This is a genomic window from Streptomyces sp. CA-179760 (genome assembly GCF_050937045.1).
Classification (GTDB): domain Bacteria; phylum Actinomycetota; class Actinomycetes; order Streptomycetales; family Streptomycetaceae; genus Streptomyces.
This window is the reverse complement of the sequence record NZ_JBNJLZ010000001.1, coordinates 170,903-226,174: the sequence shown is the minus strand read 5'-3', so window position 1 is coordinate 226,174 and position 55,272 is coordinate 170,903. Positions and strand designations below refer to the sequence as shown.

The 55,272-nt window shown below is 72.0% G+C and carries 54 protein-coding genes and 2 pseudogenes (2 of these 56 only partly in view); 25 read left to right on the top strand and 31 right to left on the bottom strand.

What is annotated here, in order from left to right; translation table 11 throughout:
* A protein-coding gene (locus tag ACQEV8_RS01100; RefSeq protein ID WP_432956528.1) for a LysR family transcriptional regulator ArgP crosses the window boundary here: on the bottom strand, positions 1-411 show its 5' portion. It extends 489 nt beyond the left edge of the window; the window shows 411 of its 900 coding nt (coding positions 1-411); the start codon lies at positions 409-411; the stop codon falls past the left edge of the window.
* Between the two features lie 77 nt (positions 412-488).
* On the opposite strand from ACQEV8_RS01100, the gene ACQEV8_RS01095 reads away from it, so the two are divergent.
* Positions 489-1,106, top strand: coding sequence for a LysE/ArgO family amino acid transporter (locus tag ACQEV8_RS01095; RefSeq protein ID WP_432956527.1), 618 nt, complete (start codon positions 489-491; stop codon positions 1,104-1,106).
* A gap of 81 nt (positions 1,107-1,187) precedes the next feature.
* Entirely contained in the window at positions 1,188-2,480 is a 1,293-nt protein-coding gene (locus ACQEV8_RS01090; protein ID WP_432956524.1) for an MFS transporter, read from the top strand.
* A gap of 4 nt (positions 2,481-2,484) precedes the next feature.
* On the opposite strand, the gene ACQEV8_RS01085 is transcribed toward ACQEV8_RS01090, so the two are convergent.
* The 3 genes and pseudogenes from ACQEV8_RS01085 to ACQEV8_RS01075 all read right to left on the bottom strand — a co-directional run bounded on the left by ACQEV8_RS01085 (position 2,485) and on the right by ACQEV8_RS01075 (position 4,760).
* Positions 2,485-2,940 (bottom strand): cyclic nucleotide-binding domain-containing protein, encoded by a 456-nt coding sequence (locus ACQEV8_RS01085; RefSeq protein WP_432956521.1) that lies wholly within the window; start codon positions 2,938-2,940, stop codon positions 2,485-2,487.
* A 272-nt stretch (positions 2,941-3,212) separates the two neighbouring features.
* Positions 3,213-4,502: pseudogene (locus ACQEV8_RS01080) on the bottom strand (aminotransferase class I/II-fold pyridoxal phosphate-dependent enzyme); the annotation flags it as partial.
* Positions 4,503-4,538: 36 nt separating this feature from the next.
* On the bottom strand, positions 4,539-4,760 hold the full coding sequence (locus ACQEV8_RS01075; RefSeq protein ID WP_432956519.1) for a hypothetical protein: 222 nt from the start codon (positions 4,758-4,760) through the stop codon (positions 4,539-4,541).
* A 273-nt stretch (positions 4,761-5,033) separates the two neighbouring features.
* Between ACQEV8_RS01075 and ACQEV8_RS01070 the strand changes: the two genes are divergently transcribed.
* The 5 genes from ACQEV8_RS01070 (at position 5,034) to ACQEV8_RS01050 (ending at position 8,281) form a co-directional block, all read left to right on the top strand.
* Complete coding sequence (locus tag ACQEV8_RS01070; RefSeq protein ID WP_432956517.1) at positions 5,034-5,468, top strand: ATP-binding protein; 435 nt, start codon at positions 5,034-5,036, stop codon at positions 5,466-5,468.
* A 202-nt stretch (positions 5,469-5,670) separates the two neighbouring features.
* Complete coding sequence (locus ACQEV8_RS01065; RefSeq protein WP_432956515.1) at positions 5,671-6,534, top strand: SigB/SigF/SigG family RNA polymerase sigma factor; 864 nt, start codon at positions 5,671-5,673, stop codon at positions 6,532-6,534.
* Positions 6,535-6,562: 28 nt separating this feature from the next.
* Positions 6,563-6,811 (top strand): DUF5133 domain-containing protein, encoded by a 249-nt coding sequence (locus tag ACQEV8_RS01060; protein WP_432956512.1) that lies wholly within the window; start codon positions 6,563-6,565, stop codon positions 6,809-6,811.
* Between the two features lie 167 nt (positions 6,812-6,978).
* Entirely contained in the window at positions 6,979-7,818 is an 840-nt protein-coding gene (locus ACQEV8_RS01055) for a DUF1206 domain-containing protein (protein ID WP_432956510.1), read from the top strand.
* A 28-nt stretch (positions 7,819-7,846) separates the two neighbouring features.
* A complete protein-coding gene (locus ACQEV8_RS01050; RefSeq protein ID WP_184586420.1) occupies positions 7,847-8,281 on the top strand; it encodes a hypothetical protein in 435 nt (144 codons plus the stop codon).
* Between the two features lie 12 nt (positions 8,282-8,293).
* Here the strand turns inward: ACQEV8_RS01050 and ACQEV8_RS01045 are convergent, their stop codons facing one another.
* From ACQEV8_RS01045 to ACQEV8_RS01010, 8 genes are all read right to left on the bottom strand, one after another.
* Positions 8,294-10,537 (bottom strand): FUSC family protein, encoded by a 2,244-nt coding sequence (locus ACQEV8_RS01045; RefSeq protein WP_432956508.1) that lies wholly within the window; start codon positions 10,535-10,537, stop codon positions 8,294-8,296.
* A gap of 83 nt (positions 10,538-10,620) precedes the next feature.
* Complete coding sequence (locus tag ACQEV8_RS01040) at positions 10,621-11,994, bottom strand: NAD(P)/FAD-dependent oxidoreductase (protein WP_432956507.1); 1,374 nt, start codon at positions 11,992-11,994, stop codon at positions 10,621-10,623.
* Positions 11,995-12,238: 244 nt separating this feature from the next.
* Positions 12,239-13,969: a PP2C family protein-serine/threonine phosphatase gene (locus ACQEV8_RS01035; RefSeq protein WP_432956505.1), complete on the bottom strand. Its 1,731-nt coding sequence runs from the start codon at positions 13,967-13,969 to the stop codon at positions 12,239-12,241.
* Entirely contained in the window at positions 13,966-15,198 is a 1,233-nt protein-coding gene (locus ACQEV8_RS01030) for a SpoIIE family protein phosphatase (protein ID WP_432956503.1), read from the bottom strand. Before ACQEV8_RS01030 ends, ACQEV8_RS01035 begins: the two co-directional genes overlap by 4 nt.
* The gene (locus ACQEV8_RS01025; RefSeq protein ID WP_432972293.1) at positions 15,198-15,638 is read right to left on the bottom strand and encodes an anti-sigma regulatory factor; all 441 of its coding nucleotides are present in this window, start codon (positions 15,636-15,638) and stop codon (positions 15,198-15,200) included. Before ACQEV8_RS01025 ends, ACQEV8_RS01030 begins: the two co-directional genes overlap by 1 nt.
* A complete protein-coding gene (locus tag ACQEV8_RS01020) occupies positions 15,638-16,057 on the bottom strand; it encodes an STAS domain-containing protein (RefSeq protein ID WP_432956501.1) in 420 nt (139 codons plus the stop codon). The genes ACQEV8_RS01025 and ACQEV8_RS01020 overlap by 1 nt, the downstream gene beginning before the upstream one ends.
* On the bottom strand, positions 16,054-16,941 hold the full coding sequence (locus ACQEV8_RS01015; RefSeq protein ID WP_432956500.1) for an STAS domain-containing protein: 888 nt from the start codon (positions 16,939-16,941) through the stop codon (positions 16,054-16,056). Before ACQEV8_RS01015 ends, ACQEV8_RS01020 begins: the two co-directional genes overlap by 4 nt.
* Before the next feature lie 198 nt (positions 16,942-17,139).
* The gene (locus ACQEV8_RS01010) at positions 17,140-17,541 is read right to left on the bottom strand and encodes an STAS domain-containing protein (protein WP_432956499.1); all 402 of its coding nucleotides are present in this window, start codon (positions 17,539-17,541) and stop codon (positions 17,140-17,142) included.
* A gap of 344 nt (positions 17,542-17,885) precedes the next feature.
* On the opposite strand from ACQEV8_RS01010, the gene ACQEV8_RS01005 reads away from it, so the two are divergent.
* Positions 17,886-18,257 carry a PRC-barrel domain containing protein gene (locus ACQEV8_RS01005; protein WP_432956497.1) on the top strand — a complete coding sequence of 124 codons (372 nt, stop codon included), beginning with the start codon at positions 17,886-17,888 and terminating at the stop codon, positions 18,255-18,257.
* A 48-nt stretch (positions 18,258-18,305) separates the two neighbouring features.
* Here ACQEV8_RS01005 and ACQEV8_RS01000 read toward each other — a convergent pair whose 3' ends face one another.
* Both ACQEV8_RS01000 and ACQEV8_RS00995 read right to left on the bottom strand, forming a co-directional pair.
* Positions 18,306-18,740 carry an ATP-binding protein gene (locus tag ACQEV8_RS01000; RefSeq protein WP_382595224.1) on the bottom strand — a complete coding sequence of 145 codons (435 nt, stop codon included), beginning with the start codon at positions 18,738-18,740 and terminating at the stop codon, positions 18,306-18,308.
* 112 nt (positions 18,741-18,852) lie between these two features.
* Entirely contained in the window at positions 18,853-20,751 is a 1,899-nt protein-coding gene (locus tag ACQEV8_RS00995; protein ID WP_432956495.1) for an AMP-dependent synthetase/ligase, read from the bottom strand.
* Between the two features lie 151 nt (positions 20,752-20,902).
* Here ACQEV8_RS00995 and ACQEV8_RS00990 point away from each other — a divergent pair, with 151 nt between their 5' ends.
* Positions 20,903-21,136 carry a DUF6480 family protein gene (locus tag ACQEV8_RS00990; protein WP_432956493.1) on the top strand — a complete coding sequence of 78 codons (234 nt, stop codon included), beginning with the start codon at positions 20,903-20,905 and terminating at the stop codon, positions 21,134-21,136.
* A gap of 43 nt (positions 21,137-21,179) precedes the next feature.
* On the opposite strand, the gene ACQEV8_RS00985 is transcribed toward ACQEV8_RS00990, so the two are convergent.
* From ACQEV8_RS00985 to ACQEV8_RS00960, 6 genes are all read right to left on the bottom strand, one after another.
* The gene (locus tag ACQEV8_RS00985; RefSeq protein ID WP_432956490.1) at positions 21,180-22,268 is read right to left on the bottom strand and encodes a glutamate--cysteine ligase 2; all 1,089 of its coding nucleotides are present in this window, start codon (positions 22,266-22,268) and stop codon (positions 21,180-21,182) included.
* Positions 22,269-22,380: 112 nt separating this feature from the next.
* The gene (glgB, locus tag ACQEV8_RS00980; RefSeq protein ID WP_432956488.1) at positions 22,381-24,588 is read right to left on the bottom strand and encodes a 1,4-alpha-glucan branching protein GlgB; all 2,208 of its coding nucleotides are present in this window, start codon (positions 24,586-24,588) and stop codon (positions 22,381-22,383) included.
* Positions 24,589-24,591: 3 nt separating this feature from the next.
* On the bottom strand, positions 24,592-25,962 hold the full coding sequence (locus ACQEV8_RS00975) for a maltokinase N-terminal cap-like domain-containing protein (protein WP_432956486.1): 1,371 nt from the start codon (positions 25,960-25,962) through the stop codon (positions 24,592-24,594).
* A 28-nt stretch (positions 25,963-25,990) separates the two neighbouring features.
* Positions 25,991-27,709 (bottom strand): maltose alpha-D-glucosyltransferase, encoded by a 1,719-nt coding sequence (treS, locus tag ACQEV8_RS00970; protein WP_432956484.1) that lies wholly within the window; start codon positions 27,707-27,709, stop codon positions 25,991-25,993.
* The gene (locus ACQEV8_RS00965) at positions 27,706-29,703 is read right to left on the bottom strand and encodes an alpha-1,4-glucan--maltose-1-phosphate maltosyltransferase (protein WP_432956482.1); all 1,998 of its coding nucleotides are present in this window, start codon (positions 29,701-29,703) and stop codon (positions 27,706-27,708) included. Before ACQEV8_RS00965 ends, treS begins: the two co-directional genes overlap by 4 nt.
* Positions 29,704-29,777: 74 nt before the next feature.
* Positions 29,778-30,125: a DUF5133 domain-containing protein gene (locus tag ACQEV8_RS00960; RefSeq protein ID WP_432956481.1), complete on the bottom strand. Its 348-nt coding sequence runs from the start codon at positions 30,123-30,125 to the stop codon at positions 29,778-29,780.
* 364 nt (positions 30,126-30,489) lie between these two features.
* Between ACQEV8_RS00960 and ACQEV8_RS00955 the strand changes: the two genes are divergently transcribed.
* Complete coding sequence (locus tag ACQEV8_RS00955) at positions 30,490-31,002, top strand: pep a2 (RefSeq protein ID WP_432956478.1); 513 nt, start codon at positions 30,490-30,492, stop codon at positions 31,000-31,002.
* Positions 30,999-33,140: a glycogen debranching protein GlgX gene (gene glgX, locus ACQEV8_RS00950; RefSeq protein ID WP_432956476.1), complete on the top strand. Its 2,142-nt coding sequence runs from the start codon at positions 30,999-31,001 to the stop codon at positions 33,138-33,140. Before ACQEV8_RS00955 ends, glgX begins: the two co-directional genes overlap by 4 nt.
* Before the next feature lie 6 nt (positions 33,141-33,146).
* Here glgX and ACQEV8_RS00945 read toward each other — a convergent pair whose 3' ends face one another.
* The gene (locus tag ACQEV8_RS00945; protein ID WP_432956474.1) at positions 33,147-33,950 is read right to left on the bottom strand and encodes a VOC family protein; all 804 of its coding nucleotides are present in this window, start codon (positions 33,948-33,950) and stop codon (positions 33,147-33,149) included.
* 251 nt (positions 33,951-34,201) lie between these two features.
* Here ACQEV8_RS00945 and ACQEV8_RS00940 point away from each other — a divergent pair, with 251 nt between their 5' ends.
* Positions 34,202-34,522, top strand: a complete 321-nt coding sequence (locus tag ACQEV8_RS00940) for an ANTAR domain-containing protein (RefSeq protein WP_432956472.1) — start codon at positions 34,202-34,204, stop codon at positions 34,520-34,522.
* Between the two features lie 21 nt (positions 34,523-34,543).
* Here ACQEV8_RS00940 and ACQEV8_RS00935 read toward each other — a convergent pair whose 3' ends face one another.
* Positions 34,544-35,335, bottom strand: coding sequence for an RNA polymerase sigma factor SigF (locus tag ACQEV8_RS00935; protein ID WP_432956470.1), 792 nt, complete (start codon positions 35,333-35,335; stop codon positions 34,544-34,546).
* 249 nt (positions 35,336-35,584) lie between these two features.
* Between ACQEV8_RS00935 and ACQEV8_RS00930 the strand changes: the two genes are divergently transcribed.
* The 4 genes from ACQEV8_RS00930 (at position 35,585) to ACQEV8_RS00915 (ending at position 38,424) form a co-directional block, all read left to right on the top strand.
* On the top strand, positions 35,585-36,040 hold the full coding sequence (locus tag ACQEV8_RS00930; RefSeq protein WP_432956468.1) for a MarR family winged helix-turn-helix transcriptional regulator: 456 nt from the start codon (positions 35,585-35,587) through the stop codon (positions 36,038-36,040).
* Positions 36,037-36,891: an ABC transporter ATP-binding protein gene (locus ACQEV8_RS00925; protein ID WP_432956466.1), complete on the top strand. Its 855-nt coding sequence runs from the start codon at positions 36,037-36,039 to the stop codon at positions 36,889-36,891. Before ACQEV8_RS00930 ends, ACQEV8_RS00925 begins: the two co-directional genes overlap by 4 nt.
* Positions 36,851-37,711: an ABC transporter permease gene (locus ACQEV8_RS00920; RefSeq protein WP_432956464.1), complete on the top strand. Its 861-nt coding sequence runs from the start codon at positions 36,851-36,853 to the stop codon at positions 37,709-37,711. Before ACQEV8_RS00925 ends, ACQEV8_RS00920 begins: the two co-directional genes overlap by 41 nt.
* Before the next feature lie 191 nt (positions 37,712-37,902).
* On the top strand, positions 37,903-38,424 hold the full coding sequence (locus ACQEV8_RS00915; RefSeq protein ID WP_382837499.1) for a hypothetical protein: 522 nt from the start codon (positions 37,903-37,905) through the stop codon (positions 38,422-38,424).
* Positions 38,425-38,452: 28 nt separating this feature from the next.
* Here ACQEV8_RS00915 and hemC read toward each other — a convergent pair whose 3' ends face one another.
* The 4 genes from hemC to ligD form a co-directional block, all read right to left on the bottom strand.
* The gene (hemC, locus tag ACQEV8_RS00910) at positions 38,453-39,388 is read right to left on the bottom strand and encodes a hydroxymethylbilane synthase (protein WP_432956461.1); all 936 of its coding nucleotides are present in this window, start codon (positions 39,386-39,388) and stop codon (positions 38,453-38,455) included.
* 69 nt (positions 39,389-39,457) lie between these two features.
* Positions 39,458-40,480 (bottom strand): questin oxidase family protein, encoded by a 1,023-nt coding sequence (locus ACQEV8_RS00905; RefSeq protein ID WP_432956459.1) that lies wholly within the window; start codon positions 40,478-40,480, stop codon positions 39,458-39,460.
* A gap of 116 nt (positions 40,481-40,596) precedes the next feature.
* Complete coding sequence (locus tag ACQEV8_RS00900) at positions 40,597-41,370, bottom strand: NPP1 family protein (RefSeq protein WP_432956457.1); 774 nt, start codon at positions 41,368-41,370, stop codon at positions 40,597-40,599.
* 144 nt (positions 41,371-41,514) lie between these two features.
* Positions 41,515-42,495: a non-homologous end-joining DNA ligase gene (ligD, locus tag ACQEV8_RS00895; protein ID WP_432956455.1), complete on the bottom strand. Its 981-nt coding sequence runs from the start codon at positions 42,493-42,495 to the stop codon at positions 41,515-41,517.
* A gap of 135 nt (positions 42,496-42,630) precedes the next feature.
* On the opposite strand from ligD, the gene ACQEV8_RS00890 reads away from it, so the two are divergent.
* The 4 genes from ACQEV8_RS00890 to ACQEV8_RS00875 all read left to right on the top strand — a co-directional run bounded on the left by ACQEV8_RS00890 (position 42,631) and on the right by ACQEV8_RS00875 (position 45,493).
* A complete protein-coding gene (locus ACQEV8_RS00890; protein WP_432956453.1) occupies positions 42,631-43,371 on the top strand; it encodes a response regulator transcription factor in 741 nt (246 codons plus the stop codon).
* A gap of 125 nt (positions 43,372-43,496) precedes the next feature.
* Positions 43,497-44,717 carry a cytochrome P450 gene (locus ACQEV8_RS00885; protein ID WP_432956451.1) on the top strand — a complete coding sequence of 407 codons (1,221 nt, stop codon included), beginning with the start codon at positions 43,497-43,499 and terminating at the stop codon, positions 44,715-44,717.
* A gap of 26 nt (positions 44,718-44,743) precedes the next feature.
* The gene (locus tag ACQEV8_RS00880) at positions 44,744-44,938 is read left to right on the top strand and encodes a ferredoxin (protein ID WP_432956448.1); all 195 of its coding nucleotides are present in this window, start codon (positions 44,744-44,746) and stop codon (positions 44,936-44,938) included.
* A 39-nt stretch (positions 44,939-44,977) separates the two neighbouring features.
* Positions 44,978-45,493, top strand: a complete 516-nt coding sequence (locus ACQEV8_RS00875; RefSeq protein ID WP_432956446.1) for a MarR family winged helix-turn-helix transcriptional regulator — start codon at positions 44,978-44,980, stop codon at positions 45,491-45,493.
* Positions 45,494-45,614: 121 nt separating this feature from the next.
* On the opposite strand, the gene ACQEV8_RS00870 is transcribed toward ACQEV8_RS00875, so the two are convergent.
* Positions 45,615-46,772, bottom strand: coding sequence for an MFS transporter (locus ACQEV8_RS00870; protein ID WP_432972290.1), 1,158 nt, complete (start codon positions 46,770-46,772; stop codon positions 45,615-45,617).
* Positions 46,773-46,862: 90 nt separating this feature from the next.
* Here ACQEV8_RS00870 and ACQEV8_RS00865 point away from each other — a divergent pair, with 90 nt between their 5' ends.
* The 4 genes from ACQEV8_RS00865 (at position 46,863) to ACQEV8_RS00850 (ending at position 50,935) form a co-directional block, all read left to right on the top strand.
* Positions 46,863-47,609 carry an AraC family transcriptional regulator gene (locus tag ACQEV8_RS00865; RefSeq protein WP_432956443.1) on the top strand — a complete coding sequence of 249 codons (747 nt, stop codon included), beginning with the start codon at positions 46,863-46,865 and terminating at the stop codon, positions 47,607-47,609.
* Between the two features lie 75 nt (positions 47,610-47,684).
* The gene (locus ACQEV8_RS00860; protein WP_189729852.1) at positions 47,685-48,065 is read left to right on the top strand and encodes a DoxX family protein; all 381 of its coding nucleotides are present in this window, start codon (positions 47,685-47,687) and stop codon (positions 48,063-48,065) included.
* The gene (locus ACQEV8_RS00855) at positions 48,062-48,529 is read left to right on the top strand and encodes a peroxiredoxin (protein ID WP_432956440.1); all 468 of its coding nucleotides are present in this window, start codon (positions 48,062-48,064) and stop codon (positions 48,527-48,529) included. Before ACQEV8_RS00860 ends, ACQEV8_RS00855 begins: the two co-directional genes overlap by 4 nt.
* A gap of 60 nt (positions 48,530-48,589) precedes the next feature.
* A complete protein-coding gene (locus ACQEV8_RS00850) occupies positions 48,590-50,935 on the top strand; it encodes a SpoIIE family protein phosphatase (RefSeq protein WP_432956438.1) in 2,346 nt (781 codons plus the stop codon).
* A 31-nt stretch (positions 50,936-50,966) separates the two neighbouring features.
* Here the strand turns inward: ACQEV8_RS00850 and ACQEV8_RS00845 are convergent, their stop codons facing one another.
* Complete coding sequence (locus tag ACQEV8_RS00845; protein WP_432956437.1) at positions 50,967-51,569, bottom strand: DNA polymerase ligase N-terminal domain-containing protein; 603 nt, start codon at positions 51,567-51,569, stop codon at positions 50,967-50,969.
* A gap of 34 nt (positions 51,570-51,603) precedes the next feature.
* Positions 51,604-52,434, bottom strand: coding sequence for an aldo/keto reductase (locus ACQEV8_RS00840; RefSeq protein ID WP_432956436.1), 831 nt, complete (start codon positions 52,432-52,434; stop codon positions 51,604-51,606).
* Positions 52,435-52,538: 104 nt separating this feature from the next.
* Between ACQEV8_RS00840 and ACQEV8_RS00835 the strand changes: the two are divergent.
* Positions 52,539-53,602: pseudogene (locus ACQEV8_RS00835) on the top strand (LacI family DNA-binding transcriptional regulator).
* On the opposite strand, the gene ACQEV8_RS00830 reads toward ACQEV8_RS00835, so the two are convergent.
* Together ACQEV8_RS00830 and ACQEV8_RS00825 are read right to left on the bottom strand one after the other, a co-directional pair.
* On the bottom strand, positions 53,565-54,947 hold the full coding sequence (locus ACQEV8_RS00830) for a glycoside hydrolase family 32 protein (protein ID WP_432956434.1): 1,383 nt from the start codon (positions 54,945-54,947) through the stop codon (positions 53,565-53,567). The pseudogene ACQEV8_RS00835 and the gene ACQEV8_RS00830 overlap by 38 nt on opposite strands.
* Positions 54,944-55,272: the 3' end of a carbohydrate ABC transporter permease gene (locus tag ACQEV8_RS00825; protein ID WP_432956433.1), read on the bottom strand. The gene runs 526 nt beyond the window's last position; only the last 329 of its 855 coding nucleotides appear in the window; its start codon lies off the right edge, out of view; its stop codon occupies positions 54,944-54,946. Before ACQEV8_RS00825 ends, ACQEV8_RS00830 begins: the two co-directional genes overlap by 4 nt.

Here is a 55,272-nt window from a genome sequence, read left to right as displayed (position 1 = left end):
CAGCGCCGCCGTGTGGTCCTCGTCCTCGCGGCGCAACTCGAAGTAGAGCCGCAGCTCCTTGGGCACGCGCGTGAGTACCCCGAGGAACCAGGTGGCCAGCGAGTCCGCGTTCACCGCCACCGTGACCCGGGTCGGCTCGCCGGTACCGCTCAGGCCCAGCTCCGCGTACGCGTCACGCTCCAGCCGCGCTACCTGGCGGGCCAGCCGCACCAGCACCTCGCCCGACTCGGTCGGCCGCACCGGCTTGGTCCGCAGCAGCAGGACCCGCCCCGTGCGCTGCTCCAGCGCCTTCACGCGCTGACTGATCGCCGACGGCGTCACATGCAGGGCGGCCGCCGCCGCGTCGAAGGTGCCCTCGTCCACGACCGCGAGCAGGGTCCGCACCTGGTCCAGAGGCAGGTCCGCCATCATCGAGTCATCACGTGCGCTAATGATACGTAAGAATCTTTAGCTGTACCCGAGACGGGTCCGTCCGTAGCGTCAAGGTCATGACCAGCACCTTCACCGCCGCAGCCGCGGGATTCGGTACCGGACTGTCCCTCATCGTCGCCATCGGCGCGCAGAACGCCTTCGTCCTGCGCCAGGGGATCCGTCGCGAAGCCGTCCTCGCCGTCGTCGGCATCTGCGCCCTCTCCGACGCCGCCCTCATCACGCTCGGGGTCGGCGGCGTCGGCGCGGTGGTGGTGGCGTGGCCGGGCGCGCTGACGGCGGTCGGCTGGATCGGCGGCGCGTTCCTGCTCTGCTACGGCGCCCTGGCCGCCCGCCGGGTGTTCCGGCCGGGCGGCGGCGGACTCCGGGCGGAGGGGGAGGCGGCCGGAGGCCGCCGCCGGGCCGTGCTCACCTGTCTGGCGATGACCTGGCTCAACCCGCACGTCTACCTCGACACCGTGTTCCTGCTGGGCTCGGTCGCCGCCGACCACGGCCCACTGCGCTGGACGTTCGGTCTCGGGGCCGTCCTGGCCAGCCTGTGCTGGTTCACCGCACTCGGCTTCGGCGCCCGGCTGCTCGGCCGTCACCTCGCCAAGCCCGCCGCCTGGCGCGTCATGGACGGCGTGCTCGCCGCCACCATGATCGTGCTCGGCGCCGCGCTCATCGCCGGAAGCTGACACCTCGGCCCGGGCGCTCGGCGGCTGGTGGGACAGTGATCCCCGGCCGGGTAGATGTAGCGAGCATCCAGGAAGCGACGAGTGGACACGAGCGAGAGCAGGGCGGACGAGCGGGATCCGGTGCCGGAGGCACCCCGGCGCCGTGGCTGGCGGCGCTGGGCCATGGACACCCGTCCCCTGCGCCGCCCCGCCTACCGGCGGTTGTGGGGCTCGACCATCGTCACCGCCGTAGGCAGCCAGCTCACCGCCGTCGCCGTGCCCAAGCAGATCTACGACATCACCGGCTCCTCGGCCTGGGTCGGCGCCGCGAGCCTGGCGGGCCTCGTGCCCCTGATCGTGTTCGCGCTGTGGGGCGGGGCGATCGCCGACAGCATGGACCGGCGCAAGCTCCTGCTGATCACCAACAGCGGCATCGCCGTCACCTCGCTGCTGTTCTGGCTCCAGGCCTTCGCCGGTCTGGAGTCGGTGGCCGCGCTCATGGTGCTCCTCGCGATGCAGCAGGCCTTCTGGGGCCTGAACGCGCCGGCCCGCACCGCCTCCATCGCCCGCCTGGTCCCCGAGGACGAACTGCCCGCGGCGGGCGCCCTCGGCTCGACCGTGATGCAGACCGGCCAGGTGGCAGGCCCGCTGCTCGCGGGCGCTCTCATCCCCGTGATCGGCCTGCCCGAGCTCTATCTGATCGACGCCCTGGCCCTGTGCGTCACGGTGTGGGCGGTGTACCGGCTGCCGTCCCTGCCGCCCCTGGCCGGCACGGGCAAGCGCCGCGCGGGCGTGCGGGAGATCGCCGCCGGTTTCCGCTACATCTCCGGGCACACCGTGCTGTTGCTGTCGTTCCTCGCCGACATCATCGCCATGGTCCTCGGCATGCCGCGCGCCCTGTTCCCGCAGCTCGCCGCCCAGACCTACGCGCCCTACGGCGAGGGGCTCGCGCTGGGCCTGCTGTTCGCGGCCATCCCCATCGGCGCTGTGCTCGGCGGATTGTTCTCAGGCACCTTCTCCCGGGCGCGCCGGCACGGCTGGATGGTCATCGGGGCGGTGGTCGCGTGGGGGGCGGCCATCGCGGGCTTCGGGCTGAGCGGCAGTCTGTGGGTCGGGGTGGCGTTCCTCGCCGTGGCCGGTGTGGCCGACATGGTCTCGATGGTCTTCCGGGGAGCGATCCTGCTGTCCGCCGCCACCGATGAGATGCGGGGGCGCATGCAGGGCGTCTTCACCGTCGTCGTGGCGGGCGGCCCGCGCCTCGCCGACGTGCTGCACGGCACGGCGGGCTCCGCGTTCGGCCCCCGCACCGCCGTCACGGGCGGCGGCCTGCTGGTCGTCGCCGTGATGCTGGCCCTGGCCGCCGCGGTACCGGCGCTGCGCCGCTACCGCGTCTGAGGTGTCACAGTGCCCCTCGCCGGTGGAGTGTGTACTGCTCCATCAGCTTGCCGCGGGTCATCTCCAGCCGGTGCGCGAGTACCTCGGCGACCGACCGCACCAGCAGCAGCCCCAGCTTGGAATCCTCCTCGCACAGCTCCAGCACGGCCGCCGCGTCGAACTCGTAGGCCCGGACGGGGCTGAACGCCACCGCGCCGAAGTCCCAGGTGTGCGGCGGGAACAGCCAGGACCAGCCGAGCAGGTCGCCCGCGCCGAGGCTGGCCACGGTCACCCGTTGCAGGGAGTTGACCTCCTGATCCAGGGAGACCGCACCGGAACGGATGACCCAGAAGCGGTCGGCCGCGCCGCCCGCCTCGAAGATGCGGGTGTCCTCCGGGAAGGACACCTCCCGGGCGAGCGTCATCAGACGCTGCCGCTGGGGCGGTGGCAGGGCGGTCAGGAGTTTGATCGCTTTGGTCATGACGCGGAGCTCCTCGCCGGGCGGTCGACTTCCGGTGCTTTCTCCCTACGCCCATTTCAGCCGCTGGCGCGGCCTCGGGCACCTCGGCGTGCCCAACTTTCTCCGGGCATGAAAAAGCCCTGGCTGGACGGGGGAGACCAGCCAGGGCCGTTAGCGGTGACGGACGGAGGAACGCGGGTTCGACCCCGCCATCACGTATGAATGAACGATAAACCATTCAAGGGTCGTGTGTGCACCCCGGACCGGGCCGGGTGACCCGTTTCACGTCGGAGTCACCGTGCGCTGTCGGCGACGACACGGACCGTATCCGGCTTCGAGTCCGTGGGATCGGGCAGGTGCATGCCCGCCGCCAGCCCGGTGCGCAGATACGCCAGCACCGGCTCGGTGAGGCGCTCACCCGGGAGGACGGCCGGGATGCCGGGCGGATACGGCGTGATCATCTCCGCCGCGACCCGTCCGGCCGCCTCGGCCACCGGCGCGTCCTCGGCCGGGCCGAAGAAGGCGTCGCGGGGCAGCACCGCCTGTTCCATCCGCAGCTCGGCCGGCGACGGCACCTCCCCCTCGGCGCCCGGGGCAGATCCCGCGCGGCCCGCGCGAGATCGCGCGGCGCCTCCAGCAACTGCCCGGTCGTCTCCCGGTCGTCGCCGTGGGTGATCTGCATGCCGATGCGCCGGTGGTCCACCAGATGCGCGTCGATGTGCCGGTGCTCGCGCAGCCAGTCCGCCGCCTGGAAGCCCGTGATCCCGAGCCCGGTGAGATCGATGACGCCGGGCAGCGGGTCGAAGTCGTCGGCCAGGCCCGGGCCGCAGAAGTCCCGCCGGTCGTTGACGTGCAGCCCGTCGATCTCCTCGATGGCCGACCTGACCTCGGCCGCGAGATCCAGCGCGCCGCCCATCAGTTCCTCGCCGTGCAGCGCCATCTGCCGCCGCCAGCCGTCCAGACCCGCGAAGATCAGCACCGACGGGCTGGTGGTGCCCAGCAGATCCGCGCGCAATCGCCAGCAGCGTCGGCGGGACCAGGTCGCCCCGCAGATGGAAGACGGAGCCCTGTTCCAGGCCGCTGCCCATCTTGTGGATGCTCGTCACGCAGATGTCCGCGCCCGCGTCCGTCGCCCAGGACGGCAGATCGGGGTGGAACGGCAGATGCCCGCCCACGCCTCGTCCACGATCAGCGGTCGCGTACGCCGGTGGTACACCTGGGCGATCGCCCGGAGGTCCGCGCAACCGCCGTACGGCGTGGGGCTGGTGACCAGCGCGCCCCGCGCGTCCGGGTGGGCCTCGAAGGCCCGCTCGAAGTCCTCGGCGGACGGCGGATGGGCCAGTTTCCGTTCGGCGCCCCAGCGGGGTTCGACCCAGACGGGTTCGATGCCGGACAGGATCAGGCCCGACACCACCGACTTGTGCGCATCACGCCCGATCAGCAGCTTCTCGTGCGGCCCTGCGGCCGACAGCATGGCCGCCTTCACTGACAGGGAACTGCCGCACGTACTGAACAGTGTGCTCGGCGTGCACCGCGTCGGCCATCAGCTCCTGTGCCCGCTGCAGCACCCGCCCTCGGGTAATCGGCCTCTGTCCGGCCCCGGGCACGGGCCCCTCCGGTCAGCCCTCCGGACTGTGCTTGCCCGGAGTCAGGATCTCGTCCAGCACCGTGACCACCGCCTCGTAGGACATCCCTCGTACGGTCGCGTCCCTGGCCCCCTTCGGGTCGGTCGCGCTCAGTTCCTCGCTCCTGGCATGCCACGTCCGCTCCTCCCGCATCGCGCAGGCCCTCGCGCGCCGGATGCGCCGCAGCAGTTCGTCCGAGTCCACCACATCGGTCATGCATCCCGCCTACCCACGCAACGCGCCGAGATGGCACCTGCCGGCGGCCGTTCGGGCGCATTTCGTCAGGAGGAGGCGGACCGGAGGTTTGCAGGTGCGGGGATAGGTCAGCCGAAGAGAAGAGGACCGCGGCGCTCGCGAGGTGCGCGCCCCGAACGCCGCGGCAGGTTGAAGGAAGCAGTGGGCACCGTGAGCCCCAGGCGTGCCCCAGCGGGCGGCCACGGAACGCGGGCCGGACCCGGCTTCCGTCTTCACCGACCAGGGAGCTGAAGGATGTGCGACGAGCACATGATCGAATCCGTACTCGGGCCGCTCGGCGCGGACCGGGCCCGGCCGTGCAAACCCGCCGAGGCGCGCCGGGCCGTGGAGCGAGCCGTGGCTGAACGCTGCCGCGACACGCACACACCGTGCGACACGGACGCGCTGTCCGACGCGCTGCTCGTCGTCTCGGAGCTGACGACCAACGCGATCCTGCACGGCGGCGGCGTCACCGACTTCCGGGTCGACGTCGACGGCCCCGGCGTGCGAGTCTCGGTGAGCGACCGCAGTGACGAACTGCCCGTGACCGCGCCGCCCACCGATCCGCACGGACGGATGCGGCACGGGGGCCACGGCTGGCCCATCGTGTGCCGGCTCTCCCGTGACGTCCGCGTCTCGGACCTGCCCGCCGGCGGTAAGTGCATCACCGCCCTCGTACCCCTCGCCTGAAGACCCGGTTGCCGGCTCCCGGGCAGATTGCACAGCAAAGTGGAGTTTGTTCCACCGGGCGCAGGGCAGTCGCAATCTCGTGCTTCGGACCGGAGGCGCGCCAGCGGGAGCGGTATGACTGCCCCGGAGGCCCTCCAGGCGATCCGGGCAGCGACGTTCCCGCGGTAGACCCTGAAATCACCGTTGTCAGGAGCGAATCCGCATGCTCATCGACACGCCCACCAACCGCCCCGACACGCCCGGAACGACCACCACCGCCTCCCGGCGGCGGCACGACGACGCCCCCGACACAGCGGCCCTCTTCACCCGTCTGGCCGCACTGGAGGAGGGCCCCGAGCGGGAGGCCGTCCGCGACGAGCTCGTCACGCTGTGGCTGCCCATGGCCCACCGCATCGCCGGCCGCTTCCGGGAACGCGGCGAGTCGCTCGAGGACCTCAAGCAGGTGGCGGCCCTGGGGCTGGTCAAGGCCGTCGACCGGTTCGACCCGAGCCGGGGAGCCTTCGAGAGCTACGCCGTCCCCACCATCACCGGCGAGGTCAAGCGGCATTTCCGGGACCGGATGTGGGCGCTGCGGGTCCCCCGCCGAGTGCAGGAACTGCGCAACAAGGTGAGGGTGGCACGCCGTGAACTCACCCAGAACCCGGGCAGCCCCGAGCCCTCCGTGGCGGACCTCGCCGCCCGCACCGGCCTGACCGAGGAAGAGGTCGGCGCCGGGCTCGAGGCGCTGGAGAGCTTCAGCACTCTGTCGCTGGACGCCGAGCTCTCGGCCGACGACGACGGCTACAGCCTCGCGGACACCCTCGGCGCGGCGGACGCCTCCTACGAGGTCGTGGTCGACCGCGAGTCCGCCAAGGAAGGCCTGCGCCGCCTGCCGGAGCGCGAACGGGCCATTCTCTACATGCGCTTCTTCGAGGACATGACGCAGAGCCGCATCGCCGACCACCTCGGCATCTCCCAGATGCACGTCTCCCGTCTCATCAGCCGCAGTTGCGCCCGGGTGCGCGACGAGGCCATGGGGCAGCGGACGGGCACCCGGGACAGCGGCGGCACCTCCACGACGGCCTGACCCCCCGACCCACGAGGACGACAACCACATGCTGAGACCCCACCCCGCCGTGCTGCGCCGCCTCGTCGACGAGTACGAGGCACTGGCGTCGGCCGCCGCGGCCGAGAGTGCCCCGGCAGAGCACGGTCCGCGGGCACGCGACCTGGCGTACACGCTGTGCGTCTCCACTGGCACCCGTGACATCGGGCGAGCCCTGGCAGTCGCTCACCAGTGGCTCGCGACCGCGACCGCGCCCGCGCCCGCACCGGCCCGGGACACTGCTGCCCTGGCCACCTGACGACGGGCCGCACAGGGGCCCGGCCGACGGCATCAGCCGCGGCCGGGCCCCTTCGCGTACCCGCGGGGCCCGGGCCCGCGGGGCGACCAGGCCGGAATACGCCGGCCAGGCTGCCTGCCTGGTGTGCGTCCGCCGGACCGGGGCATCCGGAACGCCGGGAGGTCGACATGAACACGAGTGCGATGGCACAGACCGGACGGTTCCGGGCCCGACGGGCGGCACGGGGTTCGGTGACGGAGGGGGCGGCACGGGCGGGACTCGCCGCCCGGGGCGTGATCTATCTGCTCGTGGGCGCGTTGGCGCTGCAGATCGCCTTCGGCGACACCAAGGAACAGGCCGATCGCGGAGGAGCCCTGGCGGCGATCTCGCAGAAGCCGTTCGGAGCGGTGCTGCTCTGGGCCCTGGGCATCGGGCTCGTCGGCATGGCCCTGTGGCGGCTGTCAGAGGTGTTCTTCGGCTCCGTCGGACAGGACGGCCGCAGCGCCCGCAAACGGCTGATGGCGGCGGTTCGCTTCGCGTTCTACGTCTTCGTCGCTTACTCCGTGCTGTCGTTCGCGGCCAGCCGCGATCAGAGCGGCGGCGGCTCCAGCGACCAGCAGTCCCGGGACGCCACCGCCAGGGCACTGGAGGTACCTGCCGGGCAGTGGCTGGTCGGCGCGGCCGGGATCGCGATCGTCGCCGCGGGCGGGTGGATCGGCGTACGGGCGGTCCTGCGCAAGTACCACGACAAGCTCCGGCTCGGGCAGATGGGCCCCCGCACCCGGCGGCTGGTGGACGTCACGGGCGTGGCGGGCGGTGCCGCCCGCGGCCTGGTCTTCGCCGTGGCCGGTGTCTTCGCAGTGCGCGCCGCGATCGACTACGAACCCGACAAGGCCAAGGGCCTGGACGACACCCTGCGCACCTTCGCCGACACCCCGCTCGGCCCCTGGCTGCTGGTCTGCGTCGCGGCCGGGCTCGTGCTCTTCGGGGTGTTCTCCTTCGCCATGGCTCGCTGGCGACGCGTCTGAGGCGCGGCGTACGGGGAACACGAAGCCAATGAGCGATTCCGAGATTCCGCATGGCGACGACCGGCCCGTGGACATGTACCTGGACCTCCTGCGCATCCGGATGGACACCGAGGACTACCGCCTCCTCATGCGCGTGGTGGAACCGGTCCTCGAGGCGATCGACGAGGAGCGCCTGTCCAGCCTCGACTTCGCGCTCGACTCCGGGGCCGGCGACGAACTGCCCCAAGAGGTGCGTGACGAGGTGGCCCTCGTCATCGCCACCGCCGTCACCGGCCGCCTGGACAACGAAGTGGTCGAACTCGACGTCGACGACACCGGCCCGGTCAGGATCGTCACGGACGCGACCACCGCGTCCGACCCGGACCGGCTCGGCGAGATTGCCGACTACATCAAGGAACGGCACAGGCAGACCGAAGAGCTCCGGGGCATCGCCGAGGTGAGCGGACTGCCCACGGACTTCTGAGCGGTACCCGCCTCAGCCCCGGGGTTCCGCCACCGGCACGCCGAGCGGCCGGGCCAGGCCCACCACGGCCTCGTCCAGCCGCTCCAGGTGCCGCAGCACGCGGTCGGTGATCCGGCCGTAGCGCGGGGTGCCGGCGTCGGACCCCAGCAGCGAGGCGATGCTCGGGCCGGTTTCCACCCGTGCCCCGGTGTGCTCGTCCTCGACCCGGGCCGCGATGGTCCCGATGTTGCGCACTGTACGCGCCGCGGCCCCGCGCAACCGCGGGTCCGCCGCGATCGAGGGATGCGTGGGCAGCAGCTCGGCGGTCGCCGCCAGGGTCCGCGCGTGGTAGGCGCACGTCTCCAGCAGCGCCACCACGTACCGGGCGGTGTGGCGTCGGGCCCGCAGCGGCGTGACCGGGTGGGTCAGCGGCTGGGTGGCGGCCCGCAGGTCGGCCAGGGCCTGGTCCAGGTCACGTGCCTTGTCCAGCAGCTCGTCCGCGGGCCCGCCGCTGAGCTGTCCGACCGCGGCCTCGGTGACGTCGGCCAGCCGCTCGAGCACGGTGCCGAGCAGCTCGTTCGTACGGCGGTCGGTCCGCACCGGCAGGACCAGCGCCGCCGCGACCACGCCGCAGGCGGCACCCAGGGCCGTCTCCTCCACCCGCAGCACGAGCACGTCGAGGCTGTAGGTGTGCAGCAGCGTGTACAGCAGCCCCAGCATCGCCGTGACGAAGAACGACATCAGCGTGTACGACAACGGCGCCGAGTAGAACATCGCGAAGATCAGCACCAGCACCAGCGCGAACGCCGTCCAGGTGTGCTGACCGACCAGGCCCGCCAGCACGATCCCGGCCACGACGCCGAACACCGTGCCGAGCAGCCGCCGGTAGCCCTTGACGAGGATCTCGCCCGTCGAGGCGGTGTTCAGAAAAACGATCCAGCAGGTCAGCACGGCCCAGTACCAGCGCTGTGTGGACAGCAGCTCGCCGCCCACGATGGCCAGCGTCGAACCGACCGCGACCTGTACCGCCGCACGCGTGGTGGGCCGCCGCAGCCCCGTCTCCTCCTCCGCGGCCGGCTCCTCGCCGCCGCCGTCGATCGCGGCGTCCTCGGCGTCCAGCTCCTCGCGGGAGCGGGCCGTGGCAGGCGTGTCGTCCGACTCGTCCTGCGGGCCGTCCAGCGCGATCCGCAGACCCATGACCGCGCGGGCCGACTCGCCGATGCCCCGGAACACGTCCTGGACGGCGGCGGGCGCGGCCGGCAGGTTCTCCTCGTCCCGGTAGCCGAGAAGCCGGTTGCGTACGTGGGCCAGGCCTGTGCCCGTATTGCCGCTCCCGGCCCGCAGCACGAGGGCGTGCAGCGCCTGGAGATCCCGGCGGAGCGTTCCGGTGGCCTCGTCCGGCACCGCCGGCGCGCTCAGCGACGGCGCGGGCGCGCCCGGCAGGTGCAGGGTGAGGGTGTCGGCACGCTCCGCGCTGCGGGCGGTCAGCAACAGCAGACCGAGCCGTTCGGCGGCGATCTCCGCGTCCGCGACCCGGCGCTGCACGAGCCGTGCCACCGCCTCGTCCGGGGTGCCCTCGTCCAGCTGGGCCTGGATCATCATCGCCGTCTCGTGCAGCCGCGCTGTGCCCTCGCGCACGGCGTCCAGGGCCTTGTCCATCTCGTCCCCGTCGGCGTCGAGGAGGTCGAGCTGCGCGGACACCAGCTGGGCCAGCCGGGCGCGGAAGGCCAGCCGCAGCCGCATCAGGACGCCCGTGGGCGTCGCGGGCACCACCGCGAAGCGCATGACGGCACTGGAGCAGAACGCCACGGCCATGACGCCGCACAGCGCGGGCAGCGAGGAGACGGTGACGCCGACGAACAGGGACAGGAAGTAGATCTGGAAGCCGATCAGCCCCAGCGCGGTGCCGCGGTCGCCGAACCTGCGGCCGTAGACCGCGCAGAAGATCAGGACGACGAAGAAGATGTCACCGACGTAGAGACGCGCGTTCAGAAAGGCGCCCAGGGACACGGAGGCCAGCGCCACCGGCAGCCCCAGCGCCAGCGTCACGGCCTGGGGGCCGAGCTGCTTCTCCCGGATGGCGAAGGTGGCGACCATCGCCGCCATGGCCCCCGCCACCAGCTGGTGCACATCGGCCCCGAACAGGCTGAGCACCGCCAAGGTGAGCGCGATGGCGCCGACCGTGCGCAACCCGGCCGTCAGGCGCAGCAGTCCGGGGTCGGACGCCGCGATCCGGTCCCGCAGACCTGCCCACACCGACCGTCCTGCTGCCCTCACACCGCCGCACTCTCTCCCGACCCACACCAAGATCCGCGTCTCAGCATGTCATGCCGGAATCGGAAGCTCCCCTTCGACCCTGTCTAGTCCCGCCGGCCGGTCCCCTCGATGTGCTCCCGCACCTGTTCCGGCGTCAGATAGGCGTCCGTGTATTCGAAGTCCTTCAGCCGGGCGGCCTTGCGGGTCTGGAAACCGGTCCGTACGAAGTCGTCGCCGGCGACCGCGTTGAGCAGCCAGTTCGTCATCACCCGCGTCTTGGCCACGTTGGTGCGCAGCGCCGACCAGTGGTAGCCGCGGGCGACGGCCTGGGCGGGCAGGCCGCGCAGTTCGATGCCCAGCGGCTTGGAGACCGCGTCGGTGCCACCGAGGTCGACGACGAGCCCGAGATCCTTGTGGACGTAACGCTGCATCGACTGCCCCCGCAGCGCCGCGATGACGTTGTCGGCGACGTGCTTGCCCTGCCGCAGGGCGTGCTGCGCGGTGGGCGGGCACATGGCGCCGTCGTCACCCTTGGCCAGGTCGGGCACCGCGGCCGAGTCGCCCAGCGCGAACACCCCGTCGTTGCCCGGCAGGTTCATCTCGGGGGCGACCGCGAGCCGTCCCTTGACCGTCTCGGCGCCGAGCGTGGCGATGAGGGGGCTGGCGACGACCCCGGCGGTCCAGATGAGCGTGCGGGTCGGGATCACCCGCCCGTCGGTGAAGGTGACCTCCTCGGGGCCGGCCTTGGCGATGGAGGTGCCCAGGGAGATCTCGATGCCCCGCCGGCGCAGGATCTCCTGCGCGCTGCTGCCGAGCTTGTCGCCGAGCTCCGGCATGAGCTTCGGCGCGATGTCGATCAGATGCCACTTGATCAGCCCCGGGTCCAGCCGCGGGTAGCGCTTCACGGCGGCGTGCGTCAGGCGCTGCAGGCACGCCGCGGTCTCGGTGCCCGCGTAGCCGCCGCCGACCACCACGAACTGCAGTCGCGAGGCCCGCTCGTCCGGGTCCTGGCTCGCGTCGGCCAGATCCAGCTGCGAGATGACGTGGTCACGGACGTACGCCGCCTCGGCGAGCGTCTTCATCCCGAACGCGTGATCCGTCAGACCGGGGATGTCGAAGGTGCGGGTGATGCTGCCGGGCGCCAGCACGATGTAGTCGTACGGCTCGTTGACGATCTGGTCGGTGATCGTGCGGATGACGCAGACCTTGGACTTGAGATCGACGCCGATGGCCCCGCCCGGAATGATCCGCGTGCGGTACTTCTTGCTGCGGCGCAGGGAGACGGCGATCGACTGTGGCGTCAGCACGCCGGAGGCGACCTGGGGAAGCAGCGGCAGGTAGAGCTGATAGGCGAACGGCGTCACCAGCGTGACGTCGGCCTCGTCCGGGGAGAGTTTCCGTTCCAGACGGCGGACGCACTCCACGCCGGCGAAGCCTGCGCCAACCACCAGGATCCTGGGTCGTGTCACGGTGTTCATCCCTTTCTGCGGCTCCAGGCGGTCTGCCTCGAACGCCTTTCGACTGCCCATGGATCGCCGGTTCGCACCCCTTCGATCCCACCCCGTGTCCGGCGGGTACGCCAGTCGGACACGGCAGGCAGACGAACGCGTCGATCACCACCATGCCCGCACCGTGGCCGAAAAGCACCAGGCGGGAGTGAAGAACGCGTGCAAGGCACGGCCGGCCGGACCCGCTGCCCAAGCACATCACCTGGACGCGCCGTCAGGACGCGGCGTCGCCCTGCAGATGACACAGCAACAGACACACGTCGTCGTCGCGCTCGGAGTCGCTCAGCAGCGGAGGCAGGAGCCGGTCCGCCGAACCCTCCAGATCCTCGTCCAGCTCCGCGGAACGGACCCCGCCGAGCGCCGCGGCCAGCCGCTCGATACCCGGGTCTATGCCCTGCGCGCGCCGCTCGACCAGGCCGTCCGTGTACAGCGCGAGCGTCGAGCCGGGCTCCACCCGCTCCGTGTGGTCGGCGATCTCCTGGGTGAGCGGGATGCCGAGCATGGCGCCGGGTTTGGCGTCGAGCGTGCGCACGGTCCCGTCGGGCAGCCGCAGCACCGGCGGCGGATGTCCCGCGGCGGCCCAGGTCAGGGTGGGTTCGTCCGGGTGGAAGCGGGCGATGACGGCGGTGGCGTACAGATCGGGCTGCAGATGGTGCAGGAACCGGTGCAGCCGGGTCAGCAGCCGGCCCGGGCTGTCGCCGTCGACGGCGTACGCCCGCAGCGCGGTGCGCAGCTGGCTCATCATGACGGCCGCGTGCAGTCCGTGCCCGGTCACATCGCCGATGACCGTGATCAGACCGCCGTCCCGCTGGCGGAACGCGTCGTACCAGTCACCGCCGATGTTCATCCCGTGCGTGGCGGGCAGATACCGCGCGGCCAGGCTCAGGCCCGGCGTCGTCGGCAGATCCGTGAGCAGGGCACGCTGCAGGGTCTCCGCGATGTCGCGGTTGTGCTCGAAGCGCCGGGCGTTGTCGATCGCGATGCTGGCCCGCCGGGTCAGCTCGATCAGCATCACCGCGTCGTCCGGGTCCCAGCGCCCACCGGGCGGCGACAGGGTCAGGACGCCCAGCGGCGCCCGCCGCGTCGGCAGCGGGACACACAGCAGCGGCCGCCCGGGGTCCAGCGCCGACGGCGGCTGGTCCTCGACGCCGGGCAGGCCTCCCGGATGGTCGGCGGCGTACTGGGGCCGGCCGGTCCGGGCCGCGACCACGGCGGCGGCCGGATGCGGCGCCGACCCGTGCCGGTCGTCCTCGTGGTCGAACAGCCAGATGTCGACGCTGCGCGCGTACTCCGGCACCAGCAGGTCAGGCAGCCGGCGCACGATCTCCTCGTGATTGAGCGAGGCCGTCAGCACGGCACTCGCGTCCGCGAGGAAGGTCAGTCTGCGGCGGGCGCTCTCCGCCTCGTTGCGTGCGCTGCGCTCGGCGGCGAACGCCTCGCGCTGGGCCCGTCCGGCCGCGTCCAGCTCCGCGTGCAGCGCCAGGACGCCCTGGTTCGTCTGGTGCAGCTCCTCGCGGTGGAAGGAGACCAGGTCCTCCTGATCGGTGAGCCTGTCCAGCACCACGGCTGTGTCCTCGTCGGCACCGAGCAGCGCCTCCGCGAGGGCGGCCGGGTCGTCCGCGACGGTGCCGCTCTCCCCTGCCCGGGCCACCTCGGGACAGGGGACCGTGACCTCCCACGGCGGCTCCCCGGCCGCGGCGGACGCCTCCGGTGACGGTGTCACCACGGCGTGCAGCAGTCCTTCCTCGGCGGGGGAGCCCGCCAGGTCCATGGTGAGCAGCCACGTGCCGCCCTTGGTGAGGCACTGGCGCAGCTGGGCGCTGAGAGCGGCGGCCAGTCTCGTCCGTTCCACGGTGGGCACACCGTACGCGGCGGCCAGGCGAGCGAGGGCGATGCGGGCGCGTGCCGCATCGGTGACGGTGGTGATCTGCCAAGTGCGCGTCATGGGAGGTCCGGCGGGGTCGGAGTCAGCACGGCCACGGCGGTGTCGTCCCGCACCGGCCGGGCGGGACTGCTCGCGTCACGTATCGTCACGGCGGCCGTCACGGCCGGGTCGGCCATGGACGGACCGGCGTCGGACGGTGGTGTCCAGCGGCTGGGCAGGCCGTCGGTGTGCATGATCAGCAGCCGGTCGTCCGCCCAGTCGGCTTCCTCCTCGCGGAGGGTGCCGGGCCGGTGGACGCCGACGATGCCGGGCCGCGACAGCAGGTGGCGCCAGGTGCCGTCCGTACGCAGCCGTGCCCCCACGTTCCCGATGCCGGCGAACCGCAGCCGCCCGGCCCGCAGGTCGAGCTGGGCCAGGGCGACGGCCGCACCCCGGGTGCCCTTCAGCGTGTCGTGCAGCCTCCGCAGCGCCTCGGCGGGGGAGAGGTGCGCCCAGCGGTGCAGCGCCACGACCGCGGCGGACGAGGCACGAGCGGCCTCCGGACCGTGCCCCAGGCCGTCCGCCAGCATCAGCGTCACCCGCTCCCCGGCCCGCAACCACGCCCACGCGTCACCCGAGCACCCCGCTCCCGCGTAGGGGATGTTCACGCCTCCGGCCCGCACGGCGCGGGCCGGCTGGGACCAGGGGCCGTTCCGTGTTTCTGTCCCGACTTCGTTCTCGCGGACACCGCCGTCCCGGGACCCGCCGCCGGACCACCCCGGCACGGCACCACCCGGCGTGTCGGCCCCGGCCACGTCACCCCGGCTCCCCGAGACCCCGTCCGCCCACACGCGCACGGCCGGCCCGGCGGGCGTGCCGTCGCCGCGCGGGGTGGTGCCCATGCGGGCCACCACGACCGTGCCGCGGCCGGACGTGCTGTGCAGGCCGAAGTCGTCGGCGAGACGCAGACACGTGCCGAGGCCCGCGCCGAGCGAGCGGGTCGTGGAGAAACCGTCGCGCAGCGCCGCGGGCACGTCGGCGATGCCCGGGCCGTGGTCGATCGCGGCGATCTGCACGAACCTGGAACCCTCACGCCCCTCCCGCAGCACGGGCGGCGCCACGATGTCGATGAGCACCTGACCGCCCTCGGCGTGCTTGAGCAGATTCGTGGCGAGCTCGGTCGCGACCAGCGCGGCGGCCGCGGTGCGCCGCTCGTCGAGACCGGCCAGCGCGGCCGCGTCCTCCGCGGCGACCCGCGCGTCGCGCACCCGCGTCGAGTCGCGCACCGGGACGTCCCACACGCGCGGCATCAGGCCTCCTCGCGCGGACGCGGCGGCTGGGCGACCCAGCAGGTCACCCGCACGGTGGTGCCGTCGCCCGGCGTACTGTCGATGTGGAAGTCGTGCACCAGGCGCCGTGCGCCGCTCAGTCCCATGCCCAGCCCGCCGCCGGAGGTGTAGCCGTCGCTGAGCGCCCGGTCCAGGTCGGCGATGCCGGGCCCCTCGTCGGTGAAGGCCAGCCGCAGGCCCTGCGCGCCCGCGCTGCTGACGCGCGTCGCCTCCATCTGTCCGCCACCGCCGTGCACCAGGGTGTTGCGGGCCAGCTCACTGGCCGCGGTGACCAGCTTGGTCTGCTCCACCAGGCCGAAGCCGAGCCGGGCCGCGGCCTGCCGTACATGCTGTCGCACCCACACCAGGTCCAGGTCCGACCGGATGGGCAGGCAGGCCTCCACGCCCGCGGCGGTGTGCATCACGCACTCTCCTGACGCGGGCCGCCGGGACGGGTCACCGGGCTCTGCCGCGCGAGGAGCTCCATGCCCGCCTCGGTGCTGAGCGCGGTGCGCAGCCCCGGGAGCGTCAGCCCCAGTTCCACCAGGGTGATGGCGACCGCCGGGCGCATGCCGGCCACCACGGTCCGCGCGGCCAGCAGCTTGGCCTGCGCGGCGATCTCGGCCAGCACGCGGCCGAGGAAGGAGTCGACGATCTCCACGCCGGAGATGTCGATGAGGACACCGCGCACCCCGGTACGGGAGATCGTCTCCGCGAGGTCCTGCTGGAGCTGCTGCGCGGTGCTGTCGTGAAGGTCCCCCTGGAGCGTGACCAGGAGGACGTCGCCGAGCCGCAGGACCGGCACATGGCCCGGGACGGGACGGAGGTAGGCGTCGCTCACCGCTGTCCCGCACCCGCGTTCACGATGTCGGCGCCGAGCTGGTGCAGCGCGTACCCCAGCGCGTCGGCGAGGTTCGCACGGGTGATCACGTCCAGGTCCAGACCGAGGTGGACGATGGTCTGCGCGATGGCGGGACGGATGCCGGAGACGATGCACTCCGCCCCCATCAGCCGCGCGGCGGCGACCGTCTTCATCAGGTGCTGCGCCACCAGCGAGTCGACCGTGGGCACACCGGTGATGTCCAGGATCGCGAACCGGGCGTGCTGGTCGACCACGGCGTCCAGCAGCGTCTCCATGACCACCTGGCTGCGAGCGCTGTCGAGCGTCCCGATCAGTGGCACGGCCACGATGCCGTCCCACAGCCGGATGACGGGCGTGGCCACCTCCATCAGCTGCAGCCGCTGCCGGTCGCTGAGCGCCTCCCACTCGCTCAGCGCCGTCTGCATGGCCACCAGCCGCAGGGTGCCCATCAGCACGGTCAGCGCGGTCGAACACGCCCGCAGGTGCTCGGGCGGCGCCTGCTCCAGATCTGCGGCCAGCAGGTTCTCGACCGGCGGCCGCAGGGCGGCCAGCTCGCTGGACACCTGGGTGTTGGACAGCCCGGCACGGGAACGGGCCGCGCCCATCCGGGCGAGCTGCTCCCGCACCCCGCTGAATCCCGCGGCGTCCGGGTCCTCCACCTGGTCCGAGTCGGCCACCTGCGCCAGCGCGTCCACGATGACCTTGCCCGCCTCCACCGCCTCGTCGCGCGAGACGGTGAACACGGTGCGGAACAGGGGCTCGTCCGCCCACCGCTGGGCGATCTGTTCACGCCGGCGGTGCAGGAAGTCCCTGACCTCCTGGGTGGGCAGGGCGAGCTGTCCGTCCGCTTCGTGCTCCGGCACCTGGTTCTCTCCTCATCCGCGTTGCGTCGACCGAGCCCGCTTCGGAAACGAGAACGGCGTGGTGACACTTGCCGGGCGACAACTCTAACCATGCCCCGACCTCGTACGACACCTGCTCCGGCGCGAGCGATCCGGTTCAGGGAACCGGTGCTTGGCCACCGCCGGCGGCCGGTGCCGTGCCCGAGGGGACCCGGGTCGTCAGACGCCCGCTTCCCCCGGCTCCTCGGGGGTGTCCGGCATCTCGTCGGCCCGGGCCAGGGCCTCGTCCACGCTCTCCGATATCGGCACCGTGATGCTGACGCCCGTCAGGTCGAGGATGCGGCGTACGGCGGACGTCGGGCTGATGACCTGCACGCTGCCGGCCGTCCTGCGGGTCTCCTGGTACACGCGGAGGATGATGTTCATCCCCGACGAGTCCATGAAGGGGACGGACGACAGGTCGAGCAGGAAGTGCCGTCGGCCGTGGTGGAGTTGGTTGGCCAGATGAGCCTGGAACTCGGTCGCGGTGTCGACGTCCAGGTAGCCGTCGACCGTGATCAGGGCCACGTCCTCACGGGGCAGCTCGACTTCCACGGACAGCGGGTTCTGGGCGAGGGGCACGGATACCTCCAACAAGTGCTACGGCCTGGTCTGGTCACCTCTCAGGGGTGACCGCGGTACGGGGCGACGCCGGTCGTGGGGCGGGCTCGAATGCCGTGTGTCATGTGCCTCCCTTCGCCACCGGGCTCCGTTTTCACCGCGCCCCCGCGATTACCCCGGAAACCGGCCTCCATTCCCTCTGCCCCGAACCTCTCCGAGACCCGCCGCTCCGCGGCGTACGGTGGCAGGGGTGTGCGCCGAATGCGCGTGCGGCAGGAGGGTAATTGCTGCTGTGGAGCCGGGTGGGCGGGAAACGTCCGCCGGGGGATCCGCTATCCGCACACCGCGAGGGAGGATGGAGCAGCGTGGCCATCGACAGAATCTGGTCGTACGCGCCGGACAGCGGTCACGTCGAGGGGCAGGACCTGACCGGGTTCACCGTCGCCGCGACCGACGGCACGATCGGGCACCTGGACCGCGAGGCCGCCCCGCACGGCATGCGGCACCTGATCGTCGACACCGGAGTCTGGGTGTTCGGCCGCAGTGTGCTGGTGCCGGCCGGAGTCGTCATCGGCATCGACACGCAGACCCGGAAGATCACACTGGCCTGCACCAGGGGAGACGCGAAGGAGGCCCCTCGCTTCCAGACGGACAGCGAGACCAGGGACCGGGAGTACCTGACGGCCGTGGGCGACTACTACGACCGGCTGCCGCCACGCGAGACGACCCCGGTCTGAGCCGGTCCGAGCGGGTCACGGGCGCGCCGCGCCCGTGACGCTCCCGGTTCACCAGGGCAGGAACACGTGCACGTCCTTGCCGCGCTCGTCGGCCACCACACTGACCTGGTCGCACAAGGTGTGGATCAGATGCCAGCCGATGCCGCCGCCACCGCTGCGCGGATCGAAGGGCCGCGGGGCGGGCTCCGTGCTGCTGGAGTCGTGCAGCACCACGTGCACCCCGTCGAAGGTCCGGCGCATCCGCAGCGCGAACGGACCCGGGGCGTACTGGACCGCGTTGGCGGCCAGCTCCGTCACCACCAGCAGGATGTCGTCCCAGTACTCGGGGGCAGAGGGCGGCGAGGATCGTGCCAGGTCACGCAGGAACCCCTCCGCGGCCAGCCGCGCGCCGGTCACGTCGTGCGGCTCGCCCACGAAGCTGTTCGTGCGGCTCGGGATGTCCTCGGAGGTCAGTGCGTCGTCCCCACGCGGCTCGGTTGACATATCGCCTTTCCGGCCCGGTCGTCAGCAAGGGCTGTCGTCAGGGCTGTCGTCCTCTCTTGCGTCGCCACTGTCGTGTTCCCGTGCGGGCGCGGACTACGCGTCCGGTCCCTGTTCAACGGAACACGTTGTCCGAGTCGTCCCAGTGCGACGGATCCTCTTGGGGCCCTGTCCGCCCGGGACGCCTGCGCGACTCGTACATCGCGTCGATCTCGGCCGCGCAGTGCCGCACGATCTCGTCCCGGCGCAGTTTCATCGACGGCGTCAGCAGCCCGTTGGTCACGTCGAACGGCTCCGGCAGGACCCGGAACACCCGGATCGACTCCGACCGCGACACGGCACTGTTGGCCGCGGCCACGGCCCGCGCGACCTCCTCCCGCAGCGCGTTCTCCTCCCGCGCCTCCCGCATCTCGCCCTGCAGCGCCAGTGCCGCCCGCCAGTGCGCGAGGAACTCCGGGTCCAGCGTGATCAGGGCGCCGACACAGGGCCGGTTGTCGCCCACGACCACCGCCTGATGGATGAGCGGGTGCATCCGCAGCCGCTGTTCCAGGGAGGCCGGGGCGACGCTCTTCCCGCTGCTCGTGATGATGATGTCCTTCTTGCGGCCGGTGATCGTCAGATAGCCCTCCGAGTCCAGGCGCCCGAGGTCACCGGTGGCCAGCCAGCCGCCGCGCAGCGCGGCCCGGGTGCCGGCGTCGTCACCCACGTACCCCTGGAACACCGACGGGCCGCGTACCAGGATCTCCCCGTCGTCGGCGACCTCGATCTCCGTGCCGGGCAGCGCCTGCCCCACGGTCCCGGACTTCTCCCGGCCCAGCGGCTGCATCGTCACCCCGCCGCTGGTCTCCGTCAGGCCGTAGCCGTCGTTCACGTAGATGCCGATGCCCTCGTAGAAGAGGGACAGGTCGCGGCTGAGGGGAGAACCGCCGGACGTCGCCCGCCGCACCCGGCCGCCCAGCGCGGCCCGCAGCCTGCGGTACACCGTGCGGTCGTACAGGGCGTGCTGCAGCCGCAGATCGAAACCGGGCCCGCGGCCCCGGCCCAGCCGCTGGCGTTCGAGGGCCGCGGCGAAGTCCCGCGCCGTCTCCGCGGCCCGCTCGAACAGCCCGCCGTGGCCCCCCTGCTGCGCCGTGCGCAGGAAGTTCTTGTAGATCTTCTCGAAGACCGACGGGACCGCGTAGAAGTACGTGGGCCGGAAGGAGCGCAGCGCCGAGAACAGCGCCTCCCCGCCGAGGTCGGCCTGGTGTCCCATCAGCAGTCCGCCGCGCACGCACAGGCCCTGGATCATGAGCCCGTAGACATGCGAGAAGGGCAGGAACGCCAGCACGGAGCCCTGCTCCCCGCGCGGTGTCGCCGTCCGGCCCCAGCCGGCCAGCAGTGTGTCGCAGGGCCCGGCCAGGTTGCGATGGCTGAGGGCACAGCCCAGGGCATGGCCGGTCGTGCCGGAGGTGTAGGCGATGACGGCCGTGGAGTCCGGCAGCACGATGCGACGCATCGAGTCGACCGTGGCGAGCGGCACGGACTCCCCGCGCACCGCCAGCTCGTTCAGCGCGCCCGCGTCCAGCTGCCACACGTGGCTCAGCAGCGGCAGCGCCGCGCACACCGAGCCGACGGTCATGACGCCCTGCTCGTCCTCCACCACCACGGCCACACAGCGGGAGTCCCGCAGGATCCACTGCACCTGGTCGCGTGACGCCGACGGGTAGACCGGGACGACCTCGGCGCCCACGGCCCACAGCGCGTAGCACAGGACCGTCCACTCGTACCGGGTGCGCGCCATGATCGCCACGCGGTGGCCCGGCGCGATCCCGGACGCGATCAGGCCCTTGGCCGCGTCCACCACCTCGTCGCGCAGCTCGATCGCCGTCACCTCCTCCCACACGGCGGAGGCGGGGTCGGTGCGGCGGGCGAGCATCGGCCGGGTGGGTTCGCGGTCCGCCGTCTCGAAGACGCTGTCGGCGAGCCCGCCGGTCAGGGGCGAGAAGGCCGGTGGAGCGAGGGCCGTGTCGCGCATGCACTGCTCCTGACGTGTACGGGGTGTGACATTGCCGACGGGTACCGTCATCGGCGGTGCTCGAATGTAGTCGAGTCGGGACCCTTCGGGGTCGGGAAATACAGAAGTGGCACCGCTGATGATCTCGGCGTGATCGGGGGACCCGGGAGGCATGGGGCACATCAGCCCTGATCCCGAACCCGAGCGCACCCCCGGCCTGGAACCGGGTGGCGGCGTACCGCCGGGCCAGACCCCGCCCGCGGAGAGCGGCCTGCCCGAGGCGAGCCCCCAGGAGACTCACAACCCTCCCAAGGGCTGGGCCAAGGCGCCTCTGACCCTGATCATCCTCCTCGTGGTGCTGATCGCGGCGTTCTTCCTGGCCTACGCCATCGTCCTGATGGTCTGAACACCTGACGCCCTGAGCCCGTACTCGACAAGGGCGGGGCGCTTCACGCCTGGGTGTGGCGCACGCACTCGGTGACGACGTCCCGCAGGCTGCCCGTGCGCTTCATCAGCTCGCGCTGCACCGTCGCGCCGTTGCCCTCCCGCAGCAGTTCCTCGCAGGCGGCCCGGGCACGGTCGAGGTCACCGGTGTCCGAGAGGGCCGGACCGACATGGTCCAGCAGGGCACGCACGACTGTCTCTGCGGGCATGCGCCGCATGGTCGCGGGGTGCAGCAGCTCGCCCGTCAGACCCGACCGGGCGGCCTGCCAGTAGGCCAGCCGCAGCAGGCTGACGCTGTGGTCGAGGGGCTCCCGGCCCGCTCGCCACTCCCGTGCGGCGGTCTCGACGAGCCCGCGGACCAGGGTGGCGACCAGCGCGGCCGTGCCGGAGCGCAGACAGACGTCCGAGACCCGCACCTCCACCGTCGGATACTGCCGGGACAGCCGCGCGTCGAAGTAGATCATCCCGTCGTCGAGGATGACCCCGGTGGCCACCATCTCCGCGACCAGCCGGTGGTACCGCTCGGCCGAGCCGAAGATCCCGGTCGGACCGGCCGACGGCCAGCGCTGCCACACCCGGCTGCGATAGCTGCTGTACCCCGAGTCGTGGCCCTGCCAGAACGGCGAGTTCGCGCTGAGCGCCAGCAGCACCTGCAGCCAGGGCCGCACCCGGTCGATGACCGCGACGCCCTCCTCATCGGACTCCACGGCCACGTGCACATGGCAGCCCAGGACGAGCTGCTCCCGGGTGGCGATGCCGTACTGATCCGCCATCCACTGGTACCGCTGGTTGACGCTGATGGCGGGACTGACCGGCAGTGGGGACGTGGCGAGGGCCGCCACGGTGCAGCCGATCTCTCCGGCGTGCCGGGCGGCCTCCTTGCGGCAGCGCGCGATCTCCGCGCGCAGGCTCTCCATGGAGGACTGCGGATGGGTGGCGAACTCCAGCATCTGCTCGTGGAGTTCCTTCTCGAACACGTCCTGATCCGCGTCGTCCCGCTCCGCGTGGGCGAGCACCGCCGCGGACAGGGCCCGCGGCTCGCCGGTCTCCGGATCGACGAGGAGGAGTTCCTCCTCCACTCCGACGGTGCGCACCTGATGCCCGCCCTTCTGCGACCCTGCCGCGTCGTACCACCGGATTCTCCCGGTGGTACGACCCCCAGTGCCCCTCACAGCCGGGTCGGACACCTGGTGCGTCCGCGGGACTTCACGGAGCGAACGGCTTCAGCCACACCGTGGCCAGCGGCGGCAGCGTGATCCGGACAAGGCCGCCCTCCGGTTTGGCCGGATCCGGGTTGGTGACCCCGCTGCCGCCGTACCGTGTGTCGTCGGTGTTGAGGGTCTCCTGCCAGGCGACGACATCGTCCGGGACCCAGAGGCCGTAGTCGTGCCGGACGATGGGGGAGAAGTTCGACACCGCCAGCAGCGGGTCGCCCTCGGCGTCGTACCGGAGGAACGCGAAGACGTTGTCGTCGGCCGAGTCCACCGCCACCCACCGGAAGCCCTCCGGGCGGGTGTCGCACTGCCACAGCGCCGGCGTCGCCCGGTAGGCCGTGTTCAGGTCGCGGACCAGATCGCGCACGCCCCGGTGGTCACCCGCCGAGTGGTAGCCGTCGTCGAGCAGCCACCACTCCGGCCCGTGCTCCACCGACCACTCGGCCCCCTGGGCGAACTCCTGCCCCATGAACAGCAGCTGCTTGCCGGGGTGGCCCCACATGAAGCCGAGGTAGGCGCGGGTGGTGGCGCGCCGCTGCCACCAGTCGCCCGGCGCCTTCGACACCAGCGCCTGCTTGCCGTGCACGACCTCGTCGTGGGAGATGGGCAGGACGTAGTTCTCGCTGTACGCGTACACCATCGAGAAGGTCAGCTCGTGGTGGTGGTACTTGCGGTGCACCGGCTCGTGGCTCATGTACTCCAGCGAGTCGTGCATCCAGCCCATGTTCCACTTCAGCCCGAAACCGAGCCCGCCGGTGTCGGTCGGCCGGGTCACGCCGCCCCAGGCGGTGGACTCCTCCGCGATGGTGACCACACCGGGAGCACGCCGGTACACGGTCGCGTTCATCTCCTGCAGGAACGCCATGGCCGCCAGGTCCTCCCGGCCGCCGTAGGCGTTGGGCTCCCACTGGCCGTCCTCGCGCGAGTAGTCCAGGTAGAGCATCGAGGCGACCGCGTCCACCCGCAGCCCGTCGATGTGGAACTCCTCGCACCAGTACACCGCGTTCGCCACGAGGAAGTTGCGCACCTCGGTGCGGCCGAAGTCGAACTCGTACGTGCCCCAGTCCGGGTGCTCGGCCCGCCGCCCGTCCTCGGGCTCGTACAGCGGGTCCCCGTCGAACCGGGCCAGCGCCCAGTCGTCCTTCGGGAAGTGCGCCGGCACCCAGTCCATGATCACGCCGATACCGGCCCGGTGACAGGCGTCGACGAAGAACCGGAAGTCGTCCGGGGAGCCCAGCCGGGCCGTCGGCGCGTAGAAGCCGGTGACCTGGTAGCCCCACGAGCCGTGGAAGGGGTGCTCGGCGACGGGCATCAGCTCGACGTGCGTGAAGCCGAGATCCTTGACGTACGCCGGCAGCTCCTCGGCGAGCTGCCGGTAGGTCAGCCCCGGGCGCCAGGACGGCAGATGCACCTCGTACACCGACATGGGCGCCTCGTGCACCGGCGTGTCGGCGCGGTGTGCCATCCACTCGGCGTCGGCCCACTCGTAGTGCGCAGCCGTCACGATCGACGCCGTGTTGGGTGGCTCCTCGGCACGGCGGGCCATCGGGTCGGCCTTGAGGAAGCGGTGCCCGTACCGGGAGTGGATCTCGAACTTGTACGCGGTGCCCTCGCCGACGCCCGGCAGGAACAGCTCCCACACACCGGAAGCGCCGAGCGACCGCATCGGGAACTGCGTGCCGTCCCAGTGGGTGAAGTCCGCGGCGACCCGCACGCCCTGCGCGTTCGGCGCCCACACCGTGAACCGGGTGCCTCTCACGCCCTCGTGGGTCATGGGCTCGGCGCCGAGCGCCTGCCACAGCTGCTCGTGCCGGCCCTCGCGGATCAGGTGCAGGTCGAGTTCGCCGAGCGCGGGCAGGAAGCGGTAAGGGTCGTGCGTCTCCTGCTCACCGCCGTCGTACGCCACGTGCAGCGTGTATTCGGGGATCGCGTCCAGCGGCAGCACGCCCGAGAAGAGACCGTCGCCCTCCGAGACGAGGGCCGTGCGCTTCCCGCCGGTCACGACGCTCACGGAGCGGGCGAAGGGACGCAGCGCCCGGAACGCGATCCCGCCGGGGACCGGGTGGGCGCCGAGCAGCGCGTGCGGATCGTGGTGGGCGCCCGCCAGCAGGCGCCCGCGGTCCTCCGGGCTCAGGGCGGGCGCGGTCGCGCTCGGGACCGGGCCTGACGGCTCCGGGATTGAGGTGTCTCGCAGGGCCACGGCTCAGTCTCCTCTCACAGCGAGGCGCTCGATCGCCGCCATCGGTACAGGCAGCCAGTCGGGGCGGTGCCGTGCCTCGTACAGCACCTCGTACACGGCCCGGTCCGTCTCATAGGCGCGGAGCAGTCCGTGTTTCTTGCGCGGATCCCAGCCGGCACGGGCGGCATAGCCCGCGCAGTAGGCCTCGCGGCAGCGCCGCGCCCACTCCGGGCGCCAGGGGCGGCGCTGCCGGGCGGCGTAGTCGAAGGAGCGCAGCATCCCGGCGATGTCCCGCACGGGGGAGTGGGCGCTGCGCCGTTCGGAGAGCGGCCGGGACGGCTCGCCCTCGAAGTCGATGACGAACCACTCACGCCCGGCCCGCAGCACCTGGCCCAGGTGCAGGTCGCCGTGGATGCGCTGGGCGGGCGGCCCGGCATCGCAGGTGGTGAGGGCGGCGAACGCGGTCCGCAGGCCCGGCACGAACGGCTGGAGCGCGGGCACGCAGTGCGCGGCGGCGTCCAGCCGCTCGGTCATCGCCGACGCCGTACGCCCGTTCTCCCCGGGCGCGCCGACCGGGAAGGCCGAGGCGAGCGCGAGGTGCACGTCCGCCGTGGCCGCCCCGAGCGCCCGGGCCTGGACCGTGAAGTCGTCCCCGGCGGCCAGGGCGTGCAGCGCCAGCGTCCAGCCGTCGGAGGCGTCCCGCAGATACGGCTGGAGCACACCGAGCGTCGCCTTGAAGGGATGGTTCATCTGGAACCAGGCCACGGGCGCGGGCACGCGGTGGCAGCCCTGGCGGGCCAGCGCGCCCGGCACCTCCAGGTCCGGGTTCACGCCCGGCTGGATGCGCCGGAAGATCTTCAGGATGTACTCGTCGCCGTACACCAGCGAGGAGTTGGACTGCTCGGCGTCGAGCAGCCGCGGCACCAGTCCGGCGGGGACCCGATGGTCCGGGTCGCAGTCGAAGCGCAGCGGGCCGGCGGTGCCGGGCTGCCGCAGCCGGTCCAGGAGCAGCTGGGCCGAACGGGGGTCGTGCAGGGCGTCGTAGACCGTCAGACCGGCCAGCGGCCCGTCCTGCACCTGCCCGATGAGGGCCCGGCCGAGGCGCGGCGACGGGTGTTCCCGTACGCCCAGCAGAAGCTGGTAGCAGTCGCCGGCCGGGGGAGCACCGCCCGGCGACGGCACACCCGTGTGCCCGGCGTGCCCGGCGTGGACCAGCAGGTGCAGACAGCCTGGGAACAACTCGGTCATCGACAGCAGGCCGAGCTCCGTGACGGGCCGGTCCTTGCCCGCGAACCAGCGCTGGCGGGGCAGCCAGTCGCGCAACAGGGCGCCGAGCGACTCCATGGGCTCGGGCAGGCGCGTGAGGCTCGGGCGCAGGGATGCGGTCTTCGGCATGGTCACGCCTCCTTGTCCCGGCGCGTGCTCACAGTCGCCGTCCGATGCGGGATGCCACTCGGGTGAGCCGGAACCAGTAGAAGCCGTGACCTCCGAGCGTCAGCAGGTACGGGAGCTCGCCGATGGCCGGGAAGCGCACCCCGCCGAACAGCTCCACCGGATGGCGCCCGGCGAACTCGCGCAGATCGAGTTCGGTGGGCTGCGCGAACCTCGCGAAGTTGTTCACGCACAGCACCAGGTCGTCCTCGTACTCGCGCAGGAACGCCAGCACCGCCGGGTTGGAGGAGGGCAGTTCGGTGTACGTGCCGAGTCCGAAGGCGGGGTTCTGCTTGCGGATCTCGATCATGCGGTGGGTCCAGTGCAGCAGCGACGACGGGGAGGACATCGACGCCTCGACGTTGGTCACCTGATGGCCGTAGACCGGGTCCATGATCGCCGGCAGGAAGAGACGGCCCGGGTCGCAGGTGGAGAACCCGGCGTTGCGGTCCGGGGTCCACTGCATGGGGGTCCGGACGGCGTCGCGGTCGCCGAGCCAGATGTTGTCGCCCATGCCGATCTCGTCGCCGTAGTAGAGGATCGGCGAGCCCGGCAGGGCCAGCAGCAGCGCGGTGAACAGCTCGATGGTGTGCCGGTCGTTGTCGAGCAGCGGGGCCAGACGCCTGCGGATGCCGATGTTGGCGCGCATCCGGGGGTCCTTGGCGTACTCGGCCCACATGTAGTCACGCTCTTCGTCGGTGACCATCTCGAGCGTCAGCTCGTCGTGGTTGCGCAGGAACATGCCCCACTGGCAGCCCGAGGGGATGGCCGGGGTCTTGGCCAGGATCTCGGAGACCGGGTAGCGGGACTCGCGGCGTACGGCCATGAAGATGCGGGGCATGACCGGGAAGTGGAAGGCCATGTGGGCTTCGTCGCCGCCGCTCGGGTAGTCGCCGAAGTAGTCGACGACGTCCTCGGGCCACTGGTTGGCCTCGGCGAGCAGCACGGTGTCCGGGTACTGGGTGTCGATCTCCTTGCGGACGCGCTTGAGGAACGCGTGGGTGGCGGGCAGGTTCTCGCAGTTGGTGCCCTCGGCCGCGTACAGGTACGGCACCGCGTCCAGCCGGAAGCCGTCGATGCCCAGGTCCAGCCAGAACTTCAGCGCGGCCAGGATCTCCTCCTGGACGCGCGGGTTCTCGTAGTTGAGGTCCGGCTGGTGCGAGAAGAATCGGTGGAAGAAGTACTGGCCACGCACGGGGTCGTACGTCCAGTTCGACGTCTCCGTGTCGACGAAGATGATCCGGGCGTCCGGATAGCCCTTGTCGTCGTCGGCCCACACGTAGTAGTCGCCGTAGGGCCCGTCGGGGTCCTTCCTCGACTCCTGGAACCACGCGTGCTCATCGCTGGTGTGGTTCATGACGAAGTCGATGATCACGCGCATGCCGCGCTGGTGGGCGGCGTCGACGAACTCCACGAAGTCGGCGAGGTCACCGAACTCCGGCAGCACGGCCGTGTAGTCGGAGACGTCGTAGCCGCCGTCCCGGAGCGGGGATTTGAAGAACGGCGGCAGCCACAGGCAGTCGACGCCGAGCCACTGGAGGTAGTCCAGCTTGGCGGTCAGTCCCTTCAGGTCACCGACACCGTCGCCGTTGCTGTCCTGGAACGAGCGGACGAGCACCTCGTAGAAGACGGCGCGCTTGAACCACTCCGGGTCCCGGTCCCTGACGGGAGTGTCCTCGAAGGTGTCCAGCACGGGCTCGTTCACGGTCATGACGTTCCTGCCCCTCCGATCGCTTGCGCGGCGGGCGGTGACAGGACGTGGAAGACGTGCGCGGGAGCCCGCCCCGGCTCGAGACGCACGTAGTTGTTCCTGCTCCAGTGGTAGGTCTCGCCGGTGAGCTCGTCGCGCACCGGCACCGACTCGTGCCAGTCCAGGCCGAGTCGCGGCATGTCCAGCGAGACCGTGGCCTCCTGGGTGTGGTGGGGGTCGAGGTTGGCGACCACCAGGACGACGTCGTCTCCCGTGCGCTTGCTGTACGCGATGAGGGAGTCGTTGTCGGTGTGGTGGAAACGGAGATTCCTGAGTTGGCGCAGTGCCGGGTGTTCCCGCCGGATGGTGTTGAGCCTGGTCAGCAGGGGGGTGAGGGTGCGGCCCTCGCGTTCGGCGGTTTCCCAGTCGCGGCGGGTGAGCTGGTACTTCTCCGAGTGGAGGTACTCCTCGCTGCCCTGCTTGAGCGGGGTGTTCTCGCAGAGTTCGTAGCCGGAGTAGATGCCCCAGGTCGGGGAGAGGGTCGCGGCGAGGACGGCCCTCACCTCGAAGGCGGGGCGTCCGCCCTGCTGGAGGTAGGCGTGCAGGATGTCGGGGGTGTTGGCGAAGAAGTTCGACCGCATGTAGGACGCGGACTCGCCGGACAGTTCGGTGAGGTAGTCGGTCAGCTCCTGCTTGGTGTTGCGCCAGGTGAAGTAGGTGTAGGACTGCTGGAAGCCGATCTGGGCCAGGGTGGCCATCATGGCCGGGCGGGTGAACGCCTCGGCCAGGAAGATCACGTCGGGGTCGGTACGGTTGATGTCGGCGATGACCCGCTCCCAGAAGACCACCGGCTTGGTGTGCGGGTTGTCCACGCGGAAGATCCGCACGCCGGTGTCCATCCAGTGCCGCAGCACCCGCACGGTCTCGGCGATCAGGCCGTCCATGTCGGCGTCGAAGGCGATGGGGTAGATGTCCTGGTACTTCTTCGGCGGGTTCTCGGCGTAGGCGATGGTGCCGTCGGGGCGGTGGTGGAACCACTCGGGGTGTTTCTGCACCCAGGGGTGGTCCGGCGAGCACTGCAGCGCGAAGTCCAGTGCCACCTCCATCCCCAGCGCTTTCGCCTGCTCCACGAACCAGGTGAAGTCCTCCAGGGTGCCCAGGGCGGGGTGGACGGCGTCGTGGCCGCCCTCCGGGGATCCGATCGCCCAGGGCACGCCGACGTCGTCGGGGCCGGGGGAGAGGGTGTTGTTCTTCCCCTTGCGGAAGGTCGTGCCGATGGGGTGGATCGGGGGCAGGTAGACGACGTCGAAGCCCATCGCGGCGATCGCGGGCAGCCGGCGGGCGGCGGTGCGGAACGTGCCGTGCGGCTGCTTCGCGGTGCCTTCGGAGCGGGGGAAGAACTCGTACCAGGAGCCGTACAGGGCCCGCTCGCGCTCGACGAGGAGCGGCAGGGGCTCGGAGGTGGTGACCAGGTCCCGCAGGGGATGGCGGGCCAGGACCTCGTCCACCTCCGGCGTCAACGCCGCCGCGAGCCGGGCCGGAGGGGGCAGTGAGTCGTCGCGCAGCGTCTTGGCCGCGCCCAGCAGCACGCCGCGGCCGTCGTTCTTCGGTACGCCCGCCGCCGCTCGCTCGTAAAGGTCGGCGCCCTCCTCCAGGACCAGGCCAGGGTCGATGCCGGCCGGTACCTTGATGCCCGCCGTGCGGCGCCAGGTGGCCACCGGGTCGCTCCAGGCCTGCACCCGGTACGACCAGCGGCCGACCGCGTCGGCGGTGACCTCAGCGCCCCAGCGGTCGCTGCCCGGGGCCAGCTCCCGCATCGGCGTCCACGGCCCGGGGCGGCCCTCGGGGTCCTTGAGCACCACATTGGCGGCGACCGCGTCGTGCCCCTCCCGGAACACGGTGGCGGTGACCTCGAACGTCTCACCCACGACCGCCTTCGCCGGCCGGTTGCCGCTCTCCACGGCCGGGCGGACATCCCGTACCGGGATTCGGCCGATGGCCCGGGTCCTACTCATGGTCCTCACCTCCAGCGTGCTCGAAACCGGGCCCCAGGGCCCGGTTCATGGGGACAAGATGTGCGGGAAGGCCCTCACCTTCCCGCCGGGTACCGCCGCTCCGCCGTCGGCGGTCTTCGTCGCACCGCGGTTGCCGGGCGGGGCCGTTCGCTCTGCTCCTGGAGACAGGTGACCTGCTGCTCCTGCAGACGGGTGACCTGCTGTTCCTGCAGATACGTGACCTGGTTCGTGCGCAGGTACCGCTCGGCCGCGTCCGCCGCCTCCCGCGCGCAGCGCTTGCCCATCAGCACACAGAGCGTGTAGCCGGAGTCCTCGAACGTGGTCCGCACCGTGCGGTCGTTGGGTGCCGCGAGCATCACGCGTTCCCAGGCCCGGTAACGCCGCAACTGCCGGGCGACTTCGGCTTTGGCGGGTAGCAGCATGGCGCCGATCACCTTTCGGGCTCGAGGGGCACGGACTCCCGACGGCCGGACGGCGGCCGCGCGCACAGCGGCGCGGAACCGTCACGGCGATCGAGTTCTGTCACACATGGTGCATGTATGACAACGCAACGTCCTGTTGGAGCTTCAACCAGTAGCACGTCCGGGTGAGTGGTTCAGGTCGCCGAGGTCCGCTCGGATGTGCACCCGACCGCCTCAGCTGTGCGCTCGTGTTGCACGAACGGACTAGCCCCCTCACTCTGAGGGTGACTCAGAAGCGATACACGCTCACGTTCCGTGCTCGGGGCTCGTTCCGCAGGACTGCGGGAGCGAGGAGGAGCTGAGCCTCGCGGTGAGGAGCCGACCGATGAAGACCGCAGTGCCCTGCTACTACCACCTCGACGTGGAAGTCAGCCCGGAACGGGTGGGACAGGTCAGCCGCATTCTGGCCGCTCACCTGAAGTTCTGGGACCTGGACAACCTGATCCAGCCCGTCTGCGGCGGTGCCGAGATGCTGCTCGAGGCCATCGACGAACACGCCACGGACAAGAACACCTCGATCGAGATGTGGTGGAACGGGCAGCACCTGATCACCGCCATCGGGGACAACGACCGCGCTCTGCGCCCCGACCAGGAACTGCGAGACTGCCTGGCGCACCTCGCGGCGATGAGCGACGGCTGGGGCTGCTGCGCCACCGAGACCGGCAGCAAGGTCATCTGGTTCTCGCAGCGCGCCCGCGCCGGTGAACGTGTCCCGCTGGTGCCCACCGCGCCCGCCCCGCGTGTGAGCGAGGGCCTCGACGTGCCCCGCGAGGTGCGCGTCGCGCAGCTGGCCGGCCCCGCCGGCACACCGGACGAGGTCCTGGAGGAGGCCCGGTGACCCGTCGCCGGCACCGGAGAGGGGCGTCCGCCTGGAGCGGGCGCCCCTACCCGCTGGGCGCGTCCTATGACGGGGAGGGCACCAACTTCGCCCTCTTCAGCGAGGTCGCCGAACGGGTCGAGCTGGTCCTGGTCGACGACGACGGCACCCACACCCAGGTGCCGCTGGCCGAGGTCGACGGCTTCGTGTGGCACGGCTACCTCCCCGGCGTCGGCCCCGGCACCCGGTACGGCTACCGGGTGCACGGCCCGTGGGCCCCGGCCGCCGGTCACCGCTGCAACCCGGCGAAGCTGCTCCTCGACCCGTACGCCCGCGCGGTGGACGGGCAGATAGACAACCACCCCTCGCTCCACGAGCGGAACCCGGACGGCCCCGACCCGGCTGACAGCGCCGGGCACACCATGCTCGGCGTGGTGACCGACCCGGCCTTCGACTGGGGCGACGACCGCCCGCCCAGCCGTGCCTACGCCGACACGGTGATCTACGAGACACACGTCAAGGGCTTCACGCGCACCCACCCCGGAGTGCCCGCCGAACTCCGCGGCACCTACGCCGGACTGGCACACCCCGCGGCCGTCGAGCACCTCACCTCGCTGGGCGTCACGGCAGTGGAGCTGATGCCGGTCCACCAGTTCGTCCAGGACGGCGTGCTCCAGGGCCGCGACCTGGCCAACTACTGGGGCTACAACACCATCGGCTTCTTCGCCCCGCACAACGCCTATGCCGCGCACGGCACCCGAGGCCAGCAGGTCGCAGAGTTCAAGTCGATGGTGAAGACCCTGCACGCGGCCGGGCTCGAAGTGATCCTCGACGTGGTCTACAACCACACCGCCGAGGGCAACGAGAAGGGCCCCACCCTGTCCTTCCGCGGCATCGACAACTGCTCGTACTACCGTCTGGTCGACGGCGACTGGGAGCACTACTACGACACCACCGGCACCGGCAACAGCCTGCTGATGCGCCACCCCTACGTGCTCCAGCTGATCATGGACTCGCTGCGGTACTGGGTCACCGAGATGCATGTCGACGGCTTCCGCTTCGACCTCGCGGCCACGCTGGCCCGGCAGTTCCACGAGGTGGACCGGCTGTCGGCGTTCTTCGACCTCATCCAGCAGGACCCGGTGATCAGCCGCGTCAAGCTGATCGCCGAGCCGTGGGACGTCGGCGAGGGCGGCTACCAGGTGGGCAACTTCCCGCCGCTGTGGTCGGAGTGGAACGGCATGTACCGCGACGCCGTCCGCGACTACTGGCGCGGCGAGGACCACACGCTCGGAGAGTTCGCCTCCCGGCTGACCGGCTCCTCCGACCTCTACGCGCACAGCAGGCGCCGGCCCCGCGCCAGCGTCAACTTCGTCACCGCGCACGACGGTTTCACCCTGCGCGACCTCGTCTCCTACAACGACAAGCACAACGAGGGCAACGGCGAGGGCAACCAGGACGGCGAGAGCACCAACCGGTCCTGGAACTGCGGCGCCGAGGGCGCCACCCGCGACCCGGCCGTACGGGAACTGCGCACCCGCATGCAGCGCAACCTCCTCGCCACGCTGCTGCTGTCCCAGGGCATTCCGATGCTCTCCCACGGCGACGAACTCGGGCGCACCCAGCGCGGCAACAACAACGCCTACTGCCAGGACAACGAGATCTCCTGGATCGACTGGCGGCTCACCGAGGAGCAGCGCGACCTGCTGGAGTTCACCCGGTACGTCATCCGGCTGCGCACCGGGCACCCCGTGCTGCGCCGGCGCCGCTTCTTCCTGGGCGAGACCCTGACCCGCGCGGACCAGCCGCTGCCCGACCTGGTGTGGCTCGCGCCCGACGCCCGGGAGATGACCGACGACGACTGGCAGCGCGGCGACGCCCACTCGGTCGGCGTCTTCCTCAACGGAGACGCCATCGCCGAACCCGACCCCCGCGGGCGGCCCGTCGTCGACGACTCCTTCCTGCTGCTGACCAACAGCCACTGGGAGCCGGTGGAATTCCGCCTGCCGGACGCCGCCTACGGCGAGCGCTGGACGGCGCTGATCGACACCGCCGACCCGGAGGGCACCCCGGACGAGGCGGAGCACAAGGCGGGCACGGGCCTCACCGTCGGAGCGCGCAGCCTGGTCCTGCTCTCCCGGCCGTCCCGGAAGACATGAGCCGGCTCAGCGGCCGCGGCGCGACGTCACCGTGAACTGCGCGCCGTCGTGGTCGCGCAGCACGGCCTCGTCGCCGCCCTTGGACAGCACGCTGCCACCGTGCAGCTCCGCCGTCCGGGCGCAGGCCTCCACGTCGTCGACGGTGAAGTGGACCTGCCAGTGCGGCCGGATCGTGGGGTCGGGGGCCGCCTCCAGCGCCCCCGACTCGATCCGTGCCACCACGTCACCGCGGCTGCGCAGCACGACCTCTCCACCCTCGTAGTGGACCTCGCAGCAGCCGGGGCGCTGTGTCGCCCAGTCGAGGACCTCGCCGTAGAAGATGGCCGCGTCGAAGGCGTCACGCGTGTGCAGCGTGATGAAGACCGGCTGCGCGTTGCGCCAGGTCTCCCAGTCGGTGAACAGGTCGCCCTCCCAGATCCCGAAGGTCGCCCCGTCCCGGTCCGCCAGCAACGCCGCCCGCCCGGGCGGCAGGGAGATCGGCCCGACCGCGGTGGTGCCCATGCGTTCCTGCACCCGAGCCACCGCCTCGTCGGCGCTGCGTACGGCGAAGTAGGGCGTCCACGCCACCGCCATCTGCCACATGGTCGCGACCCCCGCGATCCCGGCCACCGGCGAGCCGTCCGCCAGCGCGATCCGGTGGCGGTCGCCCAGCTTGGCCGGCCGCCACTGCCAGCCCAGCACGGCACTGTAGAACTCCTCCGTCGCCTCGACGTCCCGGCTGGTCAGGCTCACCCAGCAGGGCGCGCCGACCACGGAGTGTGATGAGACGACGTCCTTCGTGCCGGAGGGGGCGGGCATCTCGTGGTTCATGGTGTCGGGTCCTGATCTCGTCGGCCTGGCAGCCACCGGAGGATTGCACCCAGTGTCCAACCGGAACCGGTGTGGGCGCCTGCCGAGTACCCCGGCGGCGACGCACAAACGGTGTCGTGAACCGGCCTGGTCCGCCCCGGTGGCACCGGGCGTGCCGAGTGACGACGATGGATGGGTCGGACACTGCGTCAAGGCACTCAAGCACCCTGTGTGGCCACACGGACAGCGGCGCACCGGACCCGGAGGTGACCATGCCCACGGACGGGGGCTCGGAGCGGATCTTCGAGCTGCAGGAGGAGATCCAGCAGCTGAAGGAGGCGGTCGTCTCCCACGCCGTCGTGGACCAGGCGATCGGAATGGTCGTGGCGCTCGGCCGGGTCTCGCCCGACCAGGGGTGGGCCGTGCTGAAGGAGGTCTCCCAGCACACCAATATCAAGCTGCGCAACGTCGCGGAACTGATCCTCGTCTGGGGACGCACCGGCATGATGCCCCAGGAGATACGTGCCGCGCTGGAGGACGCCCTCGACCGCGCCGGACCGACGCAGATCCCGGGAACGCCGCCGGAGGCGTGACCCCCGGCGGCCCCGGGCCGCTCACCCGGTCTCGGTCAGCAGTTCCTCACGCAGATGGGCGAAGCAGCTGCTGAGCAGCCGGGAGACGTGCATCTGCGAGATGCCGAGCTGCTCGGCGATGCGGCTCTGCGTCATGCCCTTGAAGAACCGCAGGTAGAGGATGATCCGCTCGCGCTCCGGCAGCGCTTCCAGGCAGGGCCTGACGGCCACCCGGTTGACCACGGTGTCGAAGGCCGGGTCCGGCCCGCCGATCGCGTCCCCGAGCGCGTAGCCGTCAGTCCCCGGCATCTCGGCCTCCAGCGACAGCGCGGAGAAGCACTCCAGGGCCTCCATGCCGGTGCGCACCTCGCCCTCGGTGAGGTGGGCGTACTCGGCGATCTCGGCGACCGTGGGGGAGCGGCCGGGGGTGGTCTGAGACAGCTCCTTGGCGGCGTGCCGCACCCGGTTGCGCAGGTCCTGGACCCGGCGGGGTACGTGCAGCGTCCACATGTGGTCACGGAAGTGTCGCTTGATCTCGCCGGTGACCGTCGGGACGGCGTAGGCCTCGAAGGCGTTGCCCCGCGCCGGGTCGTAGTGGTCGACGGCCTTGACGAGACCCAGGGCGGCCACCTGGTACAGATCCTCCAGAGCTTCGCCCCGGCCGCGGAAGCGGACGGCGATCCGCTCGGCCATGGGCAGCCAGGCCTCGACCAGTTGGTCGCGCAGGGCCTTGCGCTCGGGCCCCTCGGACAGCCGCGCGAGACGTTCGAACGCCGCGGCGGTGTCGGGGGCGTCGTCGTGGGGGTGCGTTCTGGTGCTGCCGGCGATACGCATGATGCGCACCTCCCTGAGCAGGTGCCGAATGGACAGACACCGTGGGAAGCACGGACTCGGACCTCACGGCAGGCACCGGGGGCCCGGGCGGCTCCCACGGACGTGCCTCCTGTCCGAAGCACTTCACAGCCCATTCCCGGGCGGGAAGATTACGAAACAATTCTGACAATACGCCCACTTGGCCTTTCTTGACTTCTCTTGACCTCTCCATGGATCGATTAGCTCTGTTACAGAACTAATCTCGGCCGCATGGAGCCGGAGAACCTTCCCGAAGAGCTGGCCGACGCGCTCGTCGGGGTCCAGCGGCTGATCAGGCGCCGCCTGCGGCGGGAGATGCCCGATCCGCGGCTGCGCGGCGCCGAGGTGGAGTTGCTGCGGCTGGTCGTGACACGGCCCGGGATCGGCGTCTCGGACGCCGCCAAGGACCTCGGGCTGGCGGCCAACTCGGTGTCGACCCTGGTCAATCAGCTGGCAGGGGCGGGCTATCTGGTCCGCGAGAGGGACCCGGCCGACCGGCGGGCCGCCCGGCTGCTGCCCACGCCCGCCGCACGGACACGCCTCGACGCGTGGCGCCGACGCCGCACCGCCCTCGTGGGACGCCATGTGTCCCGCCTCGACGAGACGGACCGCCAGGCGCTGCACGCCGCGGTCCCGGCCCTGCGCAAGCTGGCCGACACCCTGCACGAGGAGGCCGAGGAGTCATGACCCGGGACACCGACCCGCCCCAGGCCGACGCGGTCGCCTGCACCGGACTCGCCTACGCCTTCGGCGACACCAACGCCGTGGACGGGCTCGACCTCACGGTCCGGCAGGGCGAGGTCTTCGGGCTGCTCGGCCCCAACGGCGCCGGCAAGACCACGGCCATCCGCTGCATCACCACCCTGCTGCCGGTCCCCGCCGGCATGGTCCGCGTCTTCGGCCACGACACCGCCGACGACCGCATGGCCGTACGCCGCATGCTCGGCTACGTACCGCAGCAACTGTCCGCGGACGCCGGCCTCACCGGACGGGAGAACGTCGCCCTGTTCGCCCGCGTCTTCGACGTGCCGCGCCGGGAGCGCGCCGAACGCGTGGGCCAGGCGCTGGCGGCGGTCGATCTCGCCGACGCCGCCGACCGGCTCGCCGCCACGTACTCCGGCGGCATGGTCCGCCGCCTCGAACTCGCCCAGGCCCTGGTCAGCGCCCCGCGCCTGCTGATCCTCGACGAGCCGACGATCGGCCTCGACCCGATCGCCCGCACCGGCGTGTGGGAGCACATCGGCGCCGTCCGCGCGGCCACCGGCATGACCGTGCTCGTGACCACCCACTACATGGACGAGGCCGACCAGTACTGCGACCGGGTCGCCCTGATGCACCGCGGCCGGATCCGGGCCCTCGGCACCCCGGACGAGCTCAGGGAAGGGCTCGGTGCACGCCGCCGCGCCGCGGGCACGGCACCGGACACGCTGCCCACGCTGGAGGACGTCTTCCGTGACGTGGCAGGCAGCGGTCTCGACGAGGCAGGAGATTTCCGCGATGTCCGAAGCACCCGCCGCACCGCCCGCCGGGTCGGCTGACCCCGTCCGTGACGACGCCATCGCACTGCTGCTGAAGCCCCCGCGGCCCCGCGCCGGTTGGCGGCTGCTGCCCGCCCGCGTCGGCGCGATGTGCGCGGTCGAACTCCAGAAGCTGCGCCACGACCGCACCGAGCTGTACACCCGGGCCGTCCAGCCCGCCCTCTGGCTGCTGATCTTCGGTCAGACCTTCACCCGCATCAGGGCGATCCCCACCGGCGGCATCCCCTACGTCGACTACCTCGCGCCCGGCATCATCGCCCAGTCCGCGATGTTCATCGCCATCTTCTACGGCATCCAGATCATCTGGGAGCGCGACGCCGGAATCCTCAACAAGCTCCTCGTCACGCCGACCCCGCGATCGGCCCTGATCACCGGCAAGGCCTTCGCGGCGGGCGTGAAGTCGCTGGTCCAGGCGGTCGTCGTGCTCCTCATCGCGGCCCTGCTCGGCGTGGCGCTGACCTGGAACCCGATCCAACTGCTCGCCGTCGCCGCGATCGTCGTCCTCGGCTCGGCCTTCTTCTCCTGCCTCTCGATGACCATCGCCGGTATCGTCCTGAACCGCGACCGCCTCATGGGCTTCGGACAGGCGATCACCATGCCGCTGTTCTTCGGCTCCAACGCCCTGTACCCGGTGTCCGTGATGCCGGGCTGGCTCCAGGCGGTCAGCAAGGCCAACCCGCTCAGCTACGAGGTGGACGCCCTGCGCGGACTCCTCCTCGGCACGCCCCACCATCTGGCGGCCGATTTCGCGGTGCTGCTCGTGGCCGCCGCGCTCGGCGTCGCCGCGGCATCGGCCCTGCTGGGTCGGCTGGCCCGTTGATCTTCACTCGGGAAAGTGATGTGCGGCACGCCTCGGCAACCGCTTTCTCCGACTGTTTCCGGATAACCGCTGGGCACGGCTTGATCGCCGATCAAATGGGGTGAACTGCCTGGCCACAGCGCATTCTGCCCATTTGACAGTGCGCTGAGACCACAGATAGGAAGCAGCTTCCAGAGGTCGAGAGGGGCACCGTGTACGAGCCGAACGTGGTCGGGGACTGGCAGGAGTACGACGAGCATGCCGGTCTGCGGGTCCGCGTCCACCGTCTGGAACCGGCCGAGCCGCCCCGCGGCCGTGACGACGCCGCCGACGGGCTGACGTACTTCTGCCTCCGCGTGACGGTCGAGAACCGCGGCCGGCGGCACCTCGGCGTCCACCTCGAGGACGGCCAGATCGACGTGCGGATCGGCCCGGACGGGGAGAGCGCCTTCCTCGACTGGCGCAACTCGCAGTTCATCGAGGGCTTCGACGTCTATCCGCTGCGCCGGGCCACCGCCGTGCTGTACGCGGCCGGCACCGAGGCGTCCCTGAGCCTCGTGGACGTCCAGGTCCAGCTGCGCGTCGAGGAGGAGTGGACCGAGCGCCGGCTGTGGTCGGGCGGCATCGGTGTCCACGAGGGGCCCGCGGGGGCCCAGCAGGGCGCGGTGCGGGACAGCCTGGCGCACCAGGTGAGCGTCTTCCTGCGGGATCAGGCGGAGGAAGGCACCGCCTGATCCGGCGTCAGGGCATCCCGCCGGCCGTTCAGTGCGGGATGCCGTCGATGATCTCGCGGGCGCCCTGACGCAGCAGGGCCACGGCGACCGAGGTGCCGAGCGTGGCCGGGTCGAGCCGGCCCGCCCACTCGTGGGCGTTCAGCCGCGTCTTGCCGTCCGGAGTGAACACACAGGCCCGCAGGGAGAGTTCACCACTGCGGTCCACCCGCGCGAACCCGGCGATCGGGCTGTTGCAGTGCCCCTGCAGCACATGCAGGAACATGCGCTCGGCGGCCGTCTCCCGGTAGGTGTCGGGGTCGCCGAGGCCACTCACCGCGTCGATGAGGTCCGCGTCGCCCTCGCGGCACTGGAGCGCCAGCACGCCCGCGCCGATGGGCGGCATCATGGCCTCGGTGGAGAGGACCTCGCTGATCACGTCCTCGCGGCCGATGCGCTCCAGGCCGGACACCGCGAGCAGCAGCGCGTCGGCCTCTCCGGCGGCGAGCTTCGCCAGGCGACGGTTGGCGTTGCCGCGGAACGGCACGCACTCCAGGTGCGGATGCGTGGCGGCCAGCTGTGCGACCCGGCGCACCGAGGAGGTGCCGATCCGTGTCCCGGCCGGCAGTTCGTCAAGGGTGAGTCCGCCGGGATGGATCAGGGCGTCCCGGATGTCGTCCCGCTTGAGGAACGCGGCGAACACGGTGCCCGCGGGGAGCGGCCGGTCGGCGGGCACATCCTTCACGCAGTGCACGGCGAGATCGGCCTCCCCGGCCAGCAGCGCCGCGTCGACCTCCTTGGTGAACGCGCCCTTGCCCTCGACCTGGGACAGATCGCCCATCCACTTGTCGCCGGTGGTCTTCACCGGCACGACCTCGGTGCGCACTCCAGGGTGGGCGGCGGCCAACTCGGCCCGGACGCGCTCCACTTGGGCGAGCGCCATGGGCGAGTCGCGGGAGACGATGCGGATCAGTTCGGGGACGGACATGCGGACACGATAGACCCTCCCGCGGACGCGTTCGTGCCGTACCTCCCTCCGACCGCCCGGCGTCGCGCGTCAGTTCGGGACGAGCGGCTCGCTCAGTTCGACCGCGCGCAGCGCCGCGGCGAGGGCCCGCTCGTCGCCGACGTCGAGGGCGGTGTCGGTGAGCTTGATGACGTGTTCGTCGCCATGGGCGAGGGCCGCTTCCAGTACCTCCTGCGCCGTGCGGTCCGGGGCGGGGACGGCGGCGACGGGCTCGGCGGGGGCGTACATGGCGGTGACCGCCGCCGACGCCGTCCACGCCGCGTGCAGACTCGGCGCCCACAGCTCACGCGGGAGGGAGGCGAGGGTGCGCAGTACGGCGTTGGGCGCCGTCGCCGCGTGGACCAGCATGGTCTCCTCGCCGTGCCCGTGGGTGGCGTACCGGTGAGTGGCGGCCCGCACCAGCTCGGTGAGGCGGGCCCGGGCCGTGTCCGGATCGGTCACACCGTCCGCCCACAGCGGGAGTCGCCGTACGGCCGTCAGCCGGTCGGTGAAGCCGCCCCGGGGATCCTCGATCGGCGGCACGGCGTCCAGGGACCGCGCCGCGTCCCGTGCGGCCGGCAGCGGTGCGATGCCGGGGACGGGGCGGTGCCGGGCCGCCCAGTAGCCCAGGCCGTGCGCGAGTTCGGCGAGCCGCGGCGCGTTCTCGCCGGCCTCCAGGGCGCGTACGGCATGCCCGACCCGGATCACGGGATGAGTGGAGCCGCCGTACATGCCGGGCAGGAGTTGGGGCCACCACTCGGCGAGGACGTCCCGCCACGGACGCTCGGTGAGCGCCCGGGTGAAGTGGGTGATCCAGTCGGCGGCCCGGCGCGGATCACCCAGGGCCTCCCGCCAGTCGGCGTCGGTCACGGGCGCGATGGGCGCGGGGAAGTCCTCCAGCTTGGGCCGGTACAGGTCCAGCCAGCGGTGCACGGCGTCCGCCTGACCGTGCGCGGCGAGGGCCTCCACGACCATGGGGGCGTGGTTGGTGAGTCTGCCGAGCCGCTCCGGGCCGGAAGCGTGGAGGCGTTCGAGGGCTTCTTCGAGGGTCCCGGTCGTGTCGTGGGTGTCCATGGCGGGACGCTAGGCGGCCGCCCCGCGCCGACGGATCGGACGCGGGGCGGAAGCCTGACCCGCCCGGGGACCTAGACCCCCGGGCGGACCGGGCGGACCGGGCGGACCGGGCGGGATCAGGCGTAGGGGTCGAACGCGATGCCGGAGGGCTTGGCCGCGGCCAGGTGGTTGGCGAAGTTGGCGTCCTTCAGGCCGAAGTTGGCGCTGCCGAAGTTGTAGGACGTGAGCTTGTCGCGCACCCCGGCCGGGTAGCCGTTCCAGCCGACCAGCGTCGGGTACTGCCAGGTGCCCTTGTGGTTCTCCGGCGGCTCGTCACCCGAGTTGGCCAGGCGGAAGCAGTGCGTGCTGACGCCGTCCTTGTGGTAGACGATCTTCGCGTGCGTGCCGTCGAAGCGGACCGCGGACGCCGCGTGCACGTCGAACGAGCCGTGGGCGGACGTCGACACGTACTTGACCTGGTTGTCCTGCACGAACACCGCGACGTGCTCGAAGTCGTGCCGGTGGCCGCCGACACTGCTCCCGGCCACGGCCTGGTCCTTCTCGAAGTAGAGGGCGTACAGGACGGCGCACCAGCCGTTGTTGCACTTGGAGCGCGAGTAGCCGTTGGTGTTGTCGAGGTCCGAGGCGTCGCGGCAGTCGCCGTTGAGTGCGCCGGTCGGATTGAGTCCGCCGTTGACCGTGCCGTCCGCGCCGATGGCGGGCGTGGAGTAACAGCCGTCGGTGTCGTAGTCGTAGGCGGGCTGGTACGTCTGCTCCAGCGACTCGGCGTTGCCGGGCAGCGCCCGCGGCGGCGCGGCGAAGGCGGTGGCGGGGAAGGCGAGGACGAGAGCGGCGGCGCCGGCCACTCCGGTGAGCCATCTCCTGCGGGGGGCGAACGGGCGTGACGACACTGCGTCCTCCTCATGTTCCGGGCGCAGCCCAACGGCTGTGGGGGAAAGGGAGGTTCAGCTTCCACGGTGAACGCGTTCATGCCAAGAGGGGTGGGGGATCCAAGGAGTGAATCACTGCCCAACGGTCGGAGTCCGGAGGGCGTTTCAGAGCATGTCGTCCGGGATGTCGGCCGCCGCCTCCCCGGGTGCGAGTTCCGGCCGGAGCCGCAGCCAGGACGGCTGCCGCAACAGGCCCTCCCGGGTGCGGGTGCTGTAGCGGACCTCGCCGACCAGCCGGGGGAGGACCCAGTGCGCGCCCGGAGCGCGTGGGGCCGGGTCGAAGGGGCAGACGTCGCTCGCGGCGGCCCGCAGCAGCCCGGCGAGTTCCGTCCGTTCGGCCTCGCTCCAGCCGGTGCCCACGCTCCCGACGTAGCGCAGCCGTCCCGCGGCGCGCTGCCCGACCAGCACCGCACCCGGCAGTCCGGTGAGCCGCCCCTTGCCGGGCTGCCAGCCGCCGACCAGGACGTCCTCGGTGCGCATGTTGCGGATCTTGATCCACGCCCGGGAGCGCGTCCCCGGTTCGTACACCGAGTCCAGCCGTTTGCAGACCAGGCCCTCCAGGCCGTGCGCGCGGGTGGCGGCCAGGGCCTCGGCGCCGTGGCCGACCAGCGCGGCCGGGGTCGACCAGGCGGGCCCGGCGAGCCCGAGGTCCTCCAGCGCCGAGCGGCGTCGCGCGTAGGGGAGCCGGATCAACGAGTGGGTCTCCAGGTGCATCAGGTCGAACAGTACGAGGTGGACCGGGACCTCCGCCGCCCGCCGCGCCGCCCTGGCCGGCGCGTGGGACAGGCCCATACGGGACTGGAGTAACTGGAAGTTCGCACGGCCCTGTTCGTCCAGGGCCAGGATCTCCCCGTCCAGTACGGCGGGTGTGGGCCCGAGGGCGGTGCCCAGCGGCCGCAGTTCGGGGTACGCGGCCGTGATGTCCTCCCCGGACCGGGCCCGCAGCCGCACGCTGCCGTCCCCGGGTAGATAGGCCACCACGCGCTGGCCGTCCTGCTTGGTCTCATAGGCCCAGCGCGCGTCCTGCGCGGCGGGCGGCAGGGTGCCCGGCGTGGCGAGCATGGGCGGGATCAGCGGCAGGTCCACGGTTTGAGGTGTGGACGTACCGGCGTGCGGTCACGCGCGTTTTCCGCGTCTTTCGCCTGAACGGCGTCGATGCCCGGAGTCCGGCGAGCGGCCGGTATTGCTTGAGTCAGGCAAGTAGGGCGGTAGGGTGGCCGTATGGCTACCTCGTCGCCGTACGGCACTCTCCGTGAGACGTCGACGCTCGCGCGCGGGGACGGGCAGCACGTGCTGGTCGTCGCGCGGGAGCCGGAGCTCGCGGAACTGCTGTCCACCACCCTGGAACTGGCGGGATACCGGATCAGTCTGGCCGACTCCGGGCTGGAGGCGCTGGCGCAGGTCGAACGGCGGCGGTTCGATCTCGTCGTCCTCGACGGCGAGCTGCCCGACATGGCGGAGCTGGGCCGACGGCGCCCTGCCGTGCTCGCCCGCCGTCCGCCGGCCCTCCTGCTGACGGTGTGCGATTCCCTCCCCGGCCTGCTGCCCGAACTGGGGCCGGGGGAGACGGACTACGTCACCAAGCCCTTCCGGGTGGCCGAAGTCCTGGCCCGTATCCACGTCTTACTGCGTGCCTCGGTCCCGGACCCGGGCCGCGCCGAGGAGCTGGGCTACGGCGATCTGGTCCTGGACGACGCCCGGTGCCGGGCGCGTCGCGGGGCGCGGGCGCTCGACCTGACGCCCGCGGAGTACCGCCTCCTGCGCCACCTCCTGGTCAACGCGCACCGGGTGCTCTCCAAGGAGCGGATCGGCAGGATCGTCTGGGGCGACCCGCGCGGCGGCAACGCGATCGAGCAGCTCGTCTCCCGGCTGCGCCGCAAGGTCGACCAGGACGGACCCGCGCTGATCCACACCCGCCGCGGCTTCGGCTACTGGCTCGGGCGCGCCGACCTCGAACCCTGACCTGTGATCCGGGTCACGTCAGCTTTCTGTCAGGGGGCTGACGGGAGGGCGTCAGCCCCCTCTGTTTGCATGGGCGCACCGAGGCCTCGACAACGCACTCCGCCCCCCCACGACCGAGGAGAAGCATGGCCGACACCCTCGCCGGTACGGCAGCGGTCCACGAGTACCCCATGGCCCGGGCCGCCGGCTGCCCCTTCGATCCGCCCCCGGACCTGACCGCCCGGCAGGACGAGGGCCGGCTCGTCAAAGTCCGCCTCTGGGACGGCAGTACGCCCTGGCTCGTGACCCGGTACGAGGACCAGCGCGCCCTGCTCCTCGACCCCCGGGTCAGTGCCGACATCAGCCGGCCCGGATACCCGCTCCAGGCCGCCGTCGCCGGCGGTGGTGAGAACAACGCCAGCTTCATCCTCATGGACGACCCGGAACACGCCCGGCTGCGCCGCATGGTGACCGCGCCGTTCGCGATCAGGCGCGTGGAGGCGATGCGGCCCGGCGTGCAGAAGATCGTGGACGACCTGATCGACGACATGCTCGCCGGAGACGGCCCGGTCGACCTGGTGGAGGCGTTCGCGCTGCCGGTGCCCTCGCTGGTGATCTGCCAGATGCTCGGGGTGCCGTACGAGGACCACGACTTCTTCCAGGAGAACAGCCGGACCCTCATCAAGCGGGACGCCGCAATGGAGGACCGGATGGCCGCCCACGGGCGGCTCATCTCCTACCTCGACGAGCTGATGGGCGAGAAGATGGCCCGGCCGGCGGACGACCTGCTCTCCGGGCTCGTCGAGCGGGTCAGGTCCGGGGAGCTGTCCCGGCTCGAATCGGCCCGTATGGGGGTGCTCCTGCTCATCGCCGGGCACGAGACCACCGCCAACATGATCGCGCTCGGCACCCTGGCCCTGCTCGAACACCCGGAGCAGCTCGCGCTGCTGCGTGACACCGACGACCCGAAGCGGGTCGCCGCCGCGGTCGAGGAACTGCTGCGCTATCTGACCATCGTGCACAACGGCCGCCGTCGCGCCGCCCTCGAGGACATCGAGATCGGCGGGCAGGTCATCCGCGCCGGCGAGGGCATGGTCATGCCCAACGACCTCGCCAACCGCGACCCCGCCGCCTTCGCCGACCCGGACCGATTGGACCTGCGCCGCGACGCCCGCCGGCACATCGCGTTCGGGTTCGGCGTGCACCAGTGCCTGGGGCAGCCGCTGGCCCGTATGGAACTCCAGGTCGTCTACAGCACCCTCTACCGCCGCATCCCCACCCTGAAGCTCGCCGCCCCGGTGGAGAGCCTGGCGTTCAAGCACGACGGGTCGGTCTACGGCGTCTACGAACTGCCCGTCACCTGGTGACGCGCCAACCGGAGGAGAGAACAGCCATGCGTGTGGAACTGGACGAGCCGAAATGCGTCGCCTCGGGGCAGTGTGTGATGGCCGCCCCCGAGGTCTTCGATCAGCGTGAGGAGGACGGCGTCGCCTTCGTACTGGACGAACGGCCCCGGGCGGGCTCCCTGGAGGAGGTGCGCGAGGCCGTGGCGATCTGCCCGGCCGCCGCGATCCGGCTCGTGGAGTGATTTACTTGAGTTACGCAACGAGATGGTAAAGTGGCTTCCATGTCCACTCCACCGCTCCCCGACGTCCCCTCCCCGGAAGTGATCGAGATCGAGCGTGCGCTCACCCGTATCACGTATCTGAGCACGCGCGCCCGCCAGCACGAGCGACTGATGGCCCTGGCGGGCGTGCCGCTCGACCGGGCCGCCGTCGCGCTGCTGCGGCAGGTCGCCGACTCCGAGCCGCTGCGGCCGGGGGAACTCGCCGCACGGCTGGGTGTGGAGGCCTCGCACGTCACGCGCACGGTGCAGCAGTTGCAGAAGTCCGGCTACGTCACCCGTGTCCCCGACCCCGACGACCGCCGTGCCCAGCGTATCGAGCTCACCGACGCCGGCCGGCAGGCCATCACCAAGATCCGTGAGGTCGGGGTCCGCGGCATGCAGCTGGCCCTGTCCGCCTGGTCGCCCGAGGAGCTGCGGCAGCTCGCCGGCCTCTTCCACCGCATGGTCGACGACTTCCTGGCCTATGCCGTGGACGAGGAGCCCGAGCCGCAGTCGGCTCCGGCGGGCAAGGCCTGAATTCCGCTCCCGGCCGGTCTGGTCTCAGGGGCGCGCGAGTCCAGCTGTCCCGGCCGGTCCGGCGGGTGGGGCCTGGGTTCGCTGTCCCGGTGGGCCCCGGCGGGCCACGTCCGATCCCATGTCACCGTGCGGCCGAGTCCAGCGGATCCGCCCGCTCGGCAGCGGCGGGGCCCGGCGGCGCGGGCTCGCGCAGGCGGCACAGCAGCAGCCGGCCCAGCGCGGGTAGCACGATCAGCGGCAGCAGGGCCGTCCGCAGGGACGTCGCGTCGGCCAGTGCCCCGATCGCGGGAGCGGCGAGGCCGCCGACGCTCACGGTCAGGCCCAGCGTGACACCGCTCGCCGTGCCCACGCGCCGGGGCAGAAAGTCCTGGCCCAGGGTGATGTGCAGCGAGAACGGCACATACAGGCCCGCCGACGTCAGCGCGACGAACAGATACACCGGCGGCCCGGGCACCAGGACCAGACCGCCCACGGTCAGGACGGTCAGGGCGTACGACCGGCGCACCACCGCCATCCGCCCGTACCGCTCGGCCAGCCGGCCCCCGGCCAGCGTGCCCACCGCACCCCCGGCGTAGAGCACGAACAGCGCCGCCGTACCGGCCGCCTCCCCACCGCCGGTGCGCTCCCGCACGTACAGCGAGACGAACGCGCTCAGGCCGACGAACACGACCGAGCGGCACACCACCGCACCGGACATCCGCAGGAAGGACGCCCAGTCGTCCCGGCCCTCGGCGACGGACGCGCCGCCGCCCTCGGCGCCGGACCCGGCCGAGCGCACCGCCGCCGCGCACAGGGCCGCTCCCGCCAGGGCCGGGACGACCAGGAGAGGGGAGGCGCGCAGCCCGCCCGTGGCCACCACGGCGAAGACCAGCAGGGGTGCCAGGGCGAAACCGGCGTTGCCGCCGAAGGAGAACCAGCTCATCCCCGCGTGGCCGCCGCGCGCGACGGCCCGCGCCACCCGGGCGGCCTCCGGATGGTAGGCGGCCACGCCCACCCCCGACACGGCGACCACCGCCAGAGTCAGCGCGTAGGAGCCGGTCACCCCGCTCAGGGCCACGCCGGCCCCGGCCGTCAGCGCGCTGAGCGGCAGCAGCCACGGCATCGCCCACCGGTCGGTGAGCACTCCGAACAACGGCTGCACCAGCGACGACAGCAGCGAGGCCGCCAGGACGACACCCGAAGCGGCGGCGTACGAGTAGGCGCGCTCGGCGACGAAGTACGGCACCAGAGCGGCCACGGCCCCCTGGTACACATCCACGCAGGCGTGCCCCAGGGACATCAACAGGACGGGTCGGTCGCGTCTCGAAGCGGTCACCCGGCGATCGTCCCCGGCGGCGCGCATGGCCCGCTTCCGATAATCTGCCGGACTGTGCCGCAGATCCGCCACACCCCTGAAGCGCCGACCCGTGCCCAGCGGCTGACCGCCGGGGACCGCATCGACGCGCACCGGCACGACGACCACCAGATCGTCTACGCGGGCTCCGGCGTCGTCGCCGTCACCACCGACGCCGGCACCTGGTTCGCGCCCGGCACCCGCGCCATCTGGGTTCCCGCCGGCACCGTGCACGCCCACCGCGCCCACGGCCGCCTCGACCTGCACCTGGTCGGCCTGCCGGCCCACGACAACCCCCTGGGCCTGGACCACCCCGCCGTCCTCGCCGTCGGCCCGCTGCTGCGCGAGCTGATCCTCGCCTACACCCGCGACCCCGGCGACGACAGCCCCGAGCGCCGTCGGCTGCGCGATGTCCTGCGCGACCAGCTGCGCCTCTCGCCGCAGCAGCCGCTGCGCCTGCCCACGCCCGCCGATCCCCGGCTGGCCGCCGTCTGCGCGCTCGTGCACGCCGACCCCGCCGACGCGGGCACCCTCGCCGCCCTCGGCGCCGCGACCGGGGTGGGGGAGCGCACCCTCAGCCGGCTCTACCGCGGCGAGTTCGGCATGACGTTCCCGCAGTGGCGCACGCAGTCGCGGCTCTACCACGCCCTGCGCATGCTCGCCGACGGCCTGCCCGTCACGACCGTCGCCCACCGCTGCGGCTGGTCGTCCGCCAGCGCCTTCATCGACGTCTTCCGCCGCTCGTTCGGCTACACCCCGGGCACGCACAATCGCCGCGCCTGACCTGGTGAACCCCCCGGTAAGGCCACCCCTTTACCGCCCGGTAATATCGCGCGGCAGGCCATCAGAGGAGGAACCGTGTCCCGGTCCGAACGCTCACCCCTGCTGCTCGCCGGCCTGCTGGCCGCCGCGGGGGTCGCCCACTTCGCCGCCCCACGCTCGTTCGACGCGACCATTCCGCGCGGTCTGCCGGGCACGCCCAGGACCTGGACCTACGCCAGTGGCGCCGCCGAACTGGCGCTGGCCGCGGGCCTGGCGGCGCCGCGCACCCGCAAGGCGGCCGCGCTGGCCACGGCGGCCTTCTTCGTCGGGGTGTTCCCCGCCAATGTGAAGATGGCCGCCGACTGGCGCCACCGCCCCACGCCGCAGAAGGCCGCCGCCTTCGGACGCCTGCCCCTGCAGGTGCCCCTCGTGCTCTGGGCCCGTGGCGTCGCACGGAACGCGGAGGGCCGGTCGTGAGCGCGCGCATCGAGACCGGGGACAAGGTCGAGGACTTCGAGCTGCCCGACGAGACGGGAACCCTCCGCAGCCTGTCCGGGCTGCTCGCCGAGGGCCCTGTCGTGCTCTTCTTCTACCCGGCGGCCCTGACCCCCGGCTGCACCGCTCAGGCCTGTCACTTCCGCGATCTCGCCGCCGAGTTCGCCGCCGCCGGCGCACGACCCGTCGGTATCAGCGGAGACACCGTCGAGCGCCAGCAGGAGTTCGCCGGAGCGCACTCCCTCGGCATGCCCCTGCTGTCCGACGCCGACGGCACGGTCCGCGAGCGGTTCGGCGTGAAGCGCGGCTTCTCCCTGGCACCCACCAAGCGGACCACGTTCGTCATCGCCCAGGACCACACCGTCCTCGACGTCGTCCGCAGCGAGCTGCGGATGAACGCCCACGCCGACCGGGCGCTCGCCGCCCTGCGCGCTCACCTGAGCTGACACTGTCACGAATGCTCCGCCGCGGTTGATAGCGGGCAGCAAAGGGATGATCCTGGACGAATGGAGGACGCCTCCGCTGCTGCGATCATCGACGCCCGCGGCATTGTGACGGGGTGGAGCGAGGGTGCCCGGCGGCTGACCGGCTATCCGGCCGAGGAGGCCGTGGGCCGGGCCGTACGGGAACTGCTCGCCGAGGACGTGCCGCCCGAGGCGGTGTCCGCACTGTCCGGCACCGTCATGGTGCGCCACCGCGACGGCTATCTGGTCGGGCTCCGCGTCAGAGCGTGCGCCGTGACGGGCCCGGACGGCGAGGCGGGCGGATTCGTCATCACCGCCGAGCCCCCCGGCAGTGCCGAGACGTCTCTGGCCGGGCAGGCCTTCCAGCAGGCCTCCATGTCGATGTCCGTGTTCGACACCACCCAGCGCTATCTGCGGCTCAACGACGCGGCCTGCCATGTGATGGGCGTGCCCGAGGAAACCCTGCTCGGCCGGCACTTCCCCGAGACCGTCGAGGAGGCCGCGCACAGCAAGGGCTTCAACTGGCATCTGCGGCATGTCTCCGACACGGGCAGGCCGGTGCGCTACGAGAGCTTCACGGGCGCACCGTCCCTGAACCGGGAGCACGCCTGGAGCATCGAGATGTGGCCCGTCCGGGACGACTCCGGTGAGGTCCTGGGCACCGCCCTCGCCGCCTTCGACAGCACCGAGCAGTACTGGGCCCGGCAGCGGCTGGCCCTGCTGAACGAGGCGGCGGCCACCATCGGCACCACCCTGGACGTGGTGCGCACGGCCGAGGAACTGATCGAGGTCGTGGTGCCCCGGTTCGCCGACTTCGCCAGTGTGGACCTGTTCGACTGGGTCCTCGGCGCGGAGGAGTCGCCGACCGTGCCCACCGAGGAGATCGTGCTGCGCCGCGTGGCCCACGGTTCCCACACCGAAGGCACCCCGGAAGCCGCCGTCCGCCTGGGGGAAGTGGACGTCTACCCCGGGTTCTCACCCATTGCCCGGGCGATGCGGGAAGGCCGCGCGATCCTCAGCCAGGCGGGGGAGCCGTCCTTCATGCGGTGGGTCGCCGAGCGCAACACGCGCGCCCCGCAAGGACGCCCCTACCGCAAGGGCGTCCATTCGATGATGGCGGTGCCGCTGCGGGCCCGCGGCACCACCCTCGGGGTGGCCGTGGCCGTGCGCATCAAACAGGTGGACGACTACGCGGCCGACGACGCCGTCTTCGCCGAGGAACTCGCCAGCCGGGCCGCGGTCTGTGTCGACAACGCCCGCCGCTTCGCCCGGGAACGCACCACCGCGCTGGCCCTCCAGCACAGCCTGCTGCCGAGAGGCCTGCCCGGCCAGGCCGCCGTCCAGGTCGCCCACCGCTATCTGCCCTCCGGCTCGGCGGCCGGCATCGGCGGCGACTGGTTCGACGTCATCCCGCTGTCCGGCAGCCGGGTCGCGCTGGTCGTGGGGGACGTCGTCGGTCACGGCATCCCTTCCTCGGCGACCATGGGACGGCTGGTCACGGCCGTACGCACCCTCGCCGACGTGGACCTGCCGCCCGACGAACTCCTCACCCACCTGGACGACCTGGTCACCCATCTCGCGTCGGACGACCAGGGCGGCGACGAGGTCGCCGAACTCGGCGCGACCTGCCTCTACGCCGTCTACGACCCCGTCACGCGCCGGCTGAACCTGGCCGCCGCCGGGCACCCCGCCCCCGCCCTGGTGCTGCCCGACGGATCCGCCCGGCTGATCCCCATGAGCGCGGGGCCCCCGCTGGGCGTCGGCGGGCTGCCCTTCGAGGCGACGGAACTCCAACTGCCCGAGGGCTCCGTCGTCGCCCTCTACACCGACGGACTCATCGAGGACCGCGACCGCGACGTCGACCACGCCACCGACGAGCTGTGCCGCGCCCTGACCGTGCCCGCCGACTCGCTCGACGCCCTCTGCGACACCGTGCTGAAGGCCGTACTGCCCGAGGAGCCCAGCGACGACGTGGCGCTGCTGCTGGCCCGCACCCGGGCGCTGGGCGCGGATCGGGTCGCCACCTGGGACGTCAGCCCGGACCCCGCTGAGGTGGCCGCCATTCGGCAGGCCGCCACCGACCAGCTCACCGCGTGGGGGCTGGACGAGACGGCCTTCGTCACCGAACTGGTCGTCAGCGAACTGGTCACCAACGCCATCCGGTACGGCGCCGCGCCCATCCAGCTGCGCCTGATCCGCGACCAGAACCTCATCTGCGAGGTGTCCGACGGCAGCTCGACCTCCCCGCATCTGCGGCGGGCCCACCAGGACGACGAGGGCGGGCGCGGCCTGCTGCTGGTCGCCCAGCTCACCCAGCGCTGGGGCAGCCGGCAGACCACCAGGGGCAAGACCATCTGGTGCGAGCAGTCACTCACGCCACTGTTCTGACCACGGCTGTTCCGGCCATGACTCCGGGGTGTCACTCCCCGTCCGAGGTGACCTGGGCGAGGGTGCGGCCGGACCTGGCCGAACGCGCCCGGTGAGGGTCCGGTGCCCCGTGTGTACGGGCACCCCCGGCGCGCTTCACCAGCAGCCAGGCCTCCCCGCCCCCGTCCGCCTCGTCACGGAACCGGGTGAGGGCGTATGCGCCGTGCAGCTTCGACCCGCTCAGCCGGAACGTGGCGTGCCCGCTCTCCAGCGACTGGGCAAAGTCCACGGGCCGGCCCTTCCGGTCGTGGCTCAGCGGCTCGTACGTGCCGTGGTCCCAGACGATCACGGTGCCGCCGCCGTACTCGCCGCGGGGGATCACGCCCTCGAACTCCTCGTACTCCAGCGGATGGTCCTCCGTGGGCACGGCCAGCCGCTTGTCCTTCGGATCCGCCGAGGGACCCTTGGGGATCGACCAGGACTTCAGCACGTCGTCCACCTGCAACCGGAAGTCGAAGTGCATCGTGCTCGCGTCATGGATCTGCACCACGAACCGGGGCCGGTCCCCGGCGGGCGCCCCGCGTCCCCGGGGCTCGCCGGTCCGGTCGAAGTCGCGCTTGCCGCGGTAGTCCCGCAGCCGGTCCCGCTCAGCCACCTGCGGCTCCTTCCTCGCGAACCCCGGGTACCCGTCAGAACTCCTCGTGCACCTCGGGGTCCCCGCCCACCCGCCGGTGCGCCCGGTCGGCGACGGCACGCAGCTCGTCCTCGCTCAGCTCGAAACCGAACACGTCGAGGTTCGCGCGCTGCCGCTCGGGGTTCGCCGACTTCGGGATCGGGACCGCGCCCAGCTGCGTGTGCCAGCGCAGGACCACCTGCCCGGCCGACACCCCGTGCGCCTCGGCGATCCGCGCCACGGCCGGGTCGTCCAGCAGGGGCGTGCCCCGGCCCAGCGGACTCCAGCTCTCGGTGACGATGTTCTTGCCCGCGTGGAAGGCGCGCAGCTCCTCCTGCGGCAGGAAGGGATGCAGTTCGATCTGGTTCACGGAGGGCAGGACACCGGTCTCCTTCTCCAGCCGCTCGATGTGCCCGGCCGTGAAGTTGGAGACGCCGATCGACCGGACGAGGCCCTCCTCACGCAGCTTGATCATGGCCTTCCAGGCGTCGACGTACCGGTCCACGCGCGGCAGCGGCCAGTGGATCAGGTACAGGTCGACGTACTCCAGCCCGAGGCGGGCCCGGGACTCCTCGAACGAGGCGAGGGTCTCCTCGTAGCCGTGGTGCCGGCCGGGGAGCTTCGTCGTCACGACGATCTCGTCGCGCGGCACCACGCCGGAGGCCACCCCGCGGCCCACCCCCGTCTCGTTGCGGTAGTTCGTCGCCGTGTCGATCAGGCGGTAGCCCGCCTCCAGGGCCGAGAGCACCGCCTGCTGCGCCGCGTCGTCGTCCAGCGGCCAGGTGCCGAGGCCCAGGGCGGGGAGCGCCGTACCGTCGTTGAGTGTGTGCGTCGGGATGCTGATCACCGTCGGACCTTCCCGTTGACTGTTGACCGTGTCGTCCCTCCAGCGTCACGGATAGGGTGGGCGATGATCAACCGGACGGGCGGCGGATGAGGACGGCGGACGGCATGGACAGCGCCGGGAAGAAGCCGGGGACGGGATCGGGGCGTCCCACCTCGCGGGACGTGGCCCGGCTCGCCGGCGTGTCGCACACCGCGGTGTCCTTCGTGTTCAACGGCCGGGCCGACGGCAACCTCTCGCCCGCCACCCAGGAACGCATCCGGCAGGCCGCGACCCGGCTCGGCTACCGGCCCGACCCCGTCGCCCGCGGCCTGCGCCGCAGCCGTACGGCCGTGATCGGCCTGGTCACGGACGAGATCGCCTCCTCGCCGTTCGCCGGGCGGCTGCTGCGCGGCGCCATGGACACCGCCTGGGCCGGGGAGCACCTGGTCCTCACCGTCGACTCCGGCGGCGACCCGGCCAAGGAGGACGCGGCGGTCGCCGAACTCCTCGACCGGCGCGTCGACGGCATCATCTACGCGGCCATGTCCCTGCGCCGCGTCCGCGTCCCGAGGGCCTCCACCGCACCCACTCCGTGCTGGCCAACTGCCTGCCCGAGGACGGCTCGCTGCCGGCCGTGATCCCCGCCGAGCGCGCCGGTGGCCGGACGGCGGCCCGGCTGCTGCTGGAGCAGGGGCACCGGCGGGTCGCCCTCGTCGGCGGGCAGGACGACATCGCCTCGGTGGAGCGGCTGCGCGGCTTCCGCGACGCGCTGCGCGCCGAGGGCATCACGGTGCCCAAGGACTGGGTCGTACGGACCGGAGGGGAGATCTCCGCCGGGTACGAGGGCGCCCTCCGCCTCCTCGACGGGGCACCGGCCGACCGGCGGCCCACCGGGCTCTTCGGCTACAACGACCGGGTCGCGGCGGGCGTCCTGCACGCCGCGACCCGGCTCGGGATCTCCGTGCCCGGAGAGTTGTCGGTGGTGGGCTACGACGACCAGGAGCACATGGCCGCCCACCTCGCGCCGCCGCTCACCACCGTCGCGCTGCCCCACCGGGCGATGGGGGAGACCGCGGCGGGCCTCCTCCTCGAAGCCATCGCCACCGGACGGACACCGCCCGCCACCGTGCGGCGCCTGGCCTGCCCGGTGATCAGCCGTGCGTCGGTGGGGCCAGCGCCCATCCGGTGACGGCCGCGCCGAAGGGCACGCTCAACTCCCTTGTGTCATCCACACGTCGGTAGACGCGCTCGGTGACCGTGGCCCGGTCGCCGACGAACAGTTCGTACAGCGAGCCGTCGACGAGGACGCGCACGGTGAGCTCCTCGTGGGGCGGCACCTGGACGACGATCGGTTCGGCGCTCCCGCCCTCCTTGCGGGGCCAGCCGCCCCGGTCGAGGGTGACGGTGCCCTCGCCCGGGTCCAGGGACACCGTGAGCTCGGCGCCCGAGGCCGACCGCAGCAGCGTCACGGTGGTGTGGTCGCGGGTGCTGACGGTCAGGTCGTAGGCCGCCGGCAGTGCCGTCCGGCCCGGCGCGGTGACGAACGGCTCCGCGGCGTGCAGCCGGTGCAGCTCCGGGGCCGGGGCCACCCGCAGGCCTCCGTCCGGATGGACGTCGACGACACGGGGAGCGGTCAGGACGCCGGCCCAGTCGTTCTCGCCCTGCTCGCGGGCCTCCCACGACCAGCCCCACATCAGGGCCCGGTCCGGCTCCTGGAGGACGGCGGGTGCGTAGAAGTCACGGCCGTGGTCGAGCCGGCCGCCCGTCCGCGCGGTGAAGCGAAGGTCCGCGTCCAGACGGCCCGTCAGGTAGCCGGTGGTCCAGGGGTGGCCGTCCCACAGCGACAGGACCAGCACCCACTCGCCGCTCCGTGTGGCGTACAGCTGCGGGCACTCCCATCCGGTCGCCCGGTCGCCGAACGCCGCCGTCGCGGCCGGGTCCCGGCCGTCCAGGAGCACACCGGCGAACCGCCAGTCGGTCAAGTCGTCGCAGTCGTAGAGCAGGACCGACGGCGTACCGTCGGCATGCCCCGCGCCGACCAGCGCCAGGCGTCGCCCGTCGTGCCGGAAGACGAACGGGTCGCGGAACATCACCACGTCCAGCCCCTCGGGCGGGCCCTTCACCACCGGCGTGGGCAGGGGAGTCCACGCGGTCAGCGTCGCGTCGTCCGGATCTGCCGCCCGTGCCAGGCAGATCGTGCCGAGGCCGGTGTGATCACGGTCGACCCCGGTGTAGACGGCCGTCGGCACGCCCTCGTCGTCGACCACACACCCCGACCAGCAGCCCGCCTCGTCCGGGCCGCCCGGCGTCGGGGTGAGCGCGATCGGGTGGTGCTCCCAGTGCACGAGGTCGGGGCTGGAGACGTGCCCCCAGTGGACGTTCGCGTGCACCGGGGCGTCCGGGTTGTGCTGGTAGAAGAGGTGGTGGCGGCCACGCCAGCGGAAGGGCCCGTTGGGGTCGTTCATCCAGTTGGCGGGCGGGCGGACCCGGTAGCGAGGGGCATGCGGGTCCTGCGGGGGAGCGGTGAGGCTCAACGGTTGACTCCTGCGGACGTGATGCCCTCGCGCAGAGGGCGCTGGCCGACGACGAACACGGCGACGGCGGGAATCATGGAGAGGACGACACCGGCGAGCACCACGGAGATGGAACCGGTGCCGAGGTTGCCCTGGAGGGAGACGAGCCCCAGCGGCAACGTGTAGTTCTGCCCCGACGTCTCCAGGATCAGCGGCCGGAAGAACTCGTTCCAGTGGTAGTTGAAGGCCAGCACGCCGACGATCGCGAGGCCGGGCGCGGCCAGCGGGGCGTACACGGAGCGGAAGGTCCGCCAGGGCCCGGCCCCGTCCAGCATCGCCGCTTCGC

What these genes read in the sequence shown, in the direction of transcription:
- ACQEV8_RS01095 (WP_432956527.1), top strand. Translation starts at nt 489, where the DNA reads ATGACCAGCACCTTCACCGCCGCAGCCGCGGGATTCGGTACCGGACTG.
- ACQEV8_RS01085 (WP_432956521.1), bottom strand. Translation starts at nt 2,940, where the DNA reads ATGACCAAAGCGATCAAACTCCTGACCGCCCTGCCACCGCCCCAGCGG.
- ACQEV8_RS01075 (WP_432956519.1), bottom strand. Translation starts at nt 4,760, where the DNA reads ATGACCGATGTGGTGGACTCGGACGAACTGCTGCGGCGCATCCGGCGC.
- ACQEV8_RS01070 (WP_432956517.1), top strand. Translation starts at nt 5,034, where the DNA reads ATGTGCGACGAGCACATGATCGAATCCGTACTCGGGCCGCTCGGCGCG.
- ACQEV8_RS01065 (WP_432956515.1), top strand. Translation starts at nt 5,671, where the DNA reads ATGCTCATCGACACGCCCACCAACCGCCCCGACACGCCCGGAACGACC.
- ACQEV8_RS01060 (WP_432956512.1), top strand. Translation starts at nt 6,563, where the DNA reads ATGCTGAGACCCCACCCCGCCGTGCTGCGCCGCCTCGTCGACGAGTAC.
- ACQEV8_RS01055 (WP_432956510.1), top strand. Translation starts at nt 6,979, where the DNA reads ATGAACACGAGTGCGATGGCACAGACCGGACGGTTCCGGGCCCGACGG.
- ACQEV8_RS01050 (WP_184586420.1), top strand. Translation starts at nt 7,847, where the DNA reads ATGAGCGATTCCGAGATTCCGCATGGCGACGACCGGCCCGTGGACATG.
- ACQEV8_RS01040 (WP_432956507.1), bottom strand. Translation starts at nt 11,994, where the DNA reads ATGAACACCGTGACACGACCCAGGATCCTGGTGGTTGGCGCAGGCTTC.
- ACQEV8_RS01035 (WP_432956505.1), bottom strand. Translation starts at nt 13,969, where the DNA reads ATGACGCGCACTTGGCAGATCACCACCGTCACCGATGCGGCACGCGCC.
- ACQEV8_RS01030 (WP_432956503.1), bottom strand. Translation starts at nt 15,198, where the DNA reads ATGCCGCGCGTGTGGGACGTCCCGGTGCGCGACTCGACGCGGGTGCGC.
- ACQEV8_RS01025 (WP_432972293.1), bottom strand. Translation starts at nt 15,638, where the DNA reads ATGCACACCGCCGCGGGCGTGGAGGCCTGCCTGCCCATCCGGTCGGAC.
- ACQEV8_RS01000 (WP_382595224.1), bottom strand. Translation starts at nt 18,740, where the DNA reads ATGTCAACCGAGCCGCGTGGGGACGACGCACTGACCTCCGAGGACATC.
- ACQEV8_RS00995 (WP_432956495.1), bottom strand. Translation starts at nt 20,751, where the DNA reads ATGCGCGACACGGCCCTCGCTCCACCGGCCTTCTCGCCCCTGACCGGC.
- ACQEV8_RS00990 (WP_432956493.1), top strand. Translation starts at nt 20,903, where the DNA reads ATGGGGCACATCAGCCCTGATCCCGAACCCGAGCGCACCCCCGGCCTG.
- ACQEV8_RS00975 (WP_432956486.1), bottom strand. Translation starts at nt 25,962, where the DNA reads ATGCCGAAGACCGCATCCCTGCGCCCGAGCCTCACGCGCCTGCCCGAG.
- treS (WP_432956484.1), bottom strand. Translation starts at nt 27,709, where the DNA reads ATGACCGTGAACGAGCCCGTGCTGGACACCTTCGAGGACACTCCCGTC.
- ACQEV8_RS00965 (WP_432956482.1), bottom strand. Translation starts at nt 29,703, where the DNA reads ATGAGTAGGACCCGGGCCATCGGCCGAATCCCGGTACGGGATGTCCGC.
- ACQEV8_RS00960 (WP_432956481.1), bottom strand. Translation starts at nt 30,125, where the DNA reads ATGCTGCTACCCGCCAAAGCCGAAGTCGCCCGGCAGTTGCGGCGTTAC.
- ACQEV8_RS00955 (WP_432956478.1), top strand. Translation starts at nt 30,490, where the DNA reads ATGAAGACCGCAGTGCCCTGCTACTACCACCTCGACGTGGAAGTCAGC.
- ACQEV8_RS00945 (WP_432956474.1), bottom strand. Translation starts at nt 33,950, where the DNA reads ATGAACCACGAGATGCCCGCCCCCTCCGGCACGAAGGACGTCGTCTCA.
- ACQEV8_RS00940 (WP_432956472.1), top strand. Translation starts at nt 34,202, where the DNA reads ATGCCCACGGACGGGGGCTCGGAGCGGATCTTCGAGCTGCAGGAGGAG.
- ACQEV8_RS00935 (WP_432956470.1), bottom strand. Translation starts at nt 35,335, where the DNA reads ATGCGTATCGCCGGCAGCACCAGAACGCACCCCCACGACGACGCCCCC.
- ACQEV8_RS00930 (WP_432956468.1), top strand. Translation starts at nt 35,585, where the DNA reads ATGGAGCCGGAGAACCTTCCCGAAGAGCTGGCCGACGCGCTCGTCGGG.
- ACQEV8_RS00925 (WP_432956466.1), top strand. Translation starts at nt 36,037, where the DNA reads ATGACCCGGGACACCGACCCGCCCCAGGCCGACGCGGTCGCCTGCACC.
- ACQEV8_RS00920 (WP_432956464.1), top strand. Translation starts at nt 36,851, where the DNA reads ATGTCCGAAGCACCCGCCGCACCGCCCGCCGGGTCGGCTGACCCCGTC.
- hemC (WP_432956461.1), bottom strand. Translation starts at nt 39,388, where the DNA reads ATGTCCGTCCCCGAACTGATCCGCATCGTCTCCCGCGACTCGCCCATG.
- ACQEV8_RS00905 (WP_432956459.1), bottom strand. Translation starts at nt 40,480, where the DNA reads ATGGACACCCACGACACGACCGGGACCCTCGAAGAAGCCCTCGAACGC.
- ACQEV8_RS00890 (WP_432956453.1), top strand. Translation starts at nt 42,631, where the DNA reads ATGGCTACCTCGTCGCCGTACGGCACTCTCCGTGAGACGTCGACGCTC.
- ACQEV8_RS00885 (WP_432956451.1), top strand. Translation starts at nt 43,497, where the DNA reads ATGGCCGACACCCTCGCCGGTACGGCAGCGGTCCACGAGTACCCCATG.
- ACQEV8_RS00880 (WP_432956448.1), top strand. Translation starts at nt 44,744, where the DNA reads ATGCGTGTGGAACTGGACGAGCCGAAATGCGTCGCCTCGGGGCAGTGT.
- ACQEV8_RS00875 (WP_432956446.1), top strand. Translation starts at nt 44,978, where the DNA reads ATGTCCACTCCACCGCTCCCCGACGTCCCCTCCCCGGAAGTGATCGAG.
- ACQEV8_RS00870 (WP_432972290.1), bottom strand. Translation starts at nt 46,772, where the DNA reads ATGTCCCTGGGGCACGCCTGCGTGGATGTGTACCAGGGGGCCGTGGCC.
- ACQEV8_RS00850 (WP_432956438.1), top strand. Translation starts at nt 48,590, where the DNA reads ATGGAGGACGCCTCCGCTGCTGCGATCATCGACGCCCGCGGCATTGTG.